The sequence below is a fragment of the Collinsella sp. AM10-26 genome, from assembly GCF_003472525.1.
Lineage (GTDB): Bacteria > Actinomycetota > Coriobacteriia > Coriobacteriales > Coriobacteriaceae > Collinsella.
The window spans coordinates 1-57,671 of sequence record NZ_QRMC01000004.1 but is presented as its reverse complement, the minus strand read 5'-3'; the positions used below and the strand labels follow the sequence as shown (position 1 = coordinate 57,671).

Annotated in this window: 54 protein-coding genes, 1 pseudogene and 1 riboswitch (1 of these 56 running past the window's edge); of the genes and pseudogenes, 14 read left to right on the top strand and 41 right to left on the bottom strand. The window is 59.9% G+C overall.

Annotated features, from left to right (window positions below; translation table 11 throughout):
* The 5 genes and pseudogenes from DW123_RS04445 to DW123_RS09815 all read left to right on the top strand — a co-directional run.
* Positions 1 to 22, top strand: the final stretch of a protein-coding gene (locus tag DW123_RS04445; protein ID WP_117734981.1) for an SPFH domain-containing protein. It extends 998 nt beyond the left edge of the window; 22 of the gene's 1,020 nt are visible here — the last part of the coding sequence; its start codon lies off the left edge, out of view; it ends in the stop codon at positions 20 to 22.
* A 63-nt stretch (positions 23 to 85) separates the two neighbouring features.
* Complete coding sequence (locus tag DW123_RS04440; protein WP_117734980.1) at positions 86 to 277, top strand: Arc family DNA binding domain-containing protein; 192 nt, start codon at positions 86 to 88, stop codon at positions 275 to 277.
* 346 nt (positions 278 to 623) lie between these two features.
* Positions 624 to 1,244, top strand: coding sequence for a helix-turn-helix domain-containing protein (locus DW123_RS04435; RefSeq protein WP_117762863.1), 621 nt, complete (start codon positions 624 to 626; stop codon positions 1,242 to 1,244).
* A 100-nt stretch (positions 1,245 to 1,344) separates the two neighbouring features.
* Positions 1,345 to 1,698 (top strand): hypothetical protein, encoded by a 354-nt coding sequence (locus DW123_RS04430; RefSeq protein WP_118273599.1) that lies wholly within the window; start codon positions 1,345 to 1,347, stop codon positions 1,696 to 1,698.
* Between the two features lie 196 nt (positions 1,699 to 1,894).
* A pseudogene (locus DW123_RS09815) lies at positions 1,895 to 2,017 on the top strand (helix-turn-helix transcriptional regulator); the annotation flags it as partial.
* Positions 2,018 to 2,431: 414 nt separating this feature from the next.
* Here DW123_RS09815 and DW123_RS04420 read toward each other — a convergent pair.
* Positions 2,432 to 3,754 carry a serine dehydratase subunit alpha family protein gene (locus tag DW123_RS04420; RefSeq protein WP_118273598.1) on the bottom strand — a complete coding sequence of 441 codons (1,323 nt, stop codon included), beginning with the start codon at positions 3,752 to 3,754 and terminating at the stop codon, positions 2,432 to 2,434.
* Between the two features lie 267 nt (positions 3,755 to 4,021).
* On the opposite strand from DW123_RS04420, the gene rpiB reads away from it, so the two are divergent.
* On the top strand, positions 4,022 to 4,489 hold the full coding sequence (gene rpiB / locus DW123_RS04415) for a ribose 5-phosphate isomerase B (RefSeq protein WP_055251633.1): 468 nt from the start codon (positions 4,022 to 4,024) through the stop codon (positions 4,487 to 4,489).
* A 233-nt stretch (positions 4,490 to 4,722) separates the two neighbouring features.
* On the opposite strand, the gene ndk is transcribed toward rpiB, so the two are convergent.
* From ndk to DW123_RS04400, 4 genes are all read right to left on the bottom strand, one after another.
* Positions 4,723 to 5,127, bottom strand: coding sequence for a nucleoside-diphosphate kinase (gene ndk / locus DW123_RS04410; protein WP_055251725.1), 405 nt, complete (start codon positions 5,125 to 5,127; stop codon positions 4,723 to 4,725).
* A gap of 386 nt (positions 5,128 to 5,513) precedes the next feature.
* Entirely contained in the window at positions 5,514 to 6,944 is a 1,431-nt protein-coding gene (gene argH, locus DW123_RS04405) for an argininosuccinate lyase (protein ID WP_118273597.1), read from the bottom strand.
* A 118-nt stretch (positions 6,945 to 7,062) separates the two neighbouring features.
* Positions 7,063 to 7,233, bottom strand: coding sequence for a hypothetical protein (locus DW123_RS09560; protein ID WP_158550218.1), 171 nt, complete (start codon positions 7,231 to 7,233; stop codon positions 7,063 to 7,065).
* 235 nt (positions 7,234 to 7,468) lie between these two features.
* A complete protein-coding gene (locus tag DW123_RS04400) occupies positions 7,469 to 8,695 on the bottom strand; it encodes an argininosuccinate synthase (protein WP_118273596.1) in 1,227 nt (408 codons plus the stop codon).
* A gap of 554 nt (positions 8,696 to 9,249) precedes the next feature.
* Here DW123_RS04400 and DW123_RS04395 point away from each other — a divergent pair.
* Positions 9,250 to 10,077, top strand: coding sequence for a Cof-type HAD-IIB family hydrolase (locus tag DW123_RS04395; RefSeq protein WP_118273595.1), 828 nt, complete (start codon positions 9,250 to 9,252; stop codon positions 10,075 to 10,077).
* A 278-nt stretch (positions 10,078 to 10,355) separates the two neighbouring features.
* On the opposite strand, the gene polA is transcribed toward DW123_RS04395, so the two are convergent.
* Positions 10,356 to 13,106 carry a DNA polymerase I gene (gene polA / locus DW123_RS04390; RefSeq protein WP_118273594.1) on the bottom strand — a complete coding sequence of 917 codons (2,751 nt, stop codon included), beginning with the start codon at positions 13,104 to 13,106 and terminating at the stop codon, positions 10,356 to 10,358.
* Between the two features lie 166 nt (positions 13,107 to 13,272).
* On the opposite strand from polA, the gene DW123_RS04385 reads away from it, so the two are divergent.
* Positions 13,273 to 14,670, top strand: coding sequence for an aminopeptidase (locus DW123_RS04385; protein WP_118273593.1), 1,398 nt, complete (start codon positions 13,273 to 13,275; stop codon positions 14,668 to 14,670).
* A gap of 103 nt (positions 14,671 to 14,773) precedes the next feature.
* Positions 14,774 to 15,583 carry a YaaA family protein gene (locus DW123_RS04380; RefSeq protein WP_117762855.1) on the top strand — a complete coding sequence of 270 codons (810 nt, stop codon included), beginning with the start codon at positions 14,774 to 14,776 and terminating at the stop codon, positions 15,581 to 15,583.
* A 39-nt stretch (positions 15,584 to 15,622) separates the two neighbouring features.
* On the opposite strand, the gene DW123_RS04375 is transcribed toward DW123_RS04380, so the two are convergent.
* On the bottom strand, positions 15,623 to 16,144 hold the full coding sequence (locus DW123_RS04375) for a hypothetical protein (protein WP_117762854.1): 522 nt from the start codon (positions 16,142 to 16,144) through the stop codon (positions 15,623 to 15,625).
* A gap of 62 nt (positions 16,145 to 16,206) precedes the next feature.
* Positions 16,207 to 16,323, top strand: a riboswitch (TPP riboswitch).
* Here DW123_RS04375 and thiC point away from each other — a divergent pair.
* Both thiC and thiD read left to right on the top strand, forming a co-directional pair.
* A complete protein-coding gene (thiC, locus tag DW123_RS04370; protein WP_117734969.1) occupies positions 16,315 to 17,649 on the top strand; it encodes a phosphomethylpyrimidine synthase ThiC in 1,335 nt (444 codons plus the stop codon). (Overlaps the previous riboswitch by 9 nt.)
* A 180-nt stretch (positions 17,650 to 17,829) precedes the next feature.
* Complete coding sequence (gene thiD / locus DW123_RS04365; RefSeq protein WP_117734968.1) at positions 17,830 to 18,660, top strand: bifunctional hydroxymethylpyrimidine kinase/phosphomethylpyrimidine kinase; 831 nt, start codon at positions 17,830 to 17,832, stop codon at positions 18,658 to 18,660.
* 61 nt (positions 18,661 to 18,721) lie between these two features.
* On the opposite strand, the gene DW123_RS04360 is transcribed toward thiD, so the two are convergent.
* The 5 genes from DW123_RS04360 to DW123_RS04340 form a co-directional block, all read right to left on the bottom strand.
* Positions 18,722 to 19,327, bottom strand: coding sequence for a pentapeptide repeat-containing protein (locus tag DW123_RS04360; RefSeq protein WP_233505133.1), 606 nt, complete (start codon positions 19,325 to 19,327; stop codon positions 18,722 to 18,724).
* A gap of 85 nt (positions 19,328 to 19,412) precedes the next feature.
* Entirely contained in the window at positions 19,413 to 20,072 is a 660-nt protein-coding gene (locus DW123_RS04355) for an SGNH/GDSL hydrolase family protein (protein WP_158550217.1), read from the bottom strand.
* A gap of 75 nt (positions 20,073 to 20,147) precedes the next feature.
* Positions 20,148 to 21,278, bottom strand: coding sequence for a TIGR02452 family protein (locus DW123_RS04350; protein WP_118273592.1), 1,131 nt, complete (start codon positions 21,276 to 21,278; stop codon positions 20,148 to 20,150).
* Positions 21,279 to 21,416: 138 nt separating this feature from the next.
* The gene (locus DW123_RS04345; protein WP_118273591.1) at positions 21,417 to 22,112 is read right to left on the bottom strand and encodes a Bax inhibitor-1 family protein; all 696 of its coding nucleotides are present in this window, start codon (positions 22,110 to 22,112) and stop codon (positions 21,417 to 21,419) included.
* An 82-nt stretch (positions 22,113 to 22,194) separates the two neighbouring features.
* Positions 22,195 to 22,533, bottom strand: a complete 339-nt coding sequence (locus DW123_RS04340) for a hypothetical protein (RefSeq protein WP_147351590.1) — start codon at positions 22,531 to 22,533, stop codon at positions 22,195 to 22,197.
* A gap of 249 nt (positions 22,534 to 22,782) precedes the next feature.
* On the opposite strand from DW123_RS04340, the gene DW123_RS04335 reads away from it, so the two are divergent.
* The 3 genes from DW123_RS04335 to DW123_RS04325 all read left to right on the top strand — a co-directional run bounded on the left by DW123_RS04335 (position 22,783) and on the right by DW123_RS04325 (position 25,335).
* Positions 22,783 to 23,832, top strand: a complete 1,050-nt coding sequence (locus tag DW123_RS04335; protein ID WP_117734962.1) for an inorganic phosphate transporter — start codon at positions 22,783 to 22,785, stop codon at positions 23,830 to 23,832.
* A 67-nt stretch (positions 23,833 to 23,899) separates the two neighbouring features.
* Complete coding sequence (locus DW123_RS04330; RefSeq protein ID WP_117734961.1) at positions 23,900 to 24,523, top strand: DUF47 domain-containing protein; 624 nt, start codon at positions 23,900 to 23,902, stop codon at positions 24,521 to 24,523.
* 182 nt (positions 24,524 to 24,705) lie between these two features.
* Complete coding sequence (locus DW123_RS04325) at positions 24,706 to 25,335, top strand: nitroreductase family protein (protein WP_369833499.1); 630 nt, start codon at positions 24,706 to 24,708, stop codon at positions 25,333 to 25,335.
* Positions 25,336 to 25,511: 176 nt separating this feature from the next.
* On the opposite strand, the gene DW123_RS04320 is transcribed toward DW123_RS04325, so the two are convergent.
* From DW123_RS04320 to argF, 29 genes are all read right to left on the bottom strand, one after another.
* Positions 25,512 to 26,186 carry a DivIVA domain-containing protein gene (locus tag DW123_RS04320; protein WP_118273589.1) on the bottom strand — a complete coding sequence of 225 codons (675 nt, stop codon included), beginning with the start codon at positions 26,184 to 26,186 and terminating at the stop codon, positions 25,512 to 25,514.
* Between the two features lie 61 nt (positions 26,187 to 26,247).
* Positions 26,248 to 26,493 carry a YggT family protein gene (locus tag DW123_RS04315; protein ID WP_199406628.1) on the bottom strand — a complete coding sequence of 82 codons (246 nt, stop codon included), beginning with the start codon at positions 26,491 to 26,493 and terminating at the stop codon, positions 26,248 to 26,250.
* 57 nt (positions 26,494 to 26,550) lie between these two features.
* Entirely contained in the window at positions 26,551 to 27,276 is a 726-nt protein-coding gene (locus DW123_RS04310; RefSeq protein ID WP_118273588.1) for a cell division protein SepF, read from the bottom strand.
* A gap of 60 nt (positions 27,277 to 27,336) precedes the next feature.
* Positions 27,337 to 28,074 carry a YggS family pyridoxal phosphate-dependent enzyme gene (locus tag DW123_RS04305; protein ID WP_117762847.1) on the bottom strand — a complete coding sequence of 246 codons (738 nt, stop codon included), beginning with the start codon at positions 28,072 to 28,074 and terminating at the stop codon, positions 27,337 to 27,339.
* Positions 28,075 to 28,194: 120 nt separating this feature from the next.
* Complete coding sequence (locus DW123_RS04300; RefSeq protein ID WP_117734956.1) at positions 28,195 to 29,052, bottom strand: PhoU domain-containing protein; 858 nt, start codon at positions 29,050 to 29,052, stop codon at positions 28,195 to 28,197.
* A gap of 92 nt (positions 29,053 to 29,144) precedes the next feature.
* Positions 29,145 to 29,948 carry a phosphate ABC transporter ATP-binding protein PstB gene (gene pstB / locus DW123_RS04295; RefSeq protein ID WP_117647229.1) on the bottom strand — a complete coding sequence of 268 codons (804 nt, stop codon included), beginning with the start codon at positions 29,946 to 29,948 and terminating at the stop codon, positions 29,145 to 29,147.
* A 12-nt stretch (positions 29,949 to 29,960) separates the two neighbouring features.
* Positions 29,961 to 30,866 (bottom strand): phosphate ABC transporter permease PstA, encoded by a 906-nt coding sequence (gene pstA, locus DW123_RS04290; protein WP_118273587.1) that lies wholly within the window; start codon positions 30,864 to 30,866, stop codon positions 29,961 to 29,963.
* Positions 30,867 to 30,869: 3 nt separating this feature from the next.
* Entirely contained in the window at positions 30,870 to 31,796 is a 927-nt protein-coding gene (gene pstC, locus DW123_RS04285; RefSeq protein WP_118273586.1) for a phosphate ABC transporter permease subunit PstC, read from the bottom strand.
* A 1-nt stretch (position 31,797) separates the two neighbouring features.
* Positions 31,798 to 32,634, bottom strand: coding sequence for a phosphate ABC transporter substrate-binding protein (locus DW123_RS04280; RefSeq protein WP_117734953.1), 837 nt, complete (start codon positions 32,632 to 32,634; stop codon positions 31,798 to 31,800).
* Positions 32,631 to 33,431, bottom strand: coding sequence for a polyphenol oxidase family protein (locus tag DW123_RS04275; protein WP_117734952.1), 801 nt, complete (start codon positions 33,429 to 33,431; stop codon positions 32,631 to 32,633). Before DW123_RS04275 ends, DW123_RS04280 begins: the two co-directional genes overlap by 4 nt.
* Positions 33,432 to 33,640: 209 nt before the next feature.
* A complete protein-coding gene (ftsZ, locus tag DW123_RS04270) occupies positions 33,641 to 34,795 on the bottom strand; it encodes a cell division protein FtsZ (protein ID WP_117734951.1) in 1,155 nt (384 codons plus the stop codon).
* A 199-nt stretch (positions 34,796 to 34,994) separates the two neighbouring features.
* Positions 34,995 to 36,164, bottom strand: a complete 1,170-nt coding sequence (locus tag DW123_RS04265; RefSeq protein WP_233540123.1) for a cell division protein FtsQ/DivIB — start codon at positions 36,162 to 36,164, stop codon at positions 34,995 to 34,997.
* A 43-nt stretch (positions 36,165 to 36,207) separates the two neighbouring features.
* Positions 36,208 to 37,119 (bottom strand): UDP-N-acetylmuramate dehydrogenase, encoded by a 912-nt coding sequence (murB, locus tag DW123_RS04260; protein ID WP_006234257.1) that lies wholly within the window; start codon positions 37,117 to 37,119, stop codon positions 36,208 to 36,210.
* A 5-nt stretch (positions 37,120 to 37,124) separates the two neighbouring features.
* Positions 37,125 to 38,543 (bottom strand): UDP-N-acetylmuramate--L-alanine ligase, encoded by a 1,419-nt coding sequence (gene murC, locus DW123_RS04255; protein ID WP_118273584.1) that lies wholly within the window; start codon positions 38,541 to 38,543, stop codon positions 37,125 to 37,127.
* Positions 38,544 to 38,640: 97 nt separating this feature from the next.
* Complete coding sequence (gene murG / locus DW123_RS04250; RefSeq protein ID WP_118273583.1) at positions 38,641 to 39,756, bottom strand: undecaprenyldiphospho-muramoylpentapeptide beta-N-acetylglucosaminyltransferase; 1,116 nt, start codon at positions 39,754 to 39,756, stop codon at positions 38,641 to 38,643.
* Entirely contained in the window at positions 39,746 to 41,239 is a 1,494-nt protein-coding gene (gene ftsW / locus DW123_RS04245; RefSeq protein WP_118273582.1) for a putative lipid II flippase FtsW, read from the bottom strand. The genes murG and ftsW overlap by 11 nt, the downstream gene beginning before the upstream one ends.
* Positions 41,240 to 41,275: 36 nt before the next feature.
* Positions 41,276 to 42,682 carry a UDP-N-acetylmuramoyl-L-alanine--D-glutamate ligase gene (gene murD, locus DW123_RS04240; RefSeq protein WP_118273581.1) on the bottom strand — a complete coding sequence of 469 codons (1,407 nt, stop codon included), beginning with the start codon at positions 42,680 to 42,682 and terminating at the stop codon, positions 41,276 to 41,278.
* Between the two features lie 9 nt (positions 42,683 to 42,691).
* Positions 42,692 to 43,711, bottom strand: coding sequence for a phospho-N-acetylmuramoyl-pentapeptide-transferase (gene mraY, locus DW123_RS04235; protein WP_089571579.1), 1,020 nt, complete (start codon positions 43,709 to 43,711; stop codon positions 42,692 to 42,694).
* 3 nt (positions 43,712 to 43,714) lie between these two features.
* Positions 43,715 to 45,139 carry a UDP-N-acetylmuramoyl-tripeptide--D-alanyl-D-alanine ligase gene (murF, locus tag DW123_RS04230; protein ID WP_118273580.1) on the bottom strand — a complete coding sequence of 475 codons (1,425 nt, stop codon included), beginning with the start codon at positions 45,137 to 45,139 and terminating at the stop codon, positions 43,715 to 43,717.
* A 127-nt stretch (positions 45,140 to 45,266) separates the two neighbouring features.
* Positions 45,267 to 46,967 carry a peptidoglycan D,D-transpeptidase FtsI family protein gene (locus tag DW123_RS04225; protein ID WP_369831509.1) on the bottom strand — a complete coding sequence of 567 codons (1,701 nt, stop codon included), beginning with the start codon at positions 46,965 to 46,967 and terminating at the stop codon, positions 45,267 to 45,269.
* Positions 46,968 to 47,149: 182 nt separating this feature from the next.
* Entirely contained in the window at positions 47,150 to 47,620 is a 471-nt protein-coding gene (locus DW123_RS04220; RefSeq protein ID WP_118273579.1) for a hypothetical protein, read from the bottom strand.
* A 90-nt stretch (positions 47,621 to 47,710) separates the two neighbouring features.
* Complete coding sequence (gene rsmH / locus DW123_RS04215) at positions 47,711 to 48,676, bottom strand: 16S rRNA (cytosine(1402)-N(4))-methyltransferase RsmH (protein WP_006234266.1); 966 nt, start codon at positions 48,674 to 48,676, stop codon at positions 47,711 to 47,713.
* 20 nt (positions 48,677 to 48,696) lie between these two features.
* Positions 48,697 to 49,125, bottom strand: a complete 429-nt coding sequence (locus tag DW123_RS04210; RefSeq protein WP_226802758.1) for a division/cell wall cluster transcriptional repressor MraZ — start codon at positions 49,123 to 49,125, stop codon at positions 48,697 to 48,699.
* 468 nt (positions 49,126 to 49,593) lie between these two features.
* Positions 49,594 to 50,535 (bottom strand): site-specific tyrosine recombinase XerD, encoded by a 942-nt coding sequence (gene xerD, locus DW123_RS04205; RefSeq protein WP_199570185.1) that lies wholly within the window; start codon positions 50,533 to 50,535, stop codon positions 49,594 to 49,596.
* 2 nt (positions 50,536 to 50,537) lie between these two features.
* Positions 50,538 to 52,199 (bottom strand): CTP synthase, encoded by a 1,662-nt coding sequence (locus tag DW123_RS04200; protein ID WP_117734941.1) that lies wholly within the window; start codon positions 52,197 to 52,199, stop codon positions 50,538 to 50,540.
* 178 nt (positions 52,200 to 52,377) lie between these two features.
* Entirely contained in the window at positions 52,378 to 52,716 is a 339-nt protein-coding gene (locus DW123_RS04195; protein ID WP_117734940.1) for a hypothetical protein, read from the bottom strand.
* 212 nt (positions 52,717 to 52,928) lie between these two features.
* Positions 52,929 to 54,410: a DUF1846 domain-containing protein gene (locus DW123_RS04190; protein ID WP_118099318.1), complete on the bottom strand. Its 1,482-nt coding sequence runs from the start codon at positions 54,408 to 54,410 to the stop codon at positions 52,929 to 52,931.
* Between the two features lie 477 nt (positions 54,411 to 54,887).
* Positions 54,888 to 56,375, bottom strand: coding sequence for a YfcC family protein (locus DW123_RS04185; RefSeq protein WP_369831392.1), 1,488 nt, complete (start codon positions 56,373 to 56,375; stop codon positions 54,888 to 54,890).
* A gap of 138 nt (positions 56,376 to 56,513) precedes the next feature.
* Positions 56,514 to 57,509, bottom strand: a complete 996-nt coding sequence (gene argF, locus DW123_RS04180; RefSeq protein WP_006234279.1) for an ornithine carbamoyltransferase — start codon at positions 57,507 to 57,509, stop codon at positions 56,514 to 56,516.
* Positions 57,510 to 57,671 lie beyond the last annotated feature (162 nt).

Below are 57,671 nucleotides of genomic sequence, written 5' to 3'. Positions count from 1 at the left end.
CAACGCAGGCTCGCTGTACTAACCCCAACACCAATGAGTAATTTGGGACGGGTGCAGAATTGCACATTCGACAAGAAGGCACGTCATGGCACGCAAGCAGTATCCACTCCGTATAGACCCCGCTATCTGGGAGGCCGTCCAACGCTGGGCGGACGATGAGATGCGCAGCGCCAACGGTCAGGTGGAATGGATCTTGCGAGACGCCCTCAAACGCGCGGGAAGGCTGCCAAAGAAAGAGCCCTCGTTCAAGGGCACGCCCAAAGGCGAAGAGGGCTAAGCCGGGAAGACAGGGCTCGGCCGCTGCCGACGTCGGGGCAAAGCCGCGCTCTGCCTCGCCAGCGCCGAGGCAGAGCTGAGCCCCGCCGCTCCAAAGTCGAGCCGAGCGGCGGGGCCAACACCAACCCAAAGCAAGCTCGCCCCCTCTATACGCACCAACCGGTCCCCGGAGGCATCCGCCTTTGGGGACCGTTCTTTTCCCAGCTAGATGTCGTATATAAAGCCTTTTGACAGCTCGATTTTGCCCCGTGGGGGTCAAATATAAAGACCTTTGATGGTACGATGCTCGCGTCAATGACATGGTGGCTCTCGACAGGGGTCACCCCGACCCTCTAGGGAGCAAACGCATGGAGCTGGGCTCGCACATCAAGGAGCATCGCACGGAGCTCGGACTGTCCCAAGACGATCTGGCGGAGCGCATCTACGTGTCGCGCCAGACCATCAGCAACTGGGAGTGCGGCCGTACGTATCCGGATGTCCAGAGCCTGCTGCTGCTTTCCAACGTGTTCGGGGTGACCGTGGACTCCCTCATCAAAGGAGATGTGGAAACCATGGCACAGGTAATGAACGAAGCGGTCAAGAAGTACAACGCCCTCTCCACAATCACGGTCGTGAGCGCGGTCGTGTTTTTGGTGCTGAGCGCGTGGGCGGCGTTCCAGTTCGAATGGGGCTGGGGCATGCACATCGCGCCCACCGCGGCGTTTGCCGCCGTGGCGCTCGTCGTGATGCTCGTGGCGTTCGTGTATATGGAACGCATGAAGAAGCAGCACGACCTCGTCACGTACCGCGAGGTGTTGGCGTTTAGCCGCGGCGAGCAGGTCGATCGCGACACGCTCGAGGGGCGCCGTGAGCGCGAGATGAACCCTTGGGTCAAGGGCACGCGCAACGCGGTGCAGATCATCATCGGCGCCATCGCCGGCGGACTGGTGGGCGTCGGCATCGGCATGCTCGCCAAGATGCTGAGTTAAAAGCGCGGGTACGCACCCGTTCCCCGAAATGGTATCCCCCTTTGCCCCCATTCTGAAGATGTATGCCAGAATGGGGGCGATTCCCGTTAGGAGGTGCCCCATGAACGTCACCGTACGCGCGTCCCTCATCGCATTGATCGCAATCGTTGGCGCCTGCTGGGCAATCCCCGTCCTCCTGGTGAGCATCGTCCCACCCGATGCCGGCATGATCGCCATGATGACGCTGATCTACCTCGTGCTCCCCGTAACTGCGATCGCCCTCGGCCTGCTCGCCGCGAACTCCGCGAGGACGCTCTTCTGGATACCCGCGGCGCTCGGAATCGGATCCGCGCTCCTGTTTCCCCTCGCGGTCGAGGGCAGCCGGGACCTTGCGTTCCATGGGGTTGCCTATACCGCAATCGGCTACGCCGCCATGGGCCTGCGCACTTGGACGATTGCTCGACAGCATCGCTAAGCCATCGCCCCGCAAGCCTCCACAAGCCAAATCTCCCCGCGGCGATGGCACGCATCGCAGCAACAATCATGCAGGTAAACCCCGTGCAAAACAGTTTTTGCAGCGCCCGGCAAGCCTTGCCGCATATGATGTACAACAGATTCGATAGCGCACCCTACGTGTTCGCGGGACGCTCCTTCACGACCGGGAGGTGACGATGGACATCAGCAACCAGATCAAGACGCGGCGCGAGGCGATGGGCCTCTCGCAAGAGCAACTTGCCGAGAAGCTCTATGTATCGCGTCAGACGATCAGCAACTGGGAGCGGGACAAGACGTATCCGGACGTCCAGAGTCTGCTCATGCTGAGCATCCTATTCGACACCTCCATAGACACGCTCGTGAAGGGAGACGTGACCGTTATGGAAGAGGCAGTCGAAAGAGATCGCAAGCGCATGGGAACGCGGATGCTATGGCTGGCCGTGCTGATGCTCGCGTTGCTGGCGGTGGCGTTCGCGCTGATACTGTCGCCGGCGTTTAACTGGATGGAGGGCACCTGGGGCGCCGGCGTCGCCGCGGCTGCGACGTTCCTGCCGGCGATAGCGGCGCTTGTTGTCGCAACCGTCCTCGAGCGCATCAAGCGCGAGAACGACCTGGTGACATACCGCGAGATTCTCGCTGTCCGCAATGCAGACAGGTGCTTTACAGCCACAAGCGCGATAGTTTCAACAACAAGATGCAGTGCCCCAGAGCCCCTAGCAGTCGACGATGGTCTTGCCGATCATGATGTTGAGGATCTCGACGTCGGTATCCTTCATGCCAACGCGGCCCACATAGCCCATGCTGGCGATCGTCTCTTCCACCGTATCCTGAATCAGGCCCTCGCCGGCACGGAAGCCGCGGCCCTGCATGGCCATATCGTGGCCCAGAATCGCCGCATCAACGGCAGCGGAAATCTTAGCGGCGCAGCTTGCCTTGGCGCCATCGCACACGATGCCGCCCACGTTACCGAGCGTATTGGAGACCGTCGCGCCGATCTGCTCGCGCGTGCCACCGCACAGCCAGGTAATCGCCGCGCCGGCACCGCACGCAGCGCAAATAGCACCGCAAAACGCCGAAAGCGCACCAATATAGCTCTTGATATGCACGGCAATAAGATCAGACAGCATCACGGCACGCACCAGGCGCTCGTGGTCGCAGCGCAGGTAGTCGGCATATTCCATAACGGGCAACGCACAGGTAATACCCTGGTTGCCCGAGCCGCACACAATGGCGACCGGTAGCGCACAGCCGTTCATACGGGCGTCAGACCCGGCGGCCGCACGCGCACGCGCACGGCAGGCGACATCGTCGGCGCGAGCGCCCAGCAGCGTACGGCCCACCTCGGCGCCCCAAGCATTCGCCAAGCCCTCGGCGCAAATAGCGCCGTTCAGCTCAATCTGACGCTCAACGGCAGCGCGGGCGCCCTCGATGTCGCCGTCCTCGATAAAGTCAATGATAGACTCAATCGACATGGGCGTATCGGCGTTATCGGCGGCACGCTCGGCCACAACGCGCTCGGCGCAGGCGGCACACTCCCCCGCCGACTTGCCACACACCGGAATGCCATCGAGTGTATGGCACGTAACATTGGTGTGATGGTCGGTGATCTCGACGACCGCAGTATGACCTCCGGCCGTGGCAGTCACCTTAATGTAGAGGTTGGGCACACCCTCGACAAGCGACACATCGCAGTAGTCGGCATCGGAGAGCAGCTCGGTCACGCGAGCACGGTCTGCATCGCCAACACTCTCGAGCACCTCGAGCGCGCTCTTGGCGTCACCGCCCACGGCACCCAGCACGGCCGCGGCCTCAATACCGTGCATACCGCCCGAGTTGGGCACGGTCACGCTCTTTACGTTCTTGATGATGTTGCCCGAGCAGGCAACATCCATATGTTCGGGTTCGCAACCGAGCGTCTGGCTCGCCAGCGCCGCCGCATAGGCAACGGCAATGGGCTCGGTGCAGCCGAGCGCACAGACAAGCTCGCGGTTCAAAACATCACAAAACGCGGTATCACGGATGGAATCGGTAGGCATAGGTATCTCCTACATGTATAACGGGTTGCTCTCGCAAGTATCAACTTCTCCATTTGATAACAAGGCACCAAAAACCGCAAGTCGAGTTCCGGCAGACGGCCGTCAGAAGCAAATTGGCGGCATTTTTCGTGATGGGCTGATGTTCGCGTCCGCTAAAGCGTTTGACCAAAAAACGCCCGAGTGTTTAGGCAAAAGACGCGCTATCATGCAGTCGAACGCGGTAAAACCTTTAGCAATTCCGCCGCACGGACCAGAGAGGAACCACTCATGAAGATCGGTATCGGCAACGACCACGCCGCCGTCGAGCTCAAGAACATCATTTCCGAGCACCTGAAGGAGCGCGGCTGCGAGGTCGTGAACTTTGGCACCGACACCTCCGAGAGCTTTGATTACCCCATCGCCGGCTACAAGGTGGGCAAAGCCGTAGCCAACGGCGACGTCGATCTGGGCATCCTGATCTGCGGCACCGGTGTCGGGATTAGCTTGGCCGCCAACAAGGTCGAGGGCGTTCGTGCCGTCGTGTGCTCCGAGCCCTTCAGCGCCAAGCTCTCGCGCATGCACAACAACACCAACGTGCTCGCCTTTGGCGCCCGCGTCGTGGGCTCCGAGCTCGCCAAGATGATCGTCGACGAGTGGCTCGATGCCGAGTTCGAGGGCGGCCGTCACGAGCGCCGCGTCAATCTCCTCAACGAGATCGACCAGACCCGCGGCCTCAAGGTCGTCGACGAAGCTTAAAGACCTACAACGCCATACGCCAACGAAAACCCCCGTCCGGAACGCAATCCGGGCGGGGGCTCTATATTAGATTTTTGGGACATGGCTAGAAATCTACCTTTTGTCGCACATGGACTGCGAAAGGTAGATTTCTAGCCATGTCCCAAAAATCTACTGGGATAAAAAGGGCGCCGCGGATGGAGTTCCGCGGCGCCTAAGCCACACGCTAACAGCTTTAAGGAGTCAAAGCTGGTTTAGCCAAAGAAGCGCTTGATCTCGATCTCGGCGTTCTCCAGGCAGTCGGAGCCGTGAATCACGTTGGCGTTGACATCGACAGCGAAGTCGCCGCGGATGGTGCCGGGGGCAGCATCAAGCGGGTTGGTAGCGCCCATAAGAGTGCGCATCTTGGAGACAGCAGAGAGACCGGAAACGACCATCTTGACGACCGGACCGCTCGTCATAAAGTCGCAGAGACCGCCAAAGAAAGGCTTGTCGGCCAGATGAGCGTAGTGCTCCTCGACGGTAGCGCGCTCGAGCGTGGTCATCTCCATGCGCTCGATGACAAGGCCGCTGCGCTCAATGCGAGCAACGATCTCGCCGATCTTGCGATCGCGCACGGCGTCGGGCTTAATCATGATGAAGGTCTTCTCGATAGCCATAAGGTAGCCTTTCAAGTAGGTTCGCGCGTGCCCAAGTCCCATTCCGGCACTCGCCTGGACTGCATCGTAACAGAGTTTTAGCTGCAGTTAAACAAAAAGATGTTTATTGAATCGCTGCAATTAATTGAAGCGTTCCATATGTGTCACTTCTGTTTCGAAGCCCGACTAGAGTACCATCCGACTGCCCATCAACCGCACCGAACCGAGCGGACGGCCGGTTGCCGCCTGTGAACGTACCCCCCTTCACAACCTGCCCAAAGGTCCTACAGAAGTTCTCGACAAGCCCCTCCCCCATTACAACAAAATACAGACGCCCACATCAGCAGACGCCCGTAAGAAGCAAAAACGATTTATCAATAAATGGCCAATAAGCCTCAAGCAAACCCTTACTTTGCCCCGTGGCCCATCTCGACGACCTTGGTCAGCGACCCAAACACGCCCTCGTCGGCCACGAGCTGTACCTCGGCACGCTCCAGCTGGACGGCAACGGCGGCAGGAGCGGTACCGCCCTCGGTCGTGCGCGCAGCGACAATCGACGGGATATCGAGCGCCTCGGTAATATCGCGCTCAAAGAGCGGACTTGCCTCCTGGAACACCTCGAACGGCAGGTCCTCAAGATTGCAGCCGTGCTTCTCGCACATCAGGACCAGATGGCCCACCACGGCGTGCGCCTCGCGGAACGGCAGGCCGCGCTTAGCCAGGTAATCGGCAACGTCGGTAGCCGCAAGGTGACCCACGCCGCACTCGCGCGCCATGGCATCCTCGTTGACAGTCCAAGTCGAAATCATGCCGGCCATAACGGACAGGCACTGCATGAGCGTATGGGCAGTATCGAGCGCACCCTCCTTGTCCTCCTGCAGGTCCTTGTTATAGGCCAACGGCAAGCCCTTCATGGTCACCAGTAGCTGCACCAGGTTGCCGTAGACGCGGCCGCTCTTGCCGCGGATCAGCTCGGCAAAGTCGGGATTTTTCTTCTGCGGCATGATGGACGAGCCGGTGGAGTAAGAGTCGGAAAGCGTGATAAAGCCAAATTCGGAGCTCGACCACAGCACGATCTCCTCGGAAAGACGCGACAGATGCATGGACATAACGGAGCCAGCGTAATGCAGATCGAGCAGGAAATCGCGATCGGAAACAGCGTCGAGCGAGTTAGGGATCACACCCGCAAAGCCAAGTTCGGCAGCCGTCATCTGGCGATCGAGCGGATAGCTCGTGCCGGCAAGCGCGGCAGCACCCAGCGGGCAGTTGTCGGCGGCATCAAAGGCGGCCTTCAGGCGCGTAAAGTCGCGCGCGAACATCCAGGAATACGCCAGCAGATGATGCGACAGCAGCACGGGCTGAGCATGCTGCATGTGCGTGTAGCCAGGTAGAATCACTTTGTCGTACTTCTTAGCGGCATCCACCAGCACATGGCGAAGCGAAAGATTGGCCTCCATGAGCTCCTTGGCGAGCGCCTTGACGCCCAGGCGCGTATCGGTCGCAACCTGGTCGTTGCGCGAACGCCCGGTATGCAGGCGCTTACCGGCCTCGCCGATGCGGCGCGTCAGCTCGCTCTCGATGGACATATGAATGTCCTCGTCGTTGATATCGAAGGTGAAGTTACCGGCATCGATATCCTGCTCAATTCCGATCAGGCCCTCGGAGATCGCCTGCTCGTCCTCGGCAGTGATGATGCCCTGGGCGGCCAGCATCTTGGCATGTGCCTTAGAGCCGGCGATATCCTGCTTATAAAGATGTTTGTCGACCGGCAGCGACGCGCCAAACTCCTGCGTGACCTCGGCCACGCCTGCCTCAAAACGACCGCCCCAAAGAGCCATGGAACCGTCCCCTTTCTCCAAATACCAAAACAAGCGCCCAAAGCAATGCGCCATATCGCTAAAGCGATTTTTCAACCGCTAGTTTTACACATTCCCCACCGTGTGCGGAGCCATGTAGCTAATTTGCAAAGAAGTGACGCGCCATGCACTTGGCGCCCAACGTCTCCCTCCGGATGTTGCCCTGCGAACCATCGATCCAGGCCTTCAGGCTCATAGGGACGTCCTCGACCCTTGCAGCATCGAACTCGGGCGCGAGGGCAAGTAAAGCATGCGCGATAGCATTGAACATAATGGATACTCCTCATATATATATAGGCGCAGAGCCGCCAAATTGATAGAAGGAGCCCCGCCGGACAACCCCGGCGGGGCTCGGACTCAGCCGCAGACGCGGCATCATATATGCGGGCGGAACGTAGGGGCCACCGATGTTAAGAAGTGTCAGCAAGCATAACGAAAGGTAGGGACCCCGTGCGCCCGTTATGTATCACGCGGATGGGCCGCGCGGATACCGAGGGAAGGAGGCGCTAGGCCTGGGCGGCAGCAGAGCTGGGGCCCTGGACCTTTGCCCACGTCTTGAGCGACAGCGTATCGATCTCGATAAAGCCGGCGCTGGCCTTCTCGTCAAACGTGGTGTCGCGGTCGTAGGTAGCCAGACCGTAGTCGTAGAGGCTGAAGGGGCTCTTGCGGCCGACAACGTGGCAGTTGCCCTTAAAGAACTTCAGACGGATGGTGCCGGTCACGAACTTCTGGGTGTCAGCCATAAAGGCGTCGAGCGCGTTTTTGAGCGGGCTATACCACTGGCCGTTGTACACGGCGGTAGCCCAATCCTGCTCGAGCTTGATCTTGGTCTTGAGCAGATCGCCCTCAACGCAAATGTCCTCGAGCGCCTTATGGGCGGTGATAAGCGTCAGGGCGCCGGGAACCTCGTAGCACTCGCGGCTCTTGAGGCCCACCAGACGGTCCTCGACCAGGTCGAGACGGCCAAAGCCGTTGTCGCCCGAAATCTTGTTGAGGGCGATGACGATCTCGGAGAGCTTCATCTTCTTGCCGTCGACGGCGACGGGCTTGCCGGCCTCAAACTCAATCTCGGTGTAGGTCGGGATGTCGGGCGTGTCCTCGGGATTCTTGGTCATAACCCAAGCGTCGTCGAGCGGCTCGTTCCAGGGATCCTCCAGATGGCCGCACTCAATGGCGCGACCCCACAGGTTGTCGTCGATGGAATAGGGGTTGTCGTTGGCACCCTCGGGAACCGGCACGTTGTGGGCGTGGGCATAGGCGACCTCGTCGGGGCGGCACTTCAGATCCCACTCACGAACCGGAGCGATAACCTTAAGCACGGGATCGAGGGCCTTGACGGCAGCCTCAAAACGAACCTGGTCGTTACCCTTGCCGGTGCAGCCATGGGCAACGTAGGTCGCACCAAACTCGTGAGCGACCTCGACGAGCTTCTTGGCGAGCAGCGGACGAGACAGGGCGGAGAGCAGCGGGTACTTGTTCTCATACATGGAGTTGGCGGCGATGGCCTTAGTCAGGAACTCATCGGAGAATTCGTCGCGCAGGTCGAGCACCTGGCAATCGAGAACGCCCAGGTCGAGTGCCTTCTGCTTCTTGGCGTCCAGGCCGGTCTCCTCCTGGCCCACGTTGCCGCAGACGCAAACGACATCGAGATTCTTCTCGTCTTGGAGCCACTTGACACATACGGATGTATCAAGGCCACCGGAATATGCGAGAACGACTTTTTCCTTGCTCATGGCTGTTTCCTTTCGCCCTTGGTAGCTAGTTAGAACATCGGTCAGTTGCAAGTCATTTCAAGGTCAAATACCGTGCAATATCAGGTTAAAAAGCAAAAATCAGCATATACATGCCCTAGAAACATGCAGCAATGTCGTGCTAAAACCCAACGACCTCAAAATGACTCTGTTGAGGCAATTCGCCCCATGCGGACAGAGACGATTGTTATCGTCGTCGGGAAATTGCGCGCTGGCGTCGGATGGCATTGTCTGCAGTGGTGATGATCTTTACGAACTGCATCTGCCTCTCCTTTCACATATCGCCGGGCGCAATTCAAATATCGCAAACGGTACCTTTTCCTCGGTAAGCGGTTGTTTTTCCGTCTCCGTTTTCGATGGTCGCTATATTACGCTAAAGTGCCCGCAGTACAAGCGACAAATTCAAATTTCTGAAAAGTTTTTTCATTACTTTGTGAATCGTGATGCAAACAGGCTTCGTTCCTGCGAAAATACGCTCGATTACCAACCGGAGGGTTATTCCGCCCGAAACAATTTAGAAACGGAAAGGCGCTTTTATGCAAACTTACGAATCGGACGCCGCTATCGGCAACATCAAGATCCTTGCCGTCGATATGGACAAGACATTGCTGACCGACGAGCGCGTACTGCCCCAGGGCCTCGATGAGCGCCTGGAAAAGCTCGCCGAGGCTGGCATCGTGTTCTGCCCCGCCAGCGGACGTCCCGCCCCCAAGCTCGAGGAGATGTTCGAGGGCATCAAAAACCGCCTTGCTTTCTGCCCCGATAACGGAGCCTGCGTGATCTACCGCGGCAACTATATCTATAAGAGCACTATCGATGTGGCGCTGTATCAGCAGGTCTTGAGCCGCGCCTCGGAGGATCCGCGCGCTGTCCCCGTCCTGTGCTGCTTCGACGAGTTTTACGTGCTTGCTCGCGACCACCAATACCACGACGAGCTCAGCGTTTACTACAACACGATCAACTACGTCGATACCTTTGAGGGCCTCGACGTCGACTCCAACAAGATCTCGATCTTCTTCCCCGCCTACGATGCCGAGCCCGCATTTCACGAGGACTATAACCCCGCGTTCTCGGACCAGCTCTACGTCACCAATGCCGGCCGCGAGTGGATCGACTTTATGAACCTGGGCGTCGACAAGGGTTCGGGCGTCGCGCACCTGTGCGAGCAGCTGGGCATTGATATTGCCGATGCCGCCGCCGTGGGCGATACGTACAACGACATCCCCATGCTTGAGCGCGTCGGTCACAGCTTTATCGTAGACAACGCCGAGGAGCATATGAACGCGCATGCTAAGTGGCGCATTCCGAGCAACAACGACGGGGGCGTACTGACGCTCATCGATGCCATCTTGGCGGCTCGTTAACGTTGCTCGTCGGACCTGGCCGGGCGAGGCGGGTAAGTTTTTCGTTCGGTCAGGTCCTGGGCTCGCTCGGAAAGCACATTAAGTGCTTTCCGGCTCGTGCGGAATCTACGAAAAACTTACCCGCCTCGCCCGGCCAGGTCCTGCGGTGACTTGCTTGCCGCTTGGATGACGTCTTGGCGCCTAGATACTTTGGCTGATTTTTATTGAACGAAGGACGCTCCTTGTTGATGAGGGGCGTCCTTCTGATTTTGTATTACTTTGGAATTGTGGTCATGCCCTTACTTGGCGTCTGCCCAGGTCACTCCAGTCGAAGCTTCGGCGATTAACGGTACGCGGAGCTCCACCACATGTTCCATGACGTCGCGGACCATGGCGGTGAGGCGCTCGACTTCGTCGACGGGGCACTCAAAGTCCAGTTCGTCGTGTACCTGCAGAATCATGTGGGCAGCAAAGCCCTCTTCTTCCAGACGGCGGCTCACGCGGGCCATTGCGATCTTGATGATGTCGGCGGCGGTGCCCTGCATGGGGTGGTTCATGGCCGTGCGCTCACCAAAGCCGCGGAGCTGCGGGTTTTTGGCCTTGAGCTCAGGAATATGGCGACGGCGGCCGTACATGGTCTCGGCATAGCCCGTCTGCTTGGCACGCGCCACCACGTTGTCGAGGAACGTACGCACGCCCGGGTACGCCTCGTAGTAGCGGTCGATCATGTCGCGTGCCTCGGCCATCGAGATATGCAGCGACTGCGACAGGCCGTAGGCCTGCTGACCGTACACGATGCCAAAGTTCACTGCCTTGGCGCGGCTGCGCAAATCGGGCGTTACCTCGGACACCGGTACGCCAAACACGCGCGCGGCTGTCTCGGCATGGAAGTCCTCGCCCTCGTTAAAGGCACGCACCAGATGTTCATCACCCGAAAGATGCGCCAGCAAGCGCAGCTCGATCTGCGAGTAGTCCACCGCCAAAAAGACGCTCCCCTCGCCTGCCGAAAACGCCGTCTTGACGGTACGGCCCAGCTCCGAGCGCGTCGGGATGTTCTGCAAGTTCGGGTCACTCGAGGAAAGACGACCCGTCGCCGTGATGGTTTGGTTGTACGTAGTGTGCACGCGACCGTCACCGCGACGCAGCGGGCCCAGTGTGTCCAGATAGGTGGACTTGATCTTGGACTTCTCACGCCAGTCCAAGATCAGACGCACGATTTCGTGGTCACGGGCAAGGTCGCTCAGTACCTTGGCGTTGGTCGAATAATAGCCGCGCTTGGTCTTTTTGAGGCCCTTGGTCGGAAGGCCCATCACGTCAAACAGCACGTGCGAGAGCTGCATGGGACTGCCGATGTTAAAGGCCTCGTCACCGGCCAGGTCGCGAATGCTCCGCTCGACCTCGGCAATCTGGGTCGCCAAACCCTCGGACAGACTATGCAGGCGATCGGGGTCCACGAGCATGCCCGCGCGCTCCATCTTGGCAAGCACCGGCACGAGCGGCATCTCGATGCCATCGAACACGTTGGCGGCGTTCTCGCGGGCCATGCGGTCGCGCAGCGGCGCCACGAGCGCCAGCGTCAGGGCCGCAGTGCGGGCAGCAGGCGCAGGAGCGTCCTCGCCAGCACCCTCCGCGCCGCGCGCCGCGGGCAGCGTCATCTGCAGATAGGTATCGGCCAGATACGCCTCATCAAACTCGGAGCGGTCGGAATCCAACAGATAGGCGGCGACCACAGTATCGAAGATGCGCGTGGAATCGACGGCCAGCGGATCCATGAGCTCGGGCTCAGAGGAATCGATGGGCGAAAGCTCGTGCAGCAGCGCCTTCATGTCCGGGCTCGCCACGCGGCCCTCCATAAACAGGCGCGCGAGCACGCCGGCGATCACGCCGTGGGCAACGTTGAAGCCATCGACCACGGCAGACGCACCGCCGTCGCCCTCCTCGAGCGCAAGCAACCCCTTGGACGTCGCCAGCCACAGCGTGCGCGTCAGGCCAAAAAGTGCGCCTTCCTCCTTGTCATCGTCCACCACAGCGGCAATCCACTCGCCCGCATCAATCGCGCGAGCGACCTCGGCGGCGGCAGCAGCAAGCGCCTCGGCATCGCCGGCGGCGGCACGCAAAACAGCAGGCATCTCGAACGTGCTGGCAGCGGCCGCAGCCCCGCCCTCGCCGCCAATCAGCGCCAAAAAACGGTTCTGCATGGCCGTAATGCCGAGCGTGCCCAGCGCAGCGGACACCTCGTCGGCAGAAAACGCCGGGAAGGACGTCGCATCAAAGTCGAGCTCGACAGGCGCATCGGTACGAATGGTTGCGACCTTGCGGCTCAGCAGCGCGTCGTCGATATGCGCACGCAGGTTCTCGCCCATCTTGCCCTTGACCTCGTCGGCATGTGCGATGACCTCGTCCAAGCTGCCGTACTGCGCGATGAGCGCGCTCGCCTTTTTGGGGCCGATGCCCGGCACGCCGGGAATGTTGTCGGACGTATCGCCCTTCAGGCCGTAAAAATCGGGCACGAGCGCCGGTGTAATGCCGTGATACAGGTCGTCCACGCTCTCGGGCGTCATAATCGCCACGTCGGACAGGCCTTTGCGGGTCGAGACCACGTTGACGTGCTCGGTCACGAGCTGATACATGTCGCGGTCGCCGGTCACCAGCAGCATGTCGCAGCCGGCTTCCTCGCCCAGGCGCGCCATGGTGCCTAGGATATCGTCGCCTTCCCAGCCCTCGGACTGCAAAATCGGCACGTTGAGCGCAGCGAGCAGCTCCTTAATCATGGGGAACTGCGCGTGCAGGTCGGGGTCCATGGGCGGGCGCTGCGCCTTATACTGCGGCAGCATCTCCATGCGCACGCGCGGCTTGCCCTTATCAAACGCCACGACCACACCGTCGGGGTTAAAGGCGTCGATCATCTTGAGAAACATGTTCAGAAAGCCAAAGATCGCGTTGGTGGGGCGACCGTCCGGCGCGTTCATGGTGGGCGGCACGGCGTGGAAGGCGCGGTGCATGAGCGAGTTACCGTCGATAACGGCAAAGGTGCGGTGCTTGTCAGACATATTGAATACCTCGCTTTGGGCTGGGCACGATTTGCTCCCACCAGTTTACACGCTCCCCGCCTCGCGGCCACCGCACATCAAGCTCCTCCGCCACCGCGCGCCCGCGCATGATACGATGGCTCACGGTACATTAACCAGCACGATCGATCCGAAAGGAGCCTGCGTCATGGAGCGTCCCTGCGCATGGAAAAAGTACACGCCACAGCAGATCGAGGAGCTCGAGGAGCTTTGCCGCGGCTATAAGATGTTTTTGAGTGAGAACAAGACCGAGCGCCTGTGTGTCAAGGCCGGCATCAAGATGGCCGAGGAGGCGGGCTACGTCGACCTGGAGACCGCGATCGCCGAGGGCCGCGAGCTCAAGGCAGGCGACAAGGTGTACGCCGCCAACCACGGCAAGGACCTTATGCTCGTCAACCTTGGCACCGCCCCGCTCGAGCAGGGCTTTAACATCCTGGGCGCCCACGTGGACTCGCCGCGCCTGGACCTCAAGCAGAATCCCGCCTTCGAGGCCGGCGACATGGCCTACCTCGACACGCACTACTACGGCGGCGTCAAGAGCTACCACTGGGTGGCCTCCCCGCTCGCGCTTGTGGGCGTCATCTGCAAAAAGGACGGCACCACCGTCGACATCAACATCGGCGACAAGGCAGACGACCCGGTCTTTACCATCTCCGACCTGCTGATCCACCTCTCGAGCGAGCAGATGTCCAAGCCGGCCAAGGACGCCGTCGACGCCGAGATCCTCGACGTGATCGTGGGCGGCCGCCCCGTCAAGTTTGACGAGGACGACAAGGACGCCCCCAAGGAGCCCGTCAAGCAGATGTTCCTGGATATCCTCAAGGAACAGTACGACGTCGAGGAGGAGGACTTCCTCTCCGCCGAGATCGAGGTCGTGCCCGCCGGCCCCGCCCGCGACATGGGCCTCGACCGCTCCATGATTTTGGGCTATGGCCACGACGACCGCGTCTGCGCCTACCCCTCCATGCTCGCCCAGATCAACGTGGCAGACGTCGAGCGCACGAGCATCACGCTCATCGTCGACAAGGAGGAGATCGGCTCCGTGGGCGCCACCGGCATGACGAGCCGCTTCTTCGAGAACACCGTCGCCGAGATCATGACGCTCGCCGGCGAGAGCAGCCCGCTGGCCCTGCGCCGCGCACTCGCCCGCAGCCGCATGCTCTCCTCTGACGTGTCCGCCGGCTTTGACCCGGGCTATGCCGGTAAGTTCGAGACTAAGAATGCAGCTTTTATGGGTCGCGGCCTGTGCTTTAACAAGTACACGGGCAGCCGCGGCAAGGGAGGCTCCAACGATGCCGACGCCGAGTATGTGGCCCTCGTCCGCGACATCATGGACGAGGCGGGCGTGGACTTCCAGACCTGCGAGCTCGGCCGCGTCAACGCGGGCGGCGGCGGCACCATCGCCTACATCATGGCCGAGTATGGCATGAACGTCATCGACTCCGGCGTTGCCGTCCTGTCCATGCACGCCCTGTGGGAGGTCGCCAACAAGGCCGATATCTACGAGGCCTATCGCGGCTACAAGGCCTTCATCGAGCGCGCCTAACCAGCCCTTCATCAGTTGCGGTGAAATACGGACTAAACTGGCCCATAAACGGCCCAAACAGACTGTATTCCACCGCAACTTCCTTTTTGGCAGAGGAGAGTCCATGCTGCAGATCATCATTTCGCCCGCCAAGCAGATGCGCGCGGCCCAAGATGCTTTTGAAGTCCTGGGCATTCCACCTTTTGCGCACGAGACGGCTCGCCTCCACTGCGCACTGCTAGATATCGAGCGAAATGAAGGCAGCGGCGGCCTGCAAGCGCTATGGAACGTGAGTGACAAACTGCTGGGGCCTTGCCTCAACACCCTGCATGAGTTCGGGCCCATCCTGAAAAACGGCGATCTCGACAATCCCGAACTCGCCCGTCACCTCTCCCCTGCCGTCATGTCCTATCACGGCATTCAATACCAGAGTATGGCGCCCGAGGTGATGGATTCCGCGCAGCTCGCATGGCTACAAGACCATCTATGGATCCTCTCCGGCCTCTACGGGTGCGTTCGTCCCTTTCATGCCGTCGAACCGTATCGGCTGGAGATGGGCGCGAAGCTCGCCGTTGACGATGCCCGAGACCTCTACGCGTTTTGGAGCGACAAGCTCGCGCGGGCTATCGCCCCGGCGGACTCAAACACCACGATCGTCAACCTCGCTAGCGTAGAGTATGCCAAAGCCGTTCTGCCCCACCTCGCGGGCGACGCCACGGCCGTCACATGCCTCTTTGGCGAGGGTATCCGCAACGGGAAGCCCATCCAACGGTCGACCGCCAGCAAAAAGGCGCGCGGCTCCATGGTGCGGTGGATGGCAGAAAACAAGCTCGAGGATATAAGCGGGCTCACCGCGTTCGACGTTGGTTATCGTCACTTTCCCGAGCTTTCAAATAAAAACACTTTGGTCTTCCTGAACGAACAGGCCTTGTAGGACCACCGCTACTTTGAATGTGCTACCTAGGCACGGCGTCTATTCCGCCAAGCCGTCGGCTTTGGCAATTTCATTTGTCAAGCCGTCCTGATAGGTAATCTTGACGTACTCCACCTCGGACACTTTGACGCCCGACGGGGGCTCCAGGCGCCATTCCGTCAGCGCGATATCCATCGTCGTGGGAACGTCTCCTTGATTTTTGAGCTTCACCGTCAGCGTTTTGAGCGCCGCATCAAACGTCACGCGTTCGATTTCTTCACCTGGAATGGACCCACCACTCAGCTGCAGCTGCACAAACTCATCGCGCGGGTACCAATAATCGCCCGGAACGGCGAGCGTATTGGCATTACCGCCAGTACTCCTCACCGTCATAATCGGTAGGCTATCATCAACCTCGAACTCCCAGCCAGCGCCGCCGCGACCGCCAAACGTCCAAATACAAAAGGCAATCACCAACACGGCAAGCACCGCAAAACCAATCGCGACAAGGCCATGGTGCGCACGGCCCTCCTCGGCCGATACATCCCATTGCGTCTCTCGATATAGATGCTTGTCTTCCATGTTCGCCCCCCCGCAAGCACGCTCGTTGGCCCAATCGTACCCATTCAGGCTATACTTGAGCCCATGACATAACGGGGGGCTTGCAGGACAAGACGGCAGGCTGAGATTGGGCGCGCCCGCCCTGACCCGCAAACCTGATATGGGTAATGCCAACGAAGGGAGCCGTGCCAATGAGCACACAGACCGAGCCCAAACTCGTCACGCAAATCGACTTCGCCCGCGCCGGGCAAATCACGCCGCAGATGAAAGAAGTCGCCGAGCGCGAGCATCGCGACCCCGAGTACATCCGCGAGCGCGTGGCCGACGGCCGCATCGCCATCCCCGCCAACATCGTGCATATCAAAAAAGGCATGCGCGCCTTTGGCGTCGGTGAGGGCCTGTCCACCAAGGTCAACGTCAACCTGGGCATCTCGGGCGATAAGGCCGATGCCGCCGAGGAGTGGAAGAAGGTCAAGATCGCCGAGGACTTTGGCGCCGACGCCATCATGGACCTCTCCAACTCGGGCAAGACGCGCCAGTTCCGCCAGCAGCTCATCGACGAGACACCGCTCATGGTGGGCACCGTCCCCATGTACGATGCCATCGGCTACATGGAAAAGCCGCTGGTCAAGCTGACCAAGGACGATCTGCTCGAGGTCGTGCGCGCGCATGCCGAGGACGGCGTGGACTTTATGACCATCCACTGCGGCATCAACAAGTCGGTCATCAAGACCTTTAAGGAGACTGGCCGCCTCATGAACATCGTCAGCCGCGGCGGCTCGCTGCTGTTTGGTTGGATGGAGGTCACCGGTAACGAGAACCCCTTCTACGAGTTCTACGACGAGGTGCTCGAGATCTGCCACGAGTACGACGTGACGATTTCGCTCGGCGACTCCTGCCGCCCGGGCTGTCTCTACGACTCCAACGACGCAACCGAGACCGCCGAGATGATCGAGCTGGGCAAGCTGTGCAAGCGCGCCTGGGCCGCCGGCGTCCAGGTCATGGTCGAGGGTCCGGGTCACATGGCGCTCGACGAGATCGCCGCCAACATGAAGCTGCAGAAGCGCCTGTGCCACAACGCCCCGTTCTATGTGCTGGGGCCGCTGGTGACCGATATCGGCGTGGGCTACGACCACATCACCGCCGCCATTGGTGGCGCCATCTCCGCGAGCTCGGGTGCCGACTTTTTGTGCTACGTGACGCCGGCCGAGCACCTGTGCCTGCCCAACGCTCAGGATGTGCTCGATGGCCTCATGGCCACCAAGATTGCCGCACACGCCGCCGACATCGCCAAGAAGGTACCGCACGCCCGTGACATGGACGACAGGATGGGTCAGGCACGCCGCAAGCTCGACTGGGACGCCATGTGGAAGTGCGCCCTCGACCCGGTCACCGGCAAGAAGCGCTACGAGGAATCCCCCGCCGCCACCGAGGGCACCTGCACCATGTGCGGCAAGATGTGCGCCGTTCGCACTGTCAACAAGGTGTTCGAGGGCACGACAATCGACCTCGGCATGGAGGACTAACTCGTCGCCACGATTGCTTTTGGAAGCACCGCGACGTCGACCGTTGTTGACGTGTGAACATTTTCTTGCATTTGCGTAAAGATTGCACCGCCCGCCCGGGTTCGACATAGAGTCGGCCCGGGCATCTTTATAATGCTAGCTTAAAGACCCATTTGATTCCGACCGAACAAGGGAGCGAACATGGATCGCAGCAAGGTACCTGCCGTCCTGTCCATCGCAGGATCCGATTCCAGCGGTGGCGCCGGCATTCAGGCCGACATCAAGACCATTACGGCGCACCGTCTGTATGCCGAGACGGCCATAACCGCCATCACGGCACAAAACACCCTGGGCATCACCGCCGTGCAGAATATCTCGCCAGATATCGTCGCCGCGCAGATCGACGCCGTCTTTGACGACATCCGCCCGAGCGCCGTCAAGATCGGCATGGTTTCTTCTGTCGAGATTATCGAAGTCATCGCCGACCGCTTGAGCGCCTGGAACGCAACGAACGTGGTCGTGGACCCCGTCATGGTAGCCACCTCGGGCGCTCGACTCATTGCCGAGGACGCGGCCGAGGCGCTCACGCGTCGCCTGTTCCCGTTGGCGACCGTCATCACACCCAATATCCCCGAGGCCATGGCACTGCTCGACTACGAGGTCGATTCCGAGCGCACGCAGCAAAATGCCGCCATGCTCCTCACCCGCCGCTTTGGATGCGCGTCTTTGGTTAAAGGCGGACATCTTGTCAACGAGGCCAACGACGTGCTGGCGGAGCCCGCGCCGCTCGATGACGAGGGCAACCACCTGGGCGATCCGCTCACCACATGGTTCCGTCACAAGCGCATCGAGACCGGCAACACGCATGGCACCGGCTGCACGCTCTCGTCCGCTATCGCCTGCGCGCTGGCCCAGGGCATGGATCTTGCCGACGCCGTCAACGCCGGCAAGGCCTACCTAACGGGCGCCCTCGCCGCCGGCTTTGACATGGGCAAAGGTTCCGGCCCCGTCAACCACATGTGGAATTACTAGCCCTGCAGCAAAACCACCACAAAGGGGACAGGCACCTTTGTGGTGGTTTTTCTTTTACCACTTAATCGTCTGCGAGTTGGATGCCGAGCAAGCCCGAAAGCGCGAGCGCCTGTTCGGCATTGACTGTCAGGCCTCGCAACTCACGGTAGTCGCCCGAAACAACGGGAGCCTCAAACGTGCAGCGCGATACATCAACACCACACAGCGGTGTCTTGAACACATCAACTCGTGTCAGGTCGCAGCTATCCAGCCGCAGCTGCCCCAGCTTGGCCCCCTGGAGCGCCGCCTCGGTCAGGCGCACATCGCACGCCGTGATGGGGCCAATGCGTCCCTCCGAAAGGTTCGCGTAGCTCAGGTCGCATGATGCAAACGAAACGTTCGACAGGCGCGCCTTGACCAAGTTGAGCCCCGGCGCCGAGCAATCAACAAAGTCGCATCGGTTGAGCCAGCAGCCTTCCATATTGCAGCGGATAAAGCGACAACCGCGAAATACGACGTCACGAAACGTCGAACCACTCCAATCGACGCCATCGAATACGCAGGAGCGGAACACGATGCCGTCAAAGGTCGCACCGTTCGCCACGTCATAGGCGAGCTCCAGCTCCTCAAAAGCGGTATTGGAGACAAGCTCATCCCCCTCGGCAAACAGGTCAATGAGCTCATCCATGCCCATGTGGCAGCCAAGCCGCTCGTTTACCCGGGCAAAACCACCACAAAAGTGCCTGTCCCCTTTGTGGTGGTTTGGGGCTGCGCTACTCACCGAGCATCTCTTGGAGCTTGGCTGCCACGGCATGTCCCAAGCTCTCGTGGCTTTCGGGCATCATATGCAGATAGTCGATATCGCCCGGCTCGGCAAAGTCGGCGGCATTCAAAAAGTCGCAGCCAAGCTGCTCGGCTACGTGCGCGTAGTACTCGGCAAAATGCTCCGAGGCCTCGACGGAATGCTCGTCAAAATCGGTCATATACACATCGGCGATTTGCGGCTTGATCTTGATGGGAGCCATCAGCAGAATGCGCGGACAAGGCGCAGCGTCGGTCCACGAAAACGCGCGGACGGCGCGAATCAGCGCCATGGCGCCACGGGCTATATCGGAAGCCGTCACGTTAAAGACCGTCTTGCAGTCGTTGGTGCCCAGCATGATCACAATGGCGTCCAGCGGCTTATGGGCCTCGAGCAGCATCGGAAGCGCGCGAATGCCGTTGAGGTTAGTGTCCAGGTGGCACATATCGTCGCGCACCGTCGTGCGGCCGTTGAGCCCCTCCTCGATCACATGCCAGCCCTCGCCCAGGTCACGCTGTGCCACGCCGCACCAGCGCACATCCTGCGCATAGCGCACCGCGGTGCCGTCGCGCATACCAGCCGGATCGTAACCATAGGTGTTGCTGTCGCCAAAGCATAGAACGTTTTTCATCGTAAGCTCCCCACTCAATAAAAAGCCGACGGGAGCAGCCCACGTCGGCTCGGCATGTCGCATCACGCGCACAGTTTACAAGTATTTGCGCCAGTCGTCGTCATCCTCATCGTCCTCGGCAGCGGCCCGAGCCTGCTCGGCGGCACGGGCGGCCGCAGCGCGGGCGGCAACCTGGGCATAGGACCCCTCGTTGCGCTCGGGGAAGTTTACCAACACGTGCTCGAACTTGGCGAAGTCCTCGTCCCAGCGCGTAGAGGGCACAGCAAAGAAGACCTGCTTGACCTTGAAGTCGCCCGATGCGAGCTCCTTGCGGAAGAGCTCAGCCACGGCCTCGGCGTCAAAGCCGTTGTTGTCGCAGCCCCATGCGCCCAGCACGAGCTTCTCGCGACCCAACTCGTCGCAGATGGCGAGTACAAAGCGGATACGGTCGCGCAGGGCATCCAGCAGAGCATCGTCGCTCACGCGATACTCCTGGCGGGCGCGCTTAACGTTGGGCGCGGCGGCAACGATCACGTCGGCATACGCATGCACATGGTTGCGGTCGAAGCGCACCGCGGGCACCACCAGCGCGCGGTTGCGGTACAGCTCACAGTTGATGTTGCGGCGACGGTTCTCGCCGTACCACTTACGCTGCTTATCGAGGACATTGTACAGATACGAATCGGCACAGAGCGCGGCCTCCTGGCCCAGATAACCCTGGATGTAACCGCCGCCCGGATTGGTAAACGAGGCAAAGGCAAGCACGGCCATATCGCAGAACTGCGCATAGCCGCGGCCGTTATCCAGAATGGCCTGCGTGGCGGAGGCATCAAGCACGGTGACCTCGGGCAGGGTCGGAGCGGGCTCCTCGGCAGGCGCGGGCTCGGTCTCTGCGGGTTCCTCGGCAGGCGCAGAATCGTCCGTGACCTCGGTCTCGACGGACGCAGCCTCAGCGGCCTCGACCTCGGCGGACTCAGACTCCTCGGCAACCTGCTCCTCGGCAGCCGCAGCCGCCTGGGCCTTGGCCTTCATCGCCGCGACAAAACCGGCAGGCATACCGTCGAATTCGCGCACGCCGGCAAGCGAGCGCTCGATATCCTTGGCACACGCCTCGGACACAGTTGCCACGTGACGCTCGGCGGCCTTGGCACGGGCCTCGCGCTTGGGGTTGGGCTGCCCTGCGCGGCCGGTCCTGCGGTTACGGTTCCTGTTGTCGACGTCTGCCATAAGTGGTCACCTTTCCTGTCGCTGCCGTTATCGGCTTTTTCACATCCATGATACCCCGCCGCGTACAAAAAAGACGGCCCCGAAGGACCGCCTTTCGCATTGATTTACGCGCGCGGCAAGCACCGCTGCAACTCGCCGCTAGTCGCGACGACCAAGGATATTCAGGATGCGCAGGAACACGTTGATGATATCCACGAACAGGTTGGACGCCATGAGCACGGCGTTGGGCAGCGTGGGCGGCACCGTCGTGGCCACATAGGTGTCGTAGCCAATAAAACCGGCGAACACCACGATTACGATCAGGTCGGTAATAGACTGCGAAACACCCATAAACATCAGCACGATCTCGACCAGGATCGTGGCAAGCAGAACGCCAAAACCGATGCCATACACGCGCTGGAAGAACTTGGGGAAGGTCACGCCCAGCGCGCCAAAGACAAAGGTAATGGCGGCGGTGGCGATAAAGGCGGTGTTGATGGTGGGCAGGTCGTAGTTGGCAAGGCCAAACGACGCGGTCAGGCCAAAGGTGCTCGCAAAGATCACGTAACCCGTGAGCGACAGGCCCACAGACTGCTTGCCCGCGGCAGCCGACATCATGACAATGCCGAAGATGGTCAAAATAAACGAGCCAAAGACCAGCGGCAAAGCGGCGCCACTCATCATCATGCGGGCAAACGCCATGGTGCTCGTAAAGTAGGCGCCGGCACCCATGGCGCAAAAGCCCAAAAAGATCAGGGCGGACATGACAAGGTTGTACGCACGCGGCGACATCTCCTTGGCACGGCTTGCACCGGTCTCGATGGGGCCGTTCTGATAGCCCTGGATATCATTCATGCTTTCGTCCTTTCAGATAGCGCCGCGACAGCAGCGCCTTAAGCGACAAGATTTCTGCCATTGTACCCAAATGCCACACGTTTTACCTGCGGCGCCCACCCTCGAGCGTGCAGTCAAACGCCCAGACCCACCAACGCATCACGTGGGTCTGCAAGCCGTCCGGCCGTTCGCGCGCCTGGTCCTCCAGATACAACTCGGTCGCATGACCGCCAAAACGAACCTTATAGGTTGCCGTACGAATGCCGTGAACCGTCAGGCCAAACCCAGTGGTCGAGACAATCTCGTCAATCGTAAAGCAGCGACCGTCAACCCAGCAGACGGTGACCGGCACGACTTGTCCACCCGCGAGGATGCGAGCCACGACGTCCACATACTGCTTGTGCACGCGCCGAGTTTTGCCATCTGTCTGTCGATATTCCATGCCCCTATTATCGAACGCATGTTTGCATATTGTAAAGCGAACAGGCTGTGGTTTTGGCGTGTCGGACCGCATGCGCACGTCCGCACGACGTGTTAGCAAAAAGAACACCGGAGGTCAACAGGGCTAATATTCAATTTTAGTACCCAAAAATTCACTTCTCCCATCAGAACTCGGTAAAGAAACCCGCAGGAGGTGATACGATTTATCATGTTTTTGTAACGTTTCTGCAAACTTCGAGAAAGCCCATATATGGACGTAACGTTCTCAACCTTCCTCGGCCAACTTGTGTCGAACCCAGTCCTTGCCGTCACCGTGATTCTCGCGCTCGGCGCCATCTTCGTCAACGGATGGACCGACGCGCCCAACGCCATCGCGACCTGCGTCACTACGCGTTGCATGCCCGCCCGCGCTGCCATTCTCATGAGCGCCGCATTCAACTTCCTCGGCGTGCTCATCATGACGCACTTTAACGCGAGCGTCGCCAACACCATCTCACATATCGTCGACTTTGGCGGAAATAGCACCATGGCGCTCGCGTGCCTGTGCGCGGCGCTGTTCTCCATCGTCGTCTACGGCGCCACAGCGTCGCGTTTTGGCATCCCCACCTCGCAAAGCCACAGCCTTATCGCCGGCCTGACCGGTGCCGCTATCGCCCTCGGCGGCGCGAGCAGCGTCAACGTCCACGAGTGGATGAAGGTCATCTACGGCCTGGCGCTCTCCATCGGCCTGGGCTTTGTCATGGGCTGGGTCCTGTGCAAGCTCGTCTCGATTCTTTTTGCCGCCGCCAACAGGCGACGTGCCAACGTCTTCTTTAAATACGCTCAGATCGCGAGTGCCGCGGCCATGAGCTTCATGCACGGCGCGCAGGATGGACAAAAGTTCATCGGCGTGCTCTTTTTAGGCGTGGCCTTCGCCAACGGCCAGACGAGCGTCGGCGATGCCGGCATCCCCATCTGGATTATGCTGCTGTGCTCGGCCACTATGGGTATCGGCACCAGCGTGGGCGGCGAGCGCATCATCAAGTCCGTCGGCCAGAGCATGGTTAAGCTCGAGAAGTATCAGGGTTTCTCTGCCGACCTCGCGGGCGCCGCGAACCTGCTACTTGCCACCCTTACCGGCATCCCCGTGTCATCCACGCACATCAAAACCTGCGCCATCATGGGCGTCGGCGCCGTCAAGCGCCTCTCAGCCATCAACTTCGGCGTCGTCAAGGACATGATGTTCACCTGGTTCTTCACCTTCCCCGCTTGCGGACTCATCAGCTTTTTCATGGCCAAGCTGTTCATGATGTTCCTCTAGTCAAACCGAGTGTCCATCCGGACCGCAACACTTCGCCTACCCGTCTTCGCCTCGAAAGGACCCACCCATGGCAAAGAAACCCAATTCGTTCTACTTTGACAACTATGTCGCCTGCGCCGACCTCGCCGTCCAGGCCGCCGAGCTGCTTACCCAGATTTTTGAGAACTTCGATCCCGCGAAGATTCACGATATGCTCGAGGAGATGCATGCCATTGAGCATGCGGCAGACAAGAAGCACCACGAGCTTGAAGACGCCCTGCTCACCGCCTTTATCACCCCGCTCGAGCGCGAGGATCTGAATCTGATGAGCTGCTCACTCGACACCGTGCTCGACCGCATCGAGGGCGTCGTGCAGCGCGTCTACTTCACCAACATTCAGAGCATCCATCCCGACGCCATCGTCATCGCCCACAAGGTGACCGACGCTTGCCGCGCCATGAAGGACCTGATGGTCGAGCTGCCCAACTACCGCAAGTCCAAAACGCTGCGCGAACTGGTCATCCAGATCAACACCATCGAGTCCGAGGCCGACGAGCTCTACATCAACGCCATGCGCAACCTGCACGTCAACGGCAAAGACCCGCTCGAGGTCATCGCCTGGCGTGACGTATATGCCTTCCTGGAGTACTGCGCCGACTGCTGTGAGAATGTGGCCGATGTCGTGGATTCGATTGTCATGAAGAACAGTTAATTGGGGGTACGTGTCCCGGCGGCGAAGGGCCGGCCACGGTTTGCTTTCTCACTCCGGCTGCGTAGCAGAGTCGTTCGAAAGTAAATAGGTGTCGGGCCTTCGCCTTGCGTACCACCATTGGGAACCTCGGCTGATAGTTTGGATGCGATGGGGCTTTGGCTGATGCGGCCTTTTATGCCCGAATGGGTACTTTGGGGCTGTGTTGGGCGTTTGGCTGGATGGTGCTTTGGGTACCCTTTGGTTTACTTTGGATTGATTCGCTGACTTTGGAGGGTTTGGTTATGGGGTATTTGGATCTGGCTCGGGGTCGTTATTCTTGTCGTGAGTTTGAGACTCGGGCTGTGGAGCAGTCGGTGGTGGATGCTGTTGTTGAAGCTGGACGGATTGCTCCTTCTGCTTGTAATAATCATCCTTCTCGTGTGATGGTGCTGGATACGCCCGAGCTGTTGGAGAAGGCTGCTGCTTGTCAGCCTCGGTTTGCTCGTGATGGGTCTATCTTTGGGGCTCCGCTTGTCTTCCTCATTTGCAGCGTTACCGATGATGCTTGGGTGCGCCCGTATGATCAGATGAATTCCAGTGAAATCGATACGTCCATCGTGTGTGATCAGATGATGATGGAGGCCACCGAGCAGGGCCTGGGAACGTGCTGGGTGTGCCATTTTAAGCCCGAGGTGGCCTGTGAGCAGTTCGACCTGCCCGAGGGTGTCTATCCCTATCACATGCTCGTCTGTGGCTATCCTGCCGACCATATCACCGACCCCGAGCATCGAGAGGCCCGCACCATTCCCCTCTCCGACTTCCTCCTCAAGTAGATTTTTGGGACATGCCGCAAAACCTACCCTTGACCGCTCACCCGTTCACCGAGTTCTGCGCCACTATGTGCAGGGCTCGGTTTTTTATGTTGCGCACCCCTGCACACCCTGCACAGTCATAAAAAAGGACCCGCAAGCTGCGGGTCCTTTCTAGGCACTAAATTGTAGGCCGAATGTTAGTCCAGGTCGTCGGCAGCGAAGTTGTCGATCGGGGCGAAGGGATCGGCCACGGGGACAACCGGATCGGCGACGGGCAGCGGCTCGGCGGGAACAGTCACCGCAGGAGAAGCGGCAGAACCAACCGGCGTGGAGGCCATGATGTCGGCCGGGAAGGAGTTCTGGGCGTCGTCCATAAAGTGCTGGATGAGCTTGAGGTACTCGGCCTTGAACTCCTCGCGGGAAGCCTTCAGACGGTCGATTTCCTCGAGCTCGGCCTGCTTCTCGGTCAGAGCCTGGCGGATAACCTCGCGGGCCTTGGCGTCAGCCTCGTTGCGGATACGCTCAGCGTTCTCATTGGCATCGTTGACGATGGTCTCAGCGGTCTGCTGGGCAGCGATCAGGGCAGCGGAAATCTGGCGCTCCTGAGCGGAGAAGTCAGGGGCGGGAGCGGCCACGGGGGCGGCAGGGGCGGCCTGGGCGGCGGTATCCTGAGCCTGGGCAAGCTGAGCCTGTGCATCGGCAAGCTGCTGCTCAGTAGCAGTCAGACGACCCTTAAGGTCGACGATCTTAGCGAGCATAGCGTCAACCTCGGAAGACAGCGTCTCCAAGAAGACGTCGACCTCGGCAGGATCGTAGCCACGCTTGGCCTCAGAGAAAGTCTGAGCCTGGATGTCTGCAGGGGTAATAGCCATAACAAGTCTCCTTTTTCATCGCCTCGGCGCTACACGCCCGACGTAAGTTACTAAGTCAGTTCTATACGAGTATACCTATAAGAAGCTGCAGAACCAGCCTCTGCACCAACTGCAACGCAATAATCGCAACGACCGGCGAAAAATCAACGCCGCCCATCGGCGGGATAAACCGACGAAAGAGGTTGAGCCACGGGCCGCAGACGCTATCGAGCACTGCAGCGATATCCTGCAGCAGGCCGCCCTGCTTCATGGGAATCCACGTCATAAAGCAATAGACCACGATGAGCGTGGAGTAGAAGTTGAACAGCGTGTTGACCAGCTGGACAATGGTGTAGATGTTGATGAGAATCTCCTCGTCTTGGGTTTACTTAAGGTAGCCGTCGGCACGAAGCTTCTTGAGGTCCGAATCCTTGACCTCGCAGCCGGCGGGCAGCACCATGAACACGCGGTCGCCCACCTCCTTGACCGTAGCGCCCAGGCCACAGGCAAAGCCATAGCTAAAGTCCAGGACACGCTTGGCGACCTCGGTGCGAACGCCGACAAAAATCAGCGCGACGGGCTGTTTGGTACGCACACGACGGACAACGGTCTCAACGTCGTCATAGCTCTCGGGGCGCAGGACATAGGCCGGCAGCTGCGGCGTGGCGTTGATGATATTGTTCGCATAGGCCGAGGCGTCGCTCGGCGCAGAAGCGGGCGCAGGTGCCGCGGCGCGAGCACGGGCGCTTTCGGCATAGCTCGACGGCGTGTCGTAGGCGCCGGGACGATAGCCACCGGTGACCGTATCCTGAGAACGCGACGGCGGATTGTACGTCGTTGCATGACGCGAGTCATCGCCGACCAGCTGACCGGAGCGCGTATACACGGCAACCGACTCAGCTTCACCGCGGCGCGTCTGGCCCAGCAGGCCGTTGCTCGGCTCGTCCTGGGTATAGAAGCCCTCGCCCGAAGCACCACTGTAGCCGCCGCCCTGATAGCCGTCGTCGTAGCCGTCATCGTAGCCGTAGTCGTCATCCTGGCTATAGCCCTGGTCGTAACCCTGCTGGCCGCCCAGGTGCATCTTATTTTTAATCTCGTCAAGGAAGCCCATGGTTGTGTCCTCTCACGGTTTAGTGCAGGCGCTCTGTAAACCAGTGCGCACTTCAGAGCCCTATTTTACTGCAAACTCCGGGCTAAATACTACCCTGCCCAGGCGAACGAGCGTAGAGCCCTCCTCAAGGGCAGGCTCAAAGTCCTCGCTCATGCCGCAGGAAAGCTCAGGCAGGTTCAAATCGGGATGCGCTGCCTCCAGCTCATCCCTCAGCTCACGAAGCCCCGCAAAGGTGCGGCGTGCCACATCCTTATTCCCCCGGGGCGCCATAGTCATAAGCCCCTGCACGCAAATTCCCTCAAGCTCTGCAAGCTCACCCGCGGCGGCGCGAATCTCATCGGGCGAAAAACCGCCCTTGGACTCCTCGCCGCTCACGTTGACCTCAATCAGCACCTGCTGGGGAGCAACCAGCTCGCCCGCCTCGATCTTACGAGTCGCACGGCTCGAGATAGCCTGCGCCAGATGAAGCGACCCCACCGAATGGATTAGCTCGGCTGAGCCCAGCACCGCATTGATCTTGTTAGTCTGAAGGTTGCCGATCATATCGAAACGCACCTCGGGCAGCTCCGGATGCTCCGCCAGACCCGTAAGCTTGCGGACGAGCTCTTGCGGGCGGTTCTCGGCAAAATGGCGATACCCCGCCCGAATGGCCGCGATGGTCTCGTCGACGCCAACGGTCTTGGACACGGCAATCAAACGCGCGGCATCGTGGGGCCTCCCAGCGCGATCGAGCGCGGCATAAAAGCGCTCGAGTATCTGCTCGCGGCGAGCGCGCATCAAGTCAAAATTGTTATCCATGGCAAATCGCCTCCGCAGACAGCACAACAAGTAGTCCCATGCTAACGCAAGAGCGCGGCCCCGCATCCGCAAGGCCGCGCTCCCTCAGGTATTTACAATCTCTCAACGAGCGGAGCTACCCTACTCCTCGTCGTCCTCGCCATCGTCTTCATCCTCAAGATGATCCAGCAGGTAGCGCAGGCCCTCGCTAACCTCGTTAGCAGGCACCTTGGCAACGTAGCGCGCGTCGACGGCGGGCCTCATGATAACACCCTCGCCCGAAGGCACACGCATGCTCTCGAGCTCATCCTCATCAGTGCGGGCGATATCGCCGGCGTTCATACGCTGACCAGTCAACAGGAAGGTCAGACGGCAAGCGGCATCGATGGAAATCGAAGCGATGCGATCGAGGTAGCGTGAAACCATGATGGCGCGACGCAGGTCGTCATAGTTGCTGTCGTCGTCCATAAAGTCGCCCGTATCCATACGGTTAAAGGTGCGGAAGAACTTCTCGTAGGCAGCGTGCACTGGCTCGTCCTCGACGGCCAGGTTGCAGATGATGGACATGTCATTGGTGACGAGCGCAGAAAGCGAAGAGCCCAGCACCTGGTAGACGGCCTCAGCCTCGGCCTCGACCGTGCCGACAAGCTCCTTGGGCAGCGAGATGTCGGCCTTGATCATATGACGCGTGGCGCGGCAAATCTGACGGACCTTATCGGTCATGCGCTGCAGGTTAAAGTCAACATAGATGATCGTCTGAAGCAGGCGGAAGTCGGAGGCGACCGGTGACTGCGTGGCAATCAGGTTGTAGCAGACGGCCTCCAGGTTGGCGCAGCGTGCGTCAATCGAAAGCGTGCGCTTCTTGGTCTTGGTGGCGAGCTTGCGGTCGTCGGTCACATAGGCCTTTACGGCATCGTGGAGGGCCAGATCGACGGCCTCATAGATGCTCAGCATCTCGTGACGGGCCTCGATGAGCTGACGGGAAAACAGTTTGCGCATGGTTCACTCCAATCAGTTGGGTGCGGTCATGCCGCCCGCACAGTGAATACGCACCGGACCAGGTCCGATCGGCTTGGGACTAGTCGCACCGATCAGCCAAAGCGGCCGGTGATATAGTCTTCCGTACGCGAGTCCACCGGGCTGGTGAAGATCGCGTCGGTTTGACCATACTCGATGAGCGTGGCGGGCTCGCCGGCAACTTCCTGCAAGAAGAATGCGGTGTAGTCGCTGATACGAGCTGCCTGCTGCATAGAATGCGTGACGATGATAATCGTCATCTCGGGCGCCAGCTCGGCCATCAAATCCTCAACCTTAGAGACGGACGTGGGGTCGATGGCGGAGCAGGGCTCGTCCATCAGAAGGACATCGGGTTGCACCGCAAGCACGCGGGCGATGCACAGACGCTGCTGCTGACCGCCCGAGAGCGCCAAACCATCCTTGTTGAGCTGATTGGATACCTCTTTCCAGAGGTTGGCGCGCTTGAGCGATTCTTCCACGATGTCATCGAGGTCGCTTTTGCTAGTCACGCCCTGCAGACGAGGGCCAAAGGCGACATTCTCGTAGATGGATTTGGGAAACGGGTTGGGCTGCTGAAAGATCATGCCCACGCGACGACGGAGGTCGACCGGGTCGACGCCCTCGGCATAGATATCATTGCCGTCGAGCGTCATGGTGCCCTCGACTCGCGTACCCTCGATCAGGTCATTCATGCGGTTGATGCAGCGCAAGAACGTCGACTTGCCGCAGCCCGAAGGGCCAATGAAGGCGGTGATGGCGTTTTTGGCGATGTTGAGGTCAAGCCCCGTCAGCGCATGAAAGTCACCGTACCAAAAGTTGAAATCCTTGGCCGTGATGGCTGCTTGCTCCGGCGTGGGAGCGGACTGATAGACGGACATGGGACTCCTTAATTAGTGGCGTTTGCGCGACAGGTAGCGCGCAAACAGGTTGAAGGCCAGAATAATCGCCATCAGCAAAAGCGCGGTGCCGTAGGCCGCGTTCATGTTGATGCCGTCGTTGGCAAGCAGGTACAGGTGAACCGTCATGGGGCGGCCGGAATCGAGCGGCGAAATAGGTAGATTGATGGCCTGGCCCATGGTGTAGAGCACCACGGCGGTCTCGCCGATGGCGCGGCCGATGGCAAGGACGATGCCGGTGGCAATACGACCAAAGGCCGAAGGAAGTACGATCTTGGAGACGACCTGCCACTTGGTGGCGCCCAAGCCGTACGCGCCCCAACGGATATAGCGCGGAACGGCGCGAATGGCCTCTTCGGTGGTGCGCATGACGATAGGCAGCATCAGAAGCGCCAGCGCCAGAGCGGCAGAGACCATCGAAAGGCCCAGGCCCATGGCCTCGACAAACAAGGCGTAGCCAAACAGGCCCATAACGATGGAGGGCACCGACGCCAAAGCGTCAGCAGCGTAGCGTATGAGCTCGACGACCTTGCCCTGCTTGGCGTACTCGGCCAGATAGACGGCTGCCAGCACAGCGATCGGCGTGCAGATAAGCATGGCGAGCGCCGTCACGTAGACGGTCGAGACGATCGTGGGCCAAATGCCGCCCTCGGCGTTGACGCCCTGGGGCCAACCGAAGATAAAGTCGAACGAGATATGCGGCAGACCGTTAATGACCACGTAAGCGATGATAGCGACCAGCACCAGCGTGGTGATGTATGCTGCGGCACGGAACACGCCAAGCATGATCTTATTGGACAGGTCTTTGTTGATGCGGCCCTTCTTGCCGTGGGAAAGGGCACGCTTGATGCGCTCGCGCGACGAGGTCGTATCGACCGTCGTGTCAACGGAATCGGACATAGCCTACCCCCTCTTCTTCTTGGAAATCAGACGGACGATGCCCACCAGCGCGGCGGAGATGATAAACAGGACCACACCCATGCCGAACAGCGCCGAGCGGTGCAGACCCGAGGAATAGCTCATGTCGAGCGCGATCTGGCTCGTGAGCGTCGAGATGGGGCTCGCAATGCTGTCGGGAATAACCGGAGCGTTACCCACGACCATGAGCACGGCCATGGTCTCACCGATGGCACGGCCCATACCCAGCACGATGGCATCCACGATACCCAGCTTGGCGGCAGGTAGCACGACCTTATAGATGGTCTGCCACTTGGTGGCGCCCATGGCATACGATGCCTCGCGAATGCCCATGGGAATGGAATTGAGAGCATCGATGGTGAGCGTGGTGATGGTAGGGACGATCATGATAGCAAGCACGAACCACGCCGTCAGCGCACCAAAACCAAGACCGCCGGTCAGTTGCGCGATAAACGGACGGATGATGATCATGCCAAAGAAACCGTAGATGATGGAGGGAATGCCCGCCAGCAGGTCGACGGCGGGGCTGATGAGTTTGCGCACGCGCTTGCTGGCGATCTCGACCAGATACACGGCCGTGCCCACGCCCAGGGGCACACCCATGGCGAGCGCACCGACGGTCACGAGACCCGAGCCGGCCAGCAGCGACATAATGCCGTAGTGCCCCTCGGAGGGCGCCCACGTAAAGCTGAAGAAGTCCGCCAGGCCAATGTCGGTAAAGACGGGCAGCGCCGAGTACGTGGTAAAGACAAAAATCAGGATGACGGTAACGACCGCCAAGAACGCGCAGGCGAAGAAGATCCACTGCAGCGCCTTCTCCTTGATATAGGTACTGCGCGATACGAGCGCCAGCTCGCGCTTCTTGGGCGCCTGAACATTCTGCTCAGTCTGGGAGTTTTCCCGTGTTTCCATGCTACTCACTCCCCTTCTCGTCGTTGGTGACGGGAATAAAGCCCGCCTCGCGAATCTGCTTGTCCATCTTTTCGGACGTCACGTAGTCGATGTAATCCTGCGCCTGCTGCGAAGGCGCACCCTTCACAAAGAAGTACAGGTCACGCGAGATGGGATAGCCGCCGCTCGCGACCGTCTTCTCGGACGCCTCAACATGATTGACCGAGGCGGCCTTGACCGAGGTCTTGGCGTTGAGGCTATCGACGAAGCCCAGCGAAATGTAGCCAATGGCACCGCGCGAACGAGATACCACGTCGCGCACCTGACCCGTGCCCGAAAGAACGGCCGAGCGACGATCGAACGGGGTACCGTCCATCACGATGGTGCGAAAGGCCTCACGCGTGCCGGACGCCTCATCTCGGTTGATGACCTGGATCTTCAGGTCCTCTCCGCCGACTTCCTTCCAGTTGGTGATCTTGCCGGCGTAAATATCGCGGAGCTGCCCGGTCGAGAGGTTATCGACCGGGTTATCGTCGTTCACGATGACCGCGATGCCGTCGTGCGCGATCACAATCGGGGTCAGGCCCAGATCCTGCTCGTCGGCATTGAGGCCGCGAGATGAGCTGGCGATATCGGCCGTGCCGTTGCTGACGGCCTCGATGCCCGCAGAGGAGCCCAGACCGGAGACAAGTACGTCGATGCCGGTCTCTTCCTTAAAGCCCTCGGCCGCAATCTCGGCAATGGGTAGGCAGGTGGTCGAGCCGGCGACGGTAATGGAAGAAGTAGAAGATCCCGAAGAACAGGCGCACAGCGTAAGCGTAAGCACAGCGGCGCTCAGGACCGATACGATCTTTCTCATAGCATCACGCCGATCGCAGCATGGCGCCCACAGGTGCCGTTCTCGTTACGGTAGGAATAAAAGCGGTCGTTCTGACGCACAGTCGAAAGCTGGGTATCCACGATATTATCCGCGTCGACACCGACATCTACCAGTGCCTCGCAAATGGCAGCGGAAAGATCGAGCATGCGAGAGATGCTCGCATCGATGCACGAGAACTCGGCAGCAAAGCGATCCATGAGTTCCTGGGACACCTCATATTCGTCACCCAAGATATGGGGACCGATATAGGCGGAAACGTCGCTCGCATCGCAGCCGGCAGCATCGCAAAGCGCCTGGCACGCCTTGGCGGAAATACGTGCAATCGTGCCCTTCCAACCGGAGTGCACCACGGCAAATCCGCCGGGGGCCACCAGCACCACGGGAACGCAGTCGGCAAAGCAGAGCAGCACGGGCACGTTATGCGCCGTACAGACGATGGCATCGCAGCCCTCGGCAATCTGCTCGCGAACGTCCTCAAGGTCATCGGCGCCGTTCGAGGTCACCGCAACGATATGGTCACCATGGATCTGATTGGGAACGAGCAGGTTGTGCTCGCACTCGGCGGCACCCATAGCCTCGAGCGCGCGACGACGATTTTCTTGAACAGCAAAGGGATCATCGCCAACATGCGAGCCCAAGTTGAGTGAGGAGTACGCATCTTCGGAAACACCACCGACGCGCTCGGTGAAGGCAAAGCGAACATAGGATGTCGCGCCCTCCACCAACGTAACTCCATCATGGTCGACACGCGAAACTTTGTCCGCACGCGCTGCCATACTAAAGCCTCCTAATAACACAAGTACGCGGCATCGCCGCTACAGCCCGCGTTTATACGGCTGTCATACTTCCTTAAAAGGATACCTGCTGCACTGGAGGCAATCGTAAAGGGAACGTAAAGAGATTGGAGGTTCTAGTTTACAAAGTCGAAATAAAAAGGGCGCATCCATACGGACACGCCCCTGTGCACAACAATGCAAAGAACGACTTAGAAGCTACCGCGCTTCAGGAAGTCGGGAAGCTCGAACTGATCGTTGCCGAAGTTAGGAAGCTCGGTGCCACCGACGTTGCGGGTCGGAGCGGCCTGAGCCGGGCTGGCGGCAGGAGCGGTGCGCTGCGGCTCAGCGGAGGCAGCGACCTTGCTCTGAGACTGCTGAGCAGCAAAGAGCTCGTCCTGACGGTTGACGTTGGAGTCGGAGAAGCCCGTAGCGATGACGGTGATACGCACCTGATCGCCCAGGGACTCGTCGACAACGGTACCGAAGATGATGTTGGCCTCGGGGTCGACGGCGTTGGCGACAACGTCGGCGGCGTCGCTGATCTCCTGGATGCCCAGATCCTTGGAACCGGCGATGGAGAGCAGCACGCGCGTGGCGCCATCGATGGAGCTCTCGAGCAGCGGGCTGGAGATGGCCTGCTGGGCAGCGTCGACGGCACGGGTATCCCCAGAAGAGGTACCAATACCCATCATGGCGGTACCGGCCTGCTTCATGATGGTCTTAACATCGGCGAAGTCCAGGTTGATGATACCGGGGACGGTGATGAGGTCGGTGATGCCCTGGGTGCCCTGGGAAAGGACGCCATCGGCAATCGCGAAGGCCTCGAGCATGGTGGTCTTCTTCTCGGCGATGTCGAGCAGCTTATCGTTAGGAATGACGATCATGGTGTCGACGCAATCGGAGAGGGTCTTGATGCCCTCCTCGGCGCTCTTCTTGCGCTTGCGGCCCTCGAAGGTGAAGGGCTTGGTCACGACGGCAACGGTCAGTGCGCCGACCTCGTTCATCGCGATATCGGCAACGATGGGAGCAGCACCGGTACCGGTGCCACCGCCCTCGCCGCAGGTGATGAACACCATGTCGGCGCCAGCGAGCGCCTCGGCAATGTCGTCGCGGGACTCATCGGCAGCCTTGCGGCCAACCTCGGGGTTGGCGCCGGCGCCCAGGCCGCGGGTAAGGTCGGTGCCGATGTGCACCTTGATATCGGCATCAGAGATCGCGAGTGCCTGAGCATCGGTGTTGATGGCAACAAACTCGACGCCGCGGATGCCCTCTTCGATCATTCGATTGACCGCGTTGGTACCGCCGCCGCCGACGCCGACCACCTTAATGACGGCAAGGTAGTTGTTGATCTCTGTCTCGTGCATGTCGGTCCTCCGAACAAAGGTTATAGCCATAGCATGGGTCGACCCCTGCGCACATTAACCTTCAGGTTGAAAGTAAATGCAAAGGTAAACCGTATTATGTTTGCACATTATGAACGTATCAGTCAAATAATTGACCGTGAAAACCAAACAAACCAGATAAACGGCGTGGTATGGCCCCTCAACAAAGCATCAACCAGCGCTACGAGGTCGGAGCATTCCTAAATGTGTAGTTGCCCGGAGAGCGCACATTGATATACGTTACGCCCTCTACCTGCGAAAGCAACTTAGTGACTACGCGTTCTTTCTTGGCGATATCGTCCGAATCGCCCAGCGACACCTCAATGCCGTTATTGAGGTTTGCCGAGATGGCTTCGACCGAAGGCGTGGAAATATCCTTGACTTGTCCCAAGAACTCGCTCGAAAAACCACGCACATAATCCAAGCCAGCCTTAACGGCCTTGGAGCTCACCGCCTGGCCGGAAACCGGAGCGACATCCGCCGAGACATCAGTCAGCAACACCGCGCCATAGTGCTTAGCGAGCGCCAGTGCGGCATCAATGCCGGTCAGGGTATTTGAGCCCTGCCCTGTCGTGATGACGTTGCCCTGGTCGTCCACTTCGACCGACGTCGACAGCGGGGCGATCCAAGTGTCATCATCACCGATGGCCCAGGCAAGGTCATCGGAGCTGATATAGGCAATTGCGATGACCTTGCGCTCCGTCGGCGTAATGATGAGCGTATGCGGGAACTGACGCTGGACATCCACGCCCGAGACCCACGGGTTCTGCTTGAGGTCCTCGGTAATCTGGTCGGGATCGACGTCAAAAAGCGACGTTCCCTCGGGCAAATCGATCAGCTGGACAGCATCGTGCTTCGTCACATGCTCGCTGCCTTGAATCTGAATATCAGTGGCGGTAAACAATCCAGAGTTGATCACCACGATGGCAACGACGACGAGCACGGCCAAGACGGCCAGAACGCCGCCCAGGATTTTGCCTTTGCCTGCAACGACAGAAGCGGCGTCTGATGTTTTATTTGCCATCGCCCCAAGTGAAGACAACGGGTTGACGCCTTTTTTACCCGAAGGCTTCTCGGCGGTAGCCGACACCGATGTCAGCGAGCGCGGTTTCGATGCGCCTAGCATGCGACCCGGACGCGCCGCTTTAGTTCCCGTCGAGGGCTTAGGAGCTGCCATGGGACGGGCAGGCTTGGCGCCCAAAACAGGCTTTGACGTCACCGAGGGACGCGAGGACTTTTTTGCGGCCGGACGATTACCGAGCTGCGAGCCGACGACCGGACGACTGGTCTGTCGAGCATGCCCGACAGACTTAGAGTGCGCGACGGTATTGCGTTGAGGTTTGGCAGGCACGCCGGAACGCCCTCCGGCGCGGCGGAAGGTGGGTTTCGATGCTCTAGAAGCCGAGGAATTTAACTTCCGGTCTGAGCTCGATGCCATACGCCTCCCTCACCTTTCCGTGCACATGTCTGATAACCGCGGCAACGTCATCGGCCGAGGCAGTTCCGTTATTAACGATAAAATTAGCGTGAACGGGCGATACTTCCGCGCCGCCAATCGAAAAACCCTTTAATCCACAATCCTCGATAAGCTTGCCCACACTCGCATCGGGCGGGTTGCGAAAGACCGACCCGCAGGATGCGCGACCCATGGGCTGTGTACGCTTGCGCCTCGTCAGGTACCGCTCCATGCGCTCGCGAATGTCGGCCTTGGGCGCCGGTTTAAGCTTGAGCACGCACTCGAGGATAATCTCATTGCGGGGAAGGCTACATTCGCGGTAGCCCCAAGTGATCTCGGACCCCGCATAATGCTTGATACCGGATGCCGGGTCAAACGTTACGACATCCTCGACCAGCGAGCCAATCCACTCGGTCCGTGTGCCGGCATTCATAGATATCGCACCTCCGACCGAACCAGGGATGCCAACGGCAAACTCAAGGCCCGAGAGGCTACGCGACAGGGCATCGTTGACCAGGCGCGCAAACATCACGCCCGCACCGACCGTCAGCGTACAGCCGTCATCGGCAACAACCGTGCGCTGAAACTCACGTCCGAGCGAAATGACGGCACCGCGATAACCGCCATCGGCAACTAGCAGATTGGAGCCCTTGCCGATGATGACCCACGGCACCTGCTCGCGATCGAGCACCGCCACGGCGCGGCGGAGGGCATGATAGCTATGGCACGTCACGAAGAGGTCGGCCTTGCCGCCGATACGATAGCTCGTATGACGCGCAAGGCGCTCGTCCTCGATCACATCCGTGTCGATCATGCCCGAGAGCGCCATGACGGCGTTAAACAGACCCATTTGACTTAAGCGTCTTTCTTGGCAGTCAGATACTCGATGAACTCGGGACCGACGGTCGTAACGTCACCGGCACCCATGGTGAGCAGCAGGTCGCCCTCGCCCACCATCTGCTCGAGCTCCTGATTGAGTTCAAGACGGCTGGAGCAGTACACGACCTCCTTGCCAGGATGCTTGGCGCGCACGGTATCGGCGAGCATCTTAGAGGTGACACCCGGAATGGGCATCTCGCCAGCCGAGAACACATCGATCAGCAGCAGTTTATCGGCATTGGCAAATGCATCGGCAAAGTCGTCGCACAGGGCCTGCAGGCGCGAATAGCGGTGCGGCTGGAATACGACGTCGACGTGCTTGTAGCCCAGCGACGAAGCGGCAGCAAGCGTCGCCTTGATCTCAGTGGGGTGATGGCCGTAATCATCGACCACGGTGATGCCATCGATATCGCCCACGTGGGTAAAACGACGGCGGACGCCCTCAAAGCTCGAGAGCGCCTTGGCGGCGGCGTCGATGTCAAGGCCCAGGACATGGGCGACGGTGAGCACCGCCGTGGCGTTGAGCATGTTGTGGCGACCGGGATTGCTCTTGATCTCCACAGCCTGCTCAGTGCCGTCCTCAAAGCGAACGATAAAGTCACTCTGGATGCCCTTGACATCCGGATGCACGCAGACGACATCGTTGCTCTCGGCAAAGCCGTAGGAAAGCACGTGACGGCCCGTCGACTTGGCGAGCTCGACCAGATGCGGATCCTCACCGCAGACGATGACGGTGCCGTCCTCGCCCACCAGGCTCATGAATTTGGCGAAAGTTGCCTCGATCTCCTCGATACCCGAGTAGTGATCGAGGTGGTCGGCCTCGACGTTGGTCACAATGACCACGTTGGGGTTCAGGAACAGGAAGGAGCTGTCGGACTCGTCGGCCTCGGCGACAAAGTAGTCGCCCGAGCCGTTCTTGCCGTTCGTGTCATAGCCCTCGACGATGCCGCCGATCAAGAAGCTCGGATCCAGGCCCATGCGGTCGAGCATGGTGGCGCACATCGAAGACGTGGTGGTCTTGCCATGCGTGCCGGCAACAGCGACGGTGGTGTAGCCGTGGCCCAAAGCAGAGAGCATCTTGGCACGGGGCCACACGGGAATACCAAGCTCGCGAGCGCGCACAAGTTCAGGGTTGGACTCCGGAATAGCGGTGGAGACAACAACCACGTCGGGCTTGACCTCGTCGATCGTGGCGGCCTCATGGCCCACATGCACCTTCACGCCAGCGCGGGTAAGCTGGCGGATATAACGTGACGTCTTAAGGTCAGAGCCGGTAACGGCATAACCGCGCTCGTGCAGAACGAGGGCGATGCCGCTCATGCCGGCGCCGCCGATACCGATAAAGTGGGCGCTCTTAAACTTGGGCGCGGAGGTTGCAGTCTGGGAATCAGCCATGTGCTCGTGTACTCCTTGCGTAAACACTGCCTGTAACCCGTTAACTGTACCGCACCTACCGCATCAGCGCGAGGGCGACCGACGATATCCCGTCTAACTAACGCAAACCCTCTACCGCATCCGCCAGAAGAGCGACGGCCCTATCCTGAGCCAGACCACGCGCCGCCTGACGCATGGCGTCGCGCGCCGACGCATCATCGACCAGGTGCAGCAGCTCATCGGCAAAGGCAGAACCGTCGATATCGGCATCGGCGCAGAGTACGCCGGCCCCGGCGTCGACCAGATAACGGGCATTGGTGGTTTGGTGGTCGGCCGTCGCATGCGGATACGGCACGAGCACCGAGGGCACGGCAAGCGCAGCGATCTCGGCCACGCTCGATGCGCCCGAACGCGAGAGCGCCAAATCGGCAGAAGCCAGCATATCGCCCATGTTGTCGATGTAAGGCTGGACGCGGTAACGCTTCGCTTCCTCGGGCGTCAGCGCCAAAGCGCGCTCGGTCTCCTCAAAGCCGTCGGCACCCGTCGAATGCAACACATAGAGGTTCTTGCGCGAAAGCAGCTCGTTTTTGAGCGAAACCACGCGCTCGTTGAGGTGCTGGGCGCCAAGTGAACCGCCAAAGACGAGCAGCAGCGTAGCGTCCTCGGGAACGCCAAGTGCCTTGCGGCCGCGAGCGCGATCGCCCTCGATCACCGAGCGACGTACGGGGTTGCCGGTCATGAGCACATGGTCAGGGTCGCCTTCGCGCTCAAAGACCGCGCGCGCTGCCGGCACCGAGATGCACACGCGGGCGGCGTGGGAGTTCATCATCTTGTTGGCCAGGCCCGGAACAGAGTTCTGCTCATGCAGCAGATACGGAACGCCCGCGCCCTTGCACCACCCCAGCAGCGGAACCTCGACATAGGCACCAAAACCGATGCCGGCATCGGGCTTGCCGACCTTTGAGAAATAACTGGCGAGCGCACGCTTGGCCTTGTTGACACGCCACAGCGAGGTCAGCGCCGTCCAAGGACGGGAGCGGTCGAAGCCCGTGACCGTAATGGGCACAAAATCAAACCCGGCCTCGGGGACCAGACGACCCTCGAGCTTGCGCGACTGGCCCACGAACACAACGTAGTGACCACGGTCACGCAGCTCTTCGGCCAAGGCGAGCGCAGGGTTGATGTGTCCTGCCGTGCCGCCGGCTGCAATAGCAACGGTCATCTTATCGGTCATGGTAGTCCCTTCGTACACGCGGTCCCTGGTCGTCGGTGCGCAGACGCGCCGACGGGTCCGAGTTCAAATCGATTCGATTATATCCGCCGCCCGCGTTGCGAGGGCTGGGGCGCTGCGGACGACCTTGCGGAGCCGTTCGCGGGCGTGGACGGGCTACCGGCTCGGATGCAGAACCATCCAGAACGGTAAAGCCGCTACGCGAAGGTCGTTCACCGCGCACGTGGGGCACGCCGGCGGTGCTCTCGTCCATAACGGCAAAGCTCTCACGGCGGCGGTCATGCTCATCGCGGCGGGCACTCTCGTACGAAACGCGCAGGATCAACCCGACGAGCATAAGCGACACAATAATCGACGAGCCGCCGTAGCTAATAAACGGCAGCGGCTTGCCCGTCATGGGAAACACATTGAGAATGCCCAGCGCGTTGATCAAAAACTGCACCGCAAGGATGACCGCGGAGCCAGACGCCATAAGCGCTCCGCGACGGTCGGTCGCCTGCTCGGCAATGCGAAACGCCGAGTAGATCAGCATCGCAAACACCAAGAAGAACAGCACGGTTCCGACAAAACCGGCCTCCTCGCCAATGATGGCCAGGATGTAGTCGTTGTGCGCCTCGGGCAGATACGAATACTTCATGGTTGAGTTGCCGATGCCACGGCCGAACAGGCCGCCCGAGGCAAAGGCCATGATGGCAAGCGTGGCCTGATAGCCGTCACCATACTCGTCGGCCCAAGGGTTCAAGGCAACCTGAATACGCACCATACGGTACGGCTCTGCAACAAGCGCAATCACGATCACGAGAATGCCGAAGATTATCACGCCGAGGATGAATTTGGGGTCGAGACCCGCGAACAACGCCATGCACATGAGGGTCAACAGGATGATCAGGACGGTACCGAAATCGGGCTGGATAAAGATCAGAAAGAGCGAAATGCCCAGGTAGATGCCCATCTTGAGAAGGAATTCGTTGATGTTGCCACCGGGCGAAAAGAAGCGGTCGAGCATGATGGCCGAATACGCGATGGCAAATGGCTTTAAAAACTCGGAAGGCTGGAACTGAATGCCGGCGATGTTGAGCCAGCGCGTGGCGCCACGGCTGCCGCTGCCCACCAAGAAAACCAGCAGAAGCAAGAGCATCATGCCGATAAGGAAGATCCTGAGCACATCCTCCCCAAACCAGCTGTCCGGCAAAACGCGCACGATGGCAATCAGCGCTAGAACACCGATCGCGGTAAACGCGGCCTGTCGACCCAAAAAAAACGTCGCCGAGCCATTCTCGTGCAGCGCCTCGACCGAAGATGCCGAGTACACCATCAGCAGGCCAAAGCACACCAAGGTAAACAGGCAGGCCATGAATATCAAACGGGGGCGCATGATACGGGCGGGAACGCCGGCAATATAGCGTTCGCTAAACGTCTGCCCGCCGCGACCGGAACGCGGATTGCTGCGCCGCGAGGAAGCACGGTCCGAGTCGGGCCTCCTCATACCTTGTCGGGGGCTCTCCTCTCTCACCGGCAGCCCCTATTCCATTTGCGATTTCGCCGCAGCGGCAAGCTGGGCCACATAGTCCTTAAACACGCGGCCGCGCTCCTCATAGCCCGAGAACTCATCGAACGAAGAGCAGGCAGGAGAAAGTAAGATCACGTCGCCACGGCTCGACAGCGAGCGGGCAACGTCCACGGCGTCGCGTAGGTCATCCGCCTGGGCGATATCCACATCGCCATCGACATCGGCCTCGTCCATAGCGGCGGTGAAGCGCTCGCGTGCATCGCCAAAGCAGACGACCGAGCGTACGTTATCCATAACGACGCGCGCGAAGTCCGTGAGCGGCGTGCCCTTATCGTGGCCGCCGAGCAGCAAGATCACGTCGTCATCGGGAAATGCCGTCAGGGCCTTCTCGACCGCATCGGTGTTGGTCGCCTTGGAATCGTTGACGTAGCGCACGCCGTCAATCTCGCCACACGGCTCCACGCGGTGCTCGAGCGGCTGGAACGAGGCCAGGCCGCGGCAGACACCATCGACATCGGCACCGACTGCCAGGGCAGCCGTGGCAGCGCACAGGGCATTGATAACATTGTGATGACCCGAGATCTTGAGCTCGGATGTAGCGATGAGCGGGGTCTCGACGCCCTTCAGGCGCACGATCATCTTGCCATCGCGCACAAAGGCGACATCCTCGCCCTCAGGCTCGTCAAAGGCAACCTTGCAGATGCGACGACCCGGCGTGTAGATGTACTCATCGAACTCGTGAATGCCGGCGTCTTCGACGTCGACAACCACCAGATCGTCATCGCCCATATTGTCAAACAGTTTGACCTTGGCAAGCGCGTAGTTCTTATGGCTCTTATGCCAGCCCAAGTGGTCTGGAGTGATGTTGAGCAGCACCGCCACGCGAGGGTGGAGCTCGGTGGTCGTAGCAATCTGATAGCTCGAGAGCTCAGCCACAAACCACTCGTTGTGGGCTCGGCCGTCAATCTCGTTGACCGGCGGCTCGCCGATGTTGCCGACAGCTACGCTGGCCTCGCCGGCAGCCTTGAGCAGATAATCAGTCAGCGACGTGGTGGTCGTCTTGCCGTTGGTGCCCGTAATGGCAATCCAGTTATCGGGCGACAGGCGATAGGCAAACTCGGGCTCACCCATAATCTGGGCGGCATGCTCGTGCCCGGCCTTAAAGAAGCCCGAGAACTCCGAGATGCCCGGGCACGTCACGCATACGTCATAGGCGCCCTCGACCTGTTCGGTCCCATAGACAAACGACACACCAGCAGCCTCGAGCGCACGCGTGGCGTCATTGGGCTCAGACGTGCCGCCGCCATACACGGTAACGGCGCTTACGCGCTCGGTATGCGCCAGCGCCCAGCGGGCGACATCGAGACCGGATTTGCCCTGACCCAAAACGAGCAGGCTAAAGACATCAGCAAGAGGCATGAAAGACCACTATCCCAACTGGAAGAACAGAGCAAGGCCAACGGCACCAAAGGCCGCAGCGATAATCCAAAAACGGATGACGACCTTGGTCTCGGCCCAGCCCTTCTTTTCGAAATGATGATGGATGGGCGCCATAAGGAAGACGCGCTTGTGCGTAAAGTGGAAGTAGACGACCTGAATCATGACCGAAAGGGTCTCAACGATAAACAGGCCGCCGATGATGAGGGAGACGACCTCGGTGTTGGTCATGATGGACGTGCAGGCAAACGCGGCGCCCAGGGCAAGCGATCCGGTATCGCCCATAAAGATGCTCGCCGGATAGCAGTTGAACCACAGAAAGCCCAAGCAGGCACCGGCACACGCGGTGCAGAAGATGGACAGGTTCACGTCTCCGTGCAAAAACGCCATGGCAGCCATGGCGAGCATGGCGATCATGGAGGTGCCGCCAGCAAGGCCGTCAAGGCCATCGGTCAGGTTCACGGCATTAGAAAGACCGGCAATCATCAGCCAGCAAAAGACAATATAGAGCCACGGGAACGAATAGCCGCAGATGGTAGTCGAAAGCACGCCAAGGTCGATCGTCAACCCACCGGGAAAACGAATCTCGGGGGCGACGCCGCACCAGTTGACGGCAAGTACCGTAAAGGTGACACAGATAATGGTTAGGCCGATCATCTTGGCATGGGGCGTCAGACCGAGCGAGCGCCCATGCGTAACGGAAGTCAGGTCGTCGATCAGGCCCAGCACGCCGGTCGCCAGCGTGGCGAGCAGCACGAGCACGAGTTCGGTGGTGAGCTTGCCCATCAGCAGGCAGGTCAGCGAGATCGCGACGAGGATGACAACGCCACCCATGGTGGGCGTTCCCTGCTTAACCAAATGACGCTTGGGGCCGTCGGCACGAACCTGCTGGCCGATACCCTCAACCTTGAGCAGCTTGATCCACCACGGCATGAGCAGCAGCGCAATGGCGGCGGCGATGCCAAGCCCCAAAAAAGCCTGATACGTTGGATACGAGGGATTGCCGAACATGGGCTAGCACACACCTTCCACAAAGCGGTCGAGCTCAACAAAGCGGGAACCCTTGACCAGTACAACATCATGTTTTTCAAGCGCGCCGCCCATGCGGTCGAGCACCTGCTGATAATCGGAGAACACCTGGATGCGGTCCTCGTCCATGCCCATCATGCGCGCGGCATCGGCCATAAGCTGGGCCAGCTCACCACCCACGCACGCCAGCATGTCGAGCTTTTTGGCGGCGGCATAGGCGCCCACGAGCTCATGCATGCGAGGAGCCTCATCGCCCATCTCGCCCATCTCGCCCAGGATCGCCATGCGAGACCCCGTGCACGAAAGCGAGCACAGTAGATCGAGACCGGCAGCCATCGATTCGGCGCTAGCGTTATAGGAGTCATCGATGATGCGTGCACCGCTCTTGGCGCGCTTGATCTCCTGGCGGTGACCGGTGATTGCGAGGCCCCTAAAGGCAGCATCGATCTGCTCGGGCGTCACACCCAGGCGATAGGCAACCGCGGCGGCCTTAACGGCATTTGGAACGGACTGCACGCCGGGGATGGCAAGCATGGTATCGATCGTCTCGCCCTGGCCAAAATCGAGCGTAAAGACCGGACGGCCCTCGTCATCAACACGAATGTCGCGGGCACGGATCTCATCATCGTCCGAGACGCCGGCAAGCATCACGTCGATACCAGCGGGCTGGGCGAACGTATCGCGAATGAACGGCGTAAAGTCGTCCTCGCCGCCCAAAACCAGCAGCGGCAAATAGTCGCCGGCGGCGCACATGCCCTGGACAATCTCGGCCTTAGCGCGGGCGATGTTCTCGCGGCTGCCCAAAATACCGATATGAGAGGTACCGATCTTGCTCACGATGGCAAGGTTGGGATTGGCGGACTGGGACAGGCGCTCGATCTCGTGGAAATGGTTCATGCCCATCTCGAGCACCAGGACCTCGGTATCGGCCGGGGCGGAAAGCACCGTGAGCGGCATGCCGATCAGGTTATTGAAATTGCCCTTGGTGGCCCAGACACGATAGCGCTTGGCGAGTACAGCGGCGAGCACGTCCTTGGTCGTCGTCTTGCCGATGGAACCGGTAATGCCAACGACCAGGCAGCCAAGCTCCAGGCGATACGCGTGCGCCAAACGCAGCAGAAACTCCTCGGGATCATCGGTCAGCAGGATGGCACAGCCCTTGTCTTGCGCCAGCGAGACCAGCTCGGCCTCGGGCTCACGCGTCATCACGACGGCGCCGGCACCCGACTGGACGGCACGGGAAGCAAAATCATTGCCGTCGACGTTTTCACCGGGAAAGGCGACGAAAATCGTCCCTTCCTCGACCTGGCGCGAGTCGATAACGCACCCGCGGCATACCCGATCGACTTCTCCCGTCACGGTTCGGGCCCCTGTTGCGGCCGCGAGGTTGTTGACGGCGATCTCTATCATTGCAGCTCCCCTGTAAACCTAATAATGCTATCGGCGTATTGTATCCCAGCGCAACGCATGCGTGGTGCAGGGCATGTGAACACCCCTCATATGGGACAACAAACCACGCCCCAAAGATTGTAACCCCCTACTTCGTGCGCGGGATACCCAGCACGTCGAGCGCGTTGGCCATAATGGACTGGAACGGCACCGCAGCGGCATCTGAGCCGCTCGGCGTTCCGTCGAGCGTGATATAGCACAGCACCTTGGGCGATTGCGCCGGCGCAAAGCCCATAAAGGACGACATGTAGTTCTCCTTGAGGTAGCCGCCGTTCTCGTCGGCACGTTCGGCCGTACCGGTCTTACCCGCCACGTCATAGCCGTCAACCGCACCGCCAACGCCCGTTCCCTCGGACACGACCGTCTGCATGCACGATGTCACCTGCGATGCGGCGTCCTCCGAAATCGCGCGCTCGCCTTCGCCCCAGTCCTTCTCGTCGCCTTTGCTGGACTTATAGAAGTGCGGGGTCATCATCACGCCGCCGTTGGCGATGCCGCCCACGGCACGTGCGATCTCAATCGGCGAGACAGACAGCGCCTGCCCAAAGCTCATCGAGCCCAGCGTGGCGCCGTCATACCGGTCACGCTCCTTGACGATGCCCAGGCTCTCGCCCGGAAAATCGACACCCGAGCTGTGACCGATGCCCCACTTGTCCACATAGGCGGCAAAGTCGTCGGCACCGATTTTGCGCCCCACCAGGACAAAGCCCACGTTGGACGAACGGCGCATCATCTCGCGCACATCCATGGTCATGGCATAGTCGCGCTTGTCGGCATCGGTGACGGTATCGTCGCCCACCTTGATACTCGCCGGCACCTCAAACGACGTACTCGATCGCACTACGCCCAAGTCGAAGCCGGCGCCCGCCACGAGTGTCTTAAAGACCGAGCCGGGCTCGTAGGCGTCGGTTACCAGGCGCAGGTTCATATCCTCGGTCTTGGCGTTTTCCAAATCGGTCTGGTCGTAGGTCGGATACGAGCAGGCGGCGAGAATTTCGCCGGTCGTGGGGTCGGTGACCAAAGCCGAGCCGTTCTTGGCCTTTGTCTTCTCGACAGCCTCTGCCAGAGCGTCCTCAGCCGTACGCTGGATATTGACATCGAGCGTCGTCACGATATCAACGCCGTCGACCGCAGCCACCTTTTTATAGGCACCGCCCGCGATATAGCTGCCGTCCCTCGCGCGCTCGCGTACGAGAGAACCGTTCGTGCCGGTCAAAAGCTTGTTGTATTGCTTTTCGAGACCCGTCAAGCCGTCGTTGTCTACATTCACTACACCCAGCACCTGCGATGCCAGATTGCCGTATGGATATACGCGCTTCATGGCCTGCTCAAAAAGCACGCCGGGCAGGTTCTTCTTCTCCAGCGCCGCAGCATCGTCTTCGTCCACCTGGCGCTTGATATACACCCAGGTTCCATCGGACTCGACGAGCTTACGGCAGGTCTTTTTATCGATTCCAGTTGCCTTGACCAGCGCCGACACCGTCTTGTCAACATCCTCGACAAGCTGCGGGTTCACGGCGATGTTGCGACATTCGACCGACGACGCCAGCACGTTACCGTTGCGGTCGTAGATGGTGCCACGTTTGGCATAGAGGGTCTGCGCAAGCAGGCGCCGCGCATCGGCACGCTCGCGCAGCTTATCGGCTTCGACAATTTGATAGTCGGCAAGGCGAAAGACGCCCAAGCCCAAGCCAAGCCCAATGAATCCCATGACGGCTTTGCGGCGAGGCAGCGGCGTGCCTGTGAGCCATTCGGTCGACGAACTCTTGCGCGACCTGGTGTTATGCACTTGAGGGCCGCCCGAGCCGCGAAGTCGCGACGCCGGGTCGTTGCCACGGGACCGCCCGGCGTTGTAAGATTGCCGACCCGTTCCTTGATAACCAGAACGTCCCCGCGACGAGGGACGTCCAGAACCGCGGCCCCCATCGGAACCGCGGCGATAGTCATTTGTCATACTCAGCTACCGTCTTGCTACTGAGCGGTCGCGGTCGCGTTGGCGCCCGCGGCTGCATCCTGCGAAAAGTCAAGTGTAACGCTCTCGCTGGGCTCCACCATGCCATAGGCGCCCGCAAGGTCGCGAATGCGCGTGTCGGCGCCATAGACCGAATGCATGACCTCCAGGTCGGAGCTCTCATCGGTCGCCTTTTCGAGCGTGTTGGTTAGCTCGGCGTTGCTGTTGAGCACCTGGGCCGTAACGCCGGCGAGCGCCACGCGGGCGACGCCGATCGTCATGAAGATAGCCGCAATGATGCAAAACGTTTTAAGAACGCTCATGAAAACCGGGCTTACCGCCTGGTTTGCCTGACGGCCCGCGCCCGTGTAGACATCAAAGCGCGGCGTGCGTTGCTCACGGGGAGCAACGGGGACCTGCGGTGTCTCACGATAGGCGGGCATGGCGTTCATATCATAGGCAAGTGCTGCGCTTGAAGTGTTGTAGCCCATGATATGCCGCCTCCCATCCCGAGTACGTTGGTAGTGTGTTTAAGCTTCGTTTATGGTGCGAGCGGGAGGTCCAATATCGCGCGGTCGCGCCTACAGACGCTGCGCCACGCGGATTTTGGCTGATCTCGCCCGAGGGTTGCGCTCAACCTCATCAGGCTGGGCAACCAAGGGTTTGCGGGTGATGACCTTGAGTATCGGCACGTTGCCGCACACGCACACCGGAATCTCCGGCGGACACGTGCACCCCTGGCTCATCTCCTTAAAGTGGTTCTTTACGATACGGTCCTCGAGCGAGTGATACGAGATGACGCAGATACGTCCGCCCGGGTTGAGCCACCTGGTGGCGGCATCAAGCCCTCGTTCGAGCACATCGAGTTCGTGATTAACCTCGATGCGAATGGCCTGGAAACTTTTCTTGGCCGGGTGTCCGCCATGCCGACGAGCGGCAGCCGGGATACCCGCCTTGATGATCTCGACAAATTGGCCGGTGGTTTCGATCGGTTCTTGCTCGCGGCGGCGCACGATCTCGCGCGCGATCTGCGAGGCGAACTTCTCTTCGCCGTAGACGCGTAGAATCCGGGCGAGGTCGTGTTCGTTATAGGTGTTGATGACCTCAGCTGCGTTTAAGGTGTTATTACCCGGATCCATCCGCATGTCCAATGGGGCGTCCTCGTTATACGAAAAGCCCCTGCCAGGGATATCGAGTTGCGGTGACGAAACGCCCAAATCGAACAGGAAGCCATCGACCCCGGGCACCTCGGCCGAGCAAAGCAGCTCGTCCAAGTCGCCGAAGTTGCCCTTCAGCAGCTGGTGCGGAACACCGGGAACCTCGCGGTCCAGACGGGCGCCAGCGGCCTCGAGGGCCATGTCGTCCTGATCGACGCCGAGCAAAAGGCCCGTCTCCCCCACCTGCGCAGCCATCTTTACCGAATGGCCGGCACCGCCAAGGGTACAATCGCAGACAACGGAGCCGCTCTTTAGCCGCAGCGACTCAAGCACTTCGCCGAGCATGACAGGTTCATGCCGATATTCTTGTGTCAAGATCCCACGCTCCATCCGTTACCCGTGCCTTGCCCTTACGAGAAGAAGAGGTCCAGCAGAGCCTCGTCGTCATCGTCCTCATCGGCCGCGGCGCGATCCCAAACCTCAAGGTGGTCGTAGTTGCCCACAACCGTGACCTCGCGGTCGAGGTTCGCCTGCTTGCGGAGAGACTCGGAAAGACCGATACGACCGGCGCTGTCCACGTCCATCGACGTGGTGCGCTTGTTGATCGCCCTCATGAGCTTCTGGTCGTTGATGTCGCGCGGGTTAAAACCCTCGTGGCCCTCACGACCCGCGAAGAGTCCTTCGACCCACTTATCGAAGGCCTCGGCAGAGAACACGTACAGAGCATCGACATCCAGGGCTTTGAACACGCGAACGTGCTCTCCAAGCTCCTCGCGAAGGGGTGCAGGCAGGGACAGACGGCCTTTTGCATCGAGATTGCGCTCGTATGCGCCAGTCATTCCCATGTGCGCCCTCCCCTCGGTTACTCAGATGGCACGTACGCGGGGAACCACCCCGCCTGTCGACGTCATTAATAATATGGGGAACCGCCCCATTTTTCAACACCTTTCCCCACCTCTTCCCCCACTCCGCCCCACCACTCCACCCACCATATATTGCAAAACACCCCCAATCATATGTTCGAAAACACAATATGTTGTGTTTACAGCAACGGCGGGATGCCACCTGTGGCCCCCCGCCGTTCATCCTCAACCTTCAAGTTGACCTTGAGGCGATTTTTGCGTCCCTTTACATGCCGTTCACATCGCCCCCAAACTCCCCCACCCAAGGCACGTGCGGCCCACCACCGCGACGACATGTGGCGAAAAATAGAACGGGCCCCAGATTGCCCATGCACGCGCAAAAGCACGCCGCGGCAATCTGGGGCCCGTTCCCAAATACCTATTAATTTGCAGGTCAGCGATGTGCTAACGATGCGCCAGCGGATGCGCCGCCAGATAGACCTCGGTCAGTTGCGTACGATCGACATGCGTGTAGACCTGCGTGGTCGATATATCGGCATGTCCCAAGATCTCCTGTAGCACACGGAGGTCTGCGCCGCCCGCAAGCATATGGGTGGCAAAGGAGTGACGCAGCGTATGGGGATGGAGCCCCACCAGCCCCACCTGGCGCCCATAGCGCTCACAGATGGCATGGATGCCCTGGCGCGACAGACGGCGGCCGTTCTTATTTAAAAAGACCGCCGAGGTCTCGGTTCCGCGGGCATGGGCCGCCAAGCGAGTACGCCCCTCAGTTACATAGAGCGTCAGAGCTCGCGCCGCGCTTCCCACCAGCGGGGACAGGCGTTCCTTTGAGCCCTTACCGCGAACGAGCACAAAGCCATCGTCGATATGGATATCGCCCACATCGAGCCCCACCAACTCGCTCACACGCAAACCGCATCCGTAGAGCACTTCCAAGATGGCATGGTCGCGCAAGCCCATCTCGCCCTCGGGGAAGTCTTGATCGAGCAGCGCCGAGACATCCTCCACCGATAGATACTCCGGCAAACGCTCAGCCTTTTTAGGCAGGCGCAACGCCGCCGTTGGATTTTGGGCCACAGCCCCATCGCGCACCAAAAAGGCATGCAGGCCCTTCACTGCCGCAAGCGCACGCTCCACCGAGGCATCGGAATAGCCCCCATCGCGACGGTCGGCGACAAAGCCCTCCACGACCTGACGGGTCACCTCTTCAAAAGACACAATACCCGCCCGCTCCAGATAGGCGCAGTACGTCGTCAGGTCACGACGATAGGCCGCAATCGTGTTGCGCGCCAAACCCCGCTCGACCGCGAGGTAATCGAGATACTCCCCCGCCGCCACGGCGAGCGACGAGGGAGTAGCTCCGGTATGTTCTTTGTTCGCCGGCACCCTTAGTCCGTAGCGAGGTTCATGGGCGTCACCTGCAGGCGATCGACACCCTCGTGCCGACCGATCGAGGCACGCACGAACTCTCGGAACAGCGGCTGCGGGTTGGTCGGACGGCTCTTGAACTCGGGGTGAGCCTGGGTTGCCACATACCACGGATGCACATCGCGCGGCAGCTCGACCATCTCGACCAAGCGCTCGTCGGGCGAGAGGCCAGAGATAACCAAGCCGGCGTCCTCGAGCTGGTCGCGGAAGGCGTTGTTGAACTCAAAGCGGTGACGGTGACGCTCGTAGACGAGTTCCTCGCCATATGCCTCGCGAGCAAGGGTATCGGCGGCGAGCTTGCACGGATAGGCGCCCAGGCGCATGGTGCCGCCCTTCTCGGTCACGTCCTCCTGCGAGCTCATCAGATCGATGACGCTAAACGGGCCGTCCGGATCGAACTCAGAGGAGCTGGCGCCGGCAAGGCCGACGACGTTGCGGGCGAACTCGCACACGGCCACCTGCATACCCAGGCAAATACCCAGATACGGAATCTTGTGCTCACGGGCAAACTCGGCCGCGAGGATCTTGCCCTCCAGGGCGCGCTTGCCAAAGCCGCCGGGGACCAGGATGCCCGAGGCGTCGCCCAAAACCTCGGAGACATTCTGCTCGTCGAGGCTCTCGCCGTCGACCAGCTGGACGTCCACATGGCGATCGTAGAAGACGCCCGCATGGTGCAGGGCCTCGATAACCGACAGGTACGCATCGGGCAGCTGCGTGTACTTACCCACGACGGCGATCTTCACCTTGTCGGCGTGATGGTTGGCGTGATTCTGTTTGCGCAGGAACTCGTTCCACTCGCTCATGTCGCGCTCACGCGGATCCAGACCCAGGCGCTCGCAAATGCGCAGGTCAAAGTCCTGCTCGGCGAGCAGCTGCGGAACATCGTAAATGCTCGCGCAGTCCTCGTTGGTAAAGACGCAGTCGGTGTCGACGTCACAGAAACTCGCGATCTTGCCGCGGATGGCGTCGTCAATATGGTGATCGGAGCGTAGCACGATGATGTCGGGCTGGATACCAAAGCTGCGGAGCTCTTTGACGGAGTGCTGTGTGGGCTTGGTCTTGACCTCGTGGGCGGCGGCAATATAGGGAACGAGCGACACGTGGATGTAGCAGACGTTCTCGGGGCCGGCCTCCTTGCGGTACTGACGGATGGCCTCGACAAACGGTTGGGACTCGATGTCGCCGATCGTGCCGCCCAGCTCGGTGATGACTACATCGGAGCCGGTCTGCTCCTCGATGCGGCGAAACTTGTCCTTAATGGCATTGGTGACGTGAGGAATCACCTGCACGGTACCGCCCAAAAAGTCGCCGCGACGCTCGCGGGCGATTAGGCTTTTGTAGATGGCACCGGTCGTAAAGTTGGAATCGCGGGTCAGGTTCTCATCAATAAAGCGCTCGTAATGACCCAGGTCCAGGTCGGACTCGTAACCGTCCTCGGTAACGAAGACCTCACCATGCTGGAAGGGGCTCATGGTACCGGGGTCGACGTTCAGATACGGGTCGGCCTTTTGCATCGTTACTTTGTAGCCACGCGACTTGAGCAGACGGCCCAGCGAGGCCGCGGTAATACCCTTGCCCAGGGACGAAACCACACCACCGGTTACGAACACATGCTTGGTCATATTGAGTTACCTGCACTTCCCGTAGAAGTTGTTTATCCACATCTTACGGGTCTTCATTGTAATACTCGCGCCGCGGACCGTTCGCAATTTTTCTCGCGTGCGATTGCATTTCTCAGTCTTGAAACAAAACGCCGCCCGGTGTCCCAGGCAGCGTCGCTATGGCAAGGGTTACATGCTGCTATCGATCAGCAACCTCGTCCTCAAGCATTTCTTGAACGAGCATACCGGTACGGACGCCCTCTAGATACCACTCGCCACGTTCGGTGAGGCAAATGCCATTTGCAAGCTGACCGCCGTCATCGCTATAACGCGAGACGACATCAATCATGCCTTCGGAATCCAAGCGATCGATTGCGGCGCGGGCACGATACGGCGAAACCCCCACGCACTCGGCAAGCGTTTTGCGCGAGAAACCATACGGCCCGCCATTGTCTTCGGTTTGCCGGTCGATCTCCATCAACACCAGCACCTCGACACGCTTCATATCGTTGACACTCGCACGACCCTTGCCCGCCATAGCAGCCTCCTCAAACCGAGCACGAGCATTTAACGCGCCGTGCGCGACCGGCGTATCCCGCAAAGGATGTTACATCAGCGTTATTGTATACCGCTCAAATCACTTATAGGCAGGTAAACGGGCTATTTTTAACCCAAACAAAGGCAATGTTGATAAAATAAGCCGCATAGGGCATATACCCCATGCGGCCTAATCAGACCAATCGTCTCGTTTTAGCGGTGAAAGAATCCACGACGCTCGAATTTAGGCTCGCAGCACACATTGATGCCCAGCTTGCGCAGCACCGTCTCGTCAGTCGGCGAGATGATAACGCTAAAGAAGGCGTCGCAGCCGCGGAGCTGCTCCAGGCCCGAAAGGACACGGGCGGCAGTCTCACTCGTAGCCGAGGTGATCGACAACGCCATGAGCGTCTCGTCGGTATGGAGGCGAGGGTTTTTGCTACCCAGGAAATGCGTCTTGAGCTTGCTGATGGGCTCGATCGCCTCGTCGCTGATGACTTCGAGCTCTAGGTCCACGCCCGAGACATGCTTGAGGGCGTTCATGATCAGCGAGCTCGCGGCACCCAGGCGCGTTGAGGTCTTACCGGTCACAACAGAACCGTCCGGCATGACCATGGCGCCCACGGGACCGCCCGTCAGTTGCTCTCTGGTGAGGGCAGCCGAGCGCGCCGGCGAATAGTTTTTATCGATGCCGGCCTTTTTCATGATGAGTTTGAGACGATCGACCTGTTCGTCGCCCACGCCGGTACGGCGCACGCTTTCAACCGCGGCAAAATAGCGGCGCACGATCTCCATCTTGGAGGCATCACGGCAGGCATCGTCGTCGGTAATGGCAAAGCCAACCATGTTGACGCCCATGTCCGTAGGGCTCTGATAGGGGCTCTCGCCCAGAATCTTTTCCATAAGGGCGCGAACAACCGGGAATGCCTCAACATCACGGTTGTAATTGACCGTGGTCTTGTTGTAAGCCTCAAGATGGAACGAATCGATGATGTTGGCATCGTCAAGGTCTGCCGTGGCGGCCTCGTAGGCGATATTGACCGGATGCGTCAGAGGAAGATTCCAGACCGGGAAGGTCTCGAACTTGGCATAGCCAGCGGCGGTACCGTGCTCATGCTCGTGATACAGCTGCGACAGGCAGGTGGCAAGCTTGCCCGAGCCAGGGCCGGGTGCCGTCACGACAACGAGCGGACGCGTGGTCTCGACAAACTCGTTCTTGCCGTAGCCTTCGTCAGAAACAATCAGATCGACATCGTGCGGATAGCCCTCGATGGGATAATGCAGCTTGGCGGGAATACCGAGCGCGTTCAGACGATTGCGGAAGACATCGGCAGCGGGCTGGCCGGCATACTGCGTGATTACCACGGCGGCAACGGCAAATCCATTCCCTCGGAACAGATCGACCAGGCGCAGGACGTCTTCATCATAGGTAATACCCAAGTCGCCACGGGCCTTGTTCTTCTCGATATGGTTCGCATTGATTGCAATGATGACCTCGACGTCATCGGCGATGCTCTTGAGCATGCGAAACTTGCTGTCCGGCTCAAAGCCCGGCAGCACGCGGCTGGCATGATAGTCATCGAACAGCTTGCCGCCAAACTCCAAATACAGCTTGCCGCCAAACTGCGAGATGCGCTCCTTAATATGAGCAGCCTGCAGCTCGATATACTTCGCATTGTCGAAACCCTGGCGCATGTATGGCTCCCGTCCCGTTTCCCAATTAAGTCCCTACGCGATTATAGCGAAGCCTGCCCTTCCCAAAGGCCAGGCCAACAACGGGCACCAACCAAACACGCCACCACGCAACCGCAAGGAACCCGGGTAGTCTATTTGGGACGGCACCACCTTGCGCCAACAATAGAAACGTCGTAGGAAGATGCAATGTCAGCGAGCGCCGCCCAGAACGAACAAGTTGGCATGAAAAAGGCAAGGCATAGACCTTTTGGTCATGCCTTGCCTTTTGAATGACAAATTGTCGTTCTGGACGGCGCGCAGCGTCGACTGGTTGCGCGGTTCGTAGAGCCGCGCAACATAAGTGCGCCTCCCCCCGCGCACGGAACGGGAGGAGGCTAAAGGTAGGAGTCTACCGGTGGGGTTACCCCACCGGACAGACGATGACCAGGTGATCCTTTACAGGATCGTCATGGTTTCCGTGGGGTACCCAAGGGGTACTTAGAGCATCACGCAAGCGATGGTCAGGATGACGGCGCAGACGACGGAGAGAGCGACGATGAGCTTAAGAGCAAACTTGAGCCAGGTCGTCCACTCGATCTTGGCCAGGGCAAGACCGCCCATGATGGCGCCAGAGGTCGGGGTGAACAGGTTCACGACGCCGATGGCGGCGGAGAAGATCATGACCATGACCTCGGGCGAGAAGCCGAGCTTAACAGCCAGCGGTCCCATGATGGGCATGGAGACAGTAGCCATACCGGAGGTCGAGGGGATCAGGAAGGACAGGCCAAAGTAGACCAGGAAGCTCATGGGAGCGAAGATCACGCCGGACAGACCAGCCAGAGCATTGGCGGCAGCGTCGAGGACGTAGACGTCGAGGCCGGTGCTAGCCATGAGGACGGAGATACCACGGGCGAGAGCGATGACGAGGACAACGGACATCATGTCGGCAGCGCCGGTGATGAAGGTGTTGACGATCTGCTTCTCGGACAGGCCACCGATGATACCGATCAGGATAGCCATGAGGAAGAACCAGGTGGAAGCCTCGTCGAAGTACCACTGGCCAATGGGCAGGCCGGTGATCAGGGCAGACCAGCCCTGAACGATGGCGTTACCGTCGGCGTCATAGACAGCGCCAGCATCGAAGAAGTTGGCGACGCCCTCGTTGAGGTCGGCCAGCGGGATGAAGCCGACGATCATGACGACGAAGGTGAAGGCAAAGGCGATCAGAACACCCTTCTGACGACCGGTGAGCTTGACTTCCTTGTTAACCTCGGAAGCAGCCTTGCCGTGAGCCTCTTCGGCGTCCTTGAGCTCCTGCATCGAAAGGATGGTGGAGCCCTTGTCGGCCTTGACCTTCTTGGCATAGCTCATAACGAAGACGATGGACATGGCGGTGGTAACGATCCACAGGACGGCACCGAGGCCGATGATGATGGACTGGTTGACCTCAATGCCAACGCCGGTCAGAGCGTCGACGGCAGCGCCGACGGCGAACGGGTTAACCGTGGAGCCGAGGCAGCCGCAGCCAGCGCCGAGCAGGACGGTAGCGGCGCCGACCATGGGGTCGAAGCCAGCAGCCATCATGGTGGCGGCGAGCAGGGCGTAGAAGGGAACGGTCTCCTCGCACATACCATAGGTGGTACCACCGAGGGAGAAGATGAGCATCAGCACGGGAATGAGCATGATCTCATTGCCCTTAAGCTTCTGCACCAGAACGGCAATGCCGTTGTCCAGGGCGCCGGTCTCGGTCATCATGCCGAGGAAGCCGCCGAGGATCATAACGAAAAGGCAGACGGGCAGAGCGTCAGCGAAGCCCTTGACCGGGGCGGTGCAGAAATCGCTCAGGCGGGCAGCGGTAACCGCGCCGCCGGACGTACCGGAGACGATAACGGTAACAACCGCGACGATTGCCAGCAGAGCAAGAAGAATGGTGAACGATGAAGGCATACCGCGCTTTTTCTTAGCGGTCTCAGTCATAGTTCTCATCCCCCCTTCATAAATCATTTACTGATCTCGCCCAAAGCGGCTCTTCCGTGCCGTGCATGTCGCTCGGTGCGAGATTTTTACCAGACAAAAGCGCTCGGGGTGCGCAGCAATGCACCCCGATCGAGATGCTAGATGCTCTTACTTGAGCGTAGCGTACATGACAGCCTTGATGGTGTGCATGCGGTTCTCGGCCTCGTCGAAGACCTTGGAAGCGGGGCTCTCGAAGACCTCGTCGGTGACCTCCTGCTCGGTGATGCCGAACTGCTCGCACTTCTCGGCGCCAATCGTGGTGTTGGTGTCGTGGAAGCTGGGCAGGCAGTGCAGGAAGATGGCACCCGGGTTGGCCATAGCCATGACCTCGGAGGTGACACGATACGGGGTGAGCTGAGCGATGCGCTCGGCCCAGACCTCGTCGGGCTCGCCCATGGAGACCCACACGTCGGTGTAGATAACGTCGGCACCGGTGACGCCGTCCTTGACGTCGGTGGTCAGCTTGATGGTGCAGCCGTTGGCCTCGGCGATGGGCTTGCAGGCCTCGATGACGTCGTCGGCGGGCATGCACTCCTCGGGGCCGCAGGCCACGAAGTTCATGCCGAGCTTGGAGCAGACAACCATGAGGGAGCGAGCGACGTTGTTCTTGCAGTCGCCCATGAAGACGAGGGTCTTGCCCTTGATGTCGTAGTTGAAGTTCTCCTGGACGGTCAGGATATCAGCGAGCATCTGGGTGGGGTGCCACTCAGTGGTCAGGCCGTTCCACACGGGCACGCCGGACTTAGCGGCGAGCTCCTCGACGTCGTCCTGGGCAAAGCCACGGAACTCGATGCCGTCATACATGCGGCCGAGAACGCGAGCGGTGTCCTCGATGGACTCCTTCTTGCCCATCTGCGACGAACCCGGATCGAGGTAGGTAACGCCCATGCCCAGATCCATGCCGCCGACCTCAAAGGCGCAGCGGGTACGAGTGGAGGTCTTCTGGAAGAGCAGAACGATGTTCTTGCCCTCGAGATAGCGGTGCGGAACGCCAGCGCGCTTCATATCCTTGAAGTTCTTGGAGAGCTTGAGCAGGTACTCAATCTCCTCGGTGGTGAGGTCGAGAAGCTTGAGGAAGCTACGGCCGGAGAGGTTAACACCCATGGTTCGTTTCCTTTCGAAGAAATGAATTCCTTAATTACTTACGTAATGCTACCCGTTTGACGGGCGAAACCGGTGCGGCTGTAGGGAGACCGCACCGGAAACGAAAAGACTTAGAGGTCCTCGCGCCAGAAGGGCATGCTCATGCAGCGCGGGCCGCCACGG

Coding starts and splice junctions, on each gene's coding strand:
- DW123_RS04440 (WP_117734980.1), top strand. CDS start 86: ATGGCACGCAAGCAGTATCCACTCCGTATAGACCCCGCTATCTGGGAG.
- DW123_RS04435 (WP_117762863.1), top strand. CDS start 624: ATGGAGCTGGGCTCGCACATCAAGGAGCATCGCACGGAGCTCGGACTG.
- DW123_RS04430 (WP_118273599.1), top strand. CDS start 1,345: ATGAACGTCACCGTACGCGCGTCCCTCATCGCATTGATCGCAATCGTT.
- DW123_RS04420 (WP_118273598.1), bottom strand. CDS start 3,754: ATGCCTACCGATTCCATCCGTGATACCGCGTTTTGTGATGTTTTGAAC.
- rpiB (WP_055251633.1), top strand. CDS start 4,022: ATGAAGATCGGTATCGGCAACGACCACGCCGCCGTCGAGCTCAAGAAC.
- ndk (WP_055251725.1), bottom strand. CDS start 5,127: ATGGCTATCGAGAAGACCTTCATCATGATTAAGCCCGACGCCGTGCGC.
- argH (WP_118273597.1), bottom strand. CDS start 6,944: ATGGCTCTTTGGGGCGGTCGTTTTGAGGCAGGCGTGGCCGAGGTCACG.
- DW123_RS09560 (WP_158550218.1), bottom strand. CDS start 7,233: ATGTTCAATGCTATCGCGCATGCTTTACTTGCCCTCGCGCCCGAGTTC.
- DW123_RS04400 (WP_118273596.1), bottom strand. CDS start 8,695: ATGAGCAAGGAAAAAGTCGTTCTCGCATATTCCGGTGGCCTTGATACA.
- DW123_RS04395 (WP_118273595.1), top strand. CDS start 9,250: ATGCAAACTTACGAATCGGACGCCGCTATCGGCAACATCAAGATCCTT.
- polA (WP_118273594.1), bottom strand. CDS start 13,106: ATGTCTGACAAGCACCGCACCTTTGCCGTTATCGACGGTAACTCGCTC.
- DW123_RS04385 (WP_118273593.1), top strand. CDS start 13,273: ATGGAGCGTCCCTGCGCATGGAAAAAGTACACGCCACAGCAGATCGAG.
- DW123_RS04380 (WP_117762855.1), top strand. CDS start 14,774: ATGCTGCAGATCATCATTTCGCCCGCCAAGCAGATGCGCGCGGCCCAA.
- DW123_RS04375 (WP_117762854.1), bottom strand. CDS start 16,144: ATGGAAGACAAGCATCTATATCGAGAGACGCAATGGGATGTATCGGCC.
- thiC (WP_117734969.1), top strand. CDS start 16,315: ATGAGCACACAGACCGAGCCCAAACTCGTCACGCAAATCGACTTCGCC.
- thiD (WP_117734968.1), top strand. CDS start 17,830: ATGGATCGCAGCAAGGTACCTGCCGTCCTGTCCATCGCAGGATCCGAT.
- DW123_RS04360 (WP_233505133.1), bottom strand. CDS start 19,327: ATGGATGAGCTCATTGACCTGTTTGCCGAGGGGGATGAGCTTGTCTCC.
- DW123_RS04355 (WP_158550217.1), bottom strand. CDS start 20,072: ATGAAAAACGTTCTATGCTTTGGCGACAGCAACACCTATGGTTACGAT.
- DW123_RS04350 (WP_118273592.1), bottom strand. CDS start 21,278: ATGGCAGACGTCGACAACAGGAACCGTAACCGCAGGACCGGCCGCGCA.
- DW123_RS04345 (WP_118273591.1), bottom strand. CDS start 22,112: ATGAATGATATCCAGGGCTATCAGAACGGCCCCATCGAGACCGGTGCA.
- DW123_RS04340 (WP_147351590.1), bottom strand. CDS start 22,533: ATGGAATATCGACAGACAGATGGCAAAACTCGGCGCGTGCACAAGCAG.
- DW123_RS04335 (WP_117734962.1), top strand. CDS start 22,783: ATGGACGTAACGTTCTCAACCTTCCTCGGCCAACTTGTGTCGAACCCA.
- DW123_RS04330 (WP_117734961.1), top strand. CDS start 23,900: ATGGCAAAGAAACCCAATTCGTTCTACTTTGACAACTATGTCGCCTGC.
- DW123_RS04325 (WP_369833499.1), top strand. CDS start 24,706: ATGGGTACTTTGGGGCTGTGTTGGGCGTTTGGCTGGATGGTGCTTTGG.
- DW123_RS04320 (WP_118273589.1), bottom strand. CDS start 26,186: ATGGCTATTACCCCTGCAGACATCCAGGCTCAGACTTTCTCTGAGGCC.
- DW123_RS04310 (WP_118273588.1), bottom strand. CDS start 27,276: ATGGGCTTCCTTGACGAGATTAAAAATAAGATGCACCTGGGCGGCCAG.
- DW123_RS04305 (WP_117762847.1), bottom strand. CDS start 28,074: ATGGATAACAATTTTGACTTGATGCGCGCTCGCCGCGAGCAGATACTC.
- DW123_RS04300 (WP_117734956.1), bottom strand. CDS start 29,052: ATGCGCAAACTGTTTTCCCGTCAGCTCATCGAGGCCCGTCACGAGATG.
- pstB (WP_117647229.1), bottom strand. CDS start 29,948: ATGTCCGTCTATCAGTCCGCTCCCACGCCGGAGCAAGCAGCCATCACG.
- pstA (WP_118273587.1), bottom strand. CDS start 30,866: ATGTCCGATTCCGTTGACACGACGGTCGATACGACCTCGTCGCGCGAG.
- pstC (WP_118273586.1), bottom strand. CDS start 31,796: ATGGAAACACGGGAAAACTCCCAGACTGAGCAGAATGTTCAGGCGCCC.
- DW123_RS04280 (WP_117734953.1), bottom strand. CDS start 32,634: ATGAGAAAGATCGTATCGGTCCTGAGCGCCGCTGTGCTTACGCTTACG.
- DW123_RS04275 (WP_117734952.1), bottom strand. CDS start 33,431: ATGGCAGCGCGTGCGGACAAAGTTTCGCGTGTCGACCATGATGGAGTT.
- ftsZ (WP_117734951.1), bottom strand. CDS start 34,795: ATGCACGAGACAGAGATCAACAACTACCTTGCCGTCATTAAGGTGGTC.
- murB (WP_006234257.1), bottom strand. CDS start 37,119: ATGGGTCTGTTTAACGCCGTCATGGCGCTCTCGGGCATGATCGACACG.
- murC (WP_118273584.1), bottom strand. CDS start 38,543: ATGGCTGATTCCCAGACTGCAACCTCCGCGCCCAAGTTTAAGAGCGCC.
- murG (WP_118273583.1), bottom strand. CDS start 39,756: ATGACCGATAAGATGACCGTTGCTATTGCAGCCGGCGGCACGGCAGGA.
- ftsW (WP_118273582.1), bottom strand. CDS start 41,239: ATGAGGAGGCCCGACTCGGACCGTGCTTCCTCGCGGCGCAGCAATCCG.
- murD (WP_118273581.1), bottom strand. CDS start 42,682: ATGCCTCTTGCTGATGTCTTTAGCCTGCTCGTTTTGGGTCAGGGCAAA.
- mraY (WP_089571579.1), bottom strand. CDS start 43,711: ATGTTCGGCAATCCCTCGTATCCAACGTATCAGGCTTTTTTGGGGCTT.
- murF (WP_118273580.1), bottom strand. CDS start 45,139: ATGATAGAGATCGCCGTCAACAACCTCGCGGCCGCAACAGGGGCCCGA.
- DW123_RS04220 (WP_118273579.1), bottom strand. CDS start 47,620: ATGGGCTACAACACTTCAAGCGCAGCACTTGCCTATGATATGAACGCC.
- rsmH (WP_006234266.1), bottom strand. CDS start 48,676: ATGGAGCGTGGGATCTTGACACAAGAATATCGGCATGAACCTGTCATG.
- DW123_RS04210 (WP_226802758.1), bottom strand. CDS start 49,125: ATGACTGGCGCATACGAGCGCAATCTCGATGCAAAAGGCCGTCTGTCC.
- DW123_RS04200 (WP_117734941.1), bottom strand. CDS start 52,199: ATGACCAAGCATGTGTTCGTAACCGGTGGTGTGGTTTCGTCCCTGGGC.
- DW123_RS04195 (WP_117734940.1), bottom strand. CDS start 52,716: ATGGCGGGCAAGGGTCGTGCGAGTGTCAACGATATGAAGCGTGTCGAG.
- DW123_RS04190 (WP_118099318.1), bottom strand. CDS start 54,410: ATGCGCCAGGGTTTCGACAATGCGAAGTATATCGAGCTGCAGGCTGCT.
- DW123_RS04185 (WP_369831392.1), bottom strand. CDS start 56,375: ATGAGAACTATGACTGAGACCGCTAAGAAAAAGCGCGGTATGCCTTCA.
- argF (WP_006234279.1), bottom strand. CDS start 57,509: ATGGGTGTTAACCTCTCCGGCCGTAGCTTCCTCAAGCTTCTCGACCTC.